Source organism: Streptomyces longispororuber (assembly GCF_014656095.1).
GTDB lineage: Bacteria > Actinomycetota > Actinomycetes > Streptomycetales > Streptomycetaceae > Streptomyces > Streptomyces longispororuber.
Genome location: NZ_BNBT01000001.1, coordinates 27,996 through 85,666 on the forward strand (window position 1 = coordinate 27,996; position 57,671 = coordinate 85,666).

At 72.5% G+C, this 57,671-nt stretch carries 45 protein-coding genes and 1 pseudogene; 28 read left to right on the top strand and 18 right to left on the bottom strand.

What is annotated here, in order from left to right; genetic code table 11:
• Positions 1-205 precede the first annotated feature (205 nt).
• From IE330_RS00090 to IE330_RS00100, 3 genes are read left to right on the top strand one after another with little or no spacing between them, the layout of a single operon-like run.
• Complete coding sequence (locus IE330_RS00090) at positions 206-1,249, top strand: helix-turn-helix domain-containing protein (RefSeq protein ID WP_373314516.1); 1,044 nt, start codon at positions 206-208, stop codon at positions 1,247-1,249.
• On the top strand, positions 1,213-1,923 hold the full coding sequence (locus IE330_RS00095) for an AzlC family ABC transporter permease (protein WP_373314517.1): 711 nt from the start codon (positions 1,213-1,215) through the stop codon (positions 1,921-1,923). The genes IE330_RS00090 and IE330_RS00095 overlap by 37 nt, the downstream gene beginning before the upstream one ends.
• Positions 1,920-2,228 (top strand): AzlD domain-containing protein, encoded by a 309-nt coding sequence (locus tag IE330_RS00100; protein ID WP_190133693.1) that lies wholly within the window; start codon positions 1,920-1,922, stop codon positions 2,226-2,228. The genes IE330_RS00095 and IE330_RS00100 overlap by 4 nt, the downstream gene beginning before the upstream one ends.
• A gap of 31 nt (positions 2,229-2,259) precedes the next feature.
• Here IE330_RS00100 and IE330_RS00105 read toward each other — a convergent pair whose 3' ends face one another.
• Entirely contained in the window at positions 2,260-3,225 is a 966-nt protein-coding gene (locus tag IE330_RS00105; protein WP_190133694.1) for a hypothetical protein, read from the bottom strand.
• 79 nt (positions 3,226-3,304) lie between these two features.
• On the opposite strand from IE330_RS00105, the gene IE330_RS00110 reads away from it, so the two are divergent.
• From IE330_RS00110 to IE330_RS00140, 7 genes are all read left to right on the top strand, one after another.
• Positions 3,305-3,499: a DUF3046 domain-containing protein gene (locus tag IE330_RS00110; RefSeq protein ID WP_190133695.1), complete on the top strand. Its 195-nt coding sequence runs from the start codon at positions 3,305-3,307 to the stop codon at positions 3,497-3,499.
• Positions 3,500-3,832: 333 nt separating this feature from the next.
• A complete protein-coding gene (locus tag IE330_RS00115; RefSeq protein ID WP_190133696.1) occupies positions 3,833-5,065 on the top strand; it encodes an AI-2E family transporter in 1,233 nt (410 codons plus the stop codon).
• A gap of 320 nt (positions 5,066-5,385) precedes the next feature.
• Positions 5,386-6,507, top strand: coding sequence for a recombinase RecA (recA, locus tag IE330_RS00120; RefSeq protein WP_190133697.1), 1,122 nt, complete (start codon positions 5,386-5,388; stop codon positions 6,505-6,507).
• 3 nt (positions 6,508-6,510) lie between these two features.
• Entirely contained in the window at positions 6,511-7,224 is a 714-nt protein-coding gene (recX, locus tag IE330_RS00125; protein WP_190133698.1) for a recombination regulator RecX, read from the top strand.
• Between the two features lie 507 nt (positions 7,225-7,731).
• Positions 7,732-8,697 (top strand): winged helix-turn-helix domain-containing protein, encoded by a 966-nt coding sequence (locus IE330_RS00130; RefSeq protein WP_229925223.1) that lies wholly within the window; start codon positions 7,732-7,734, stop codon positions 8,695-8,697.
• On the top strand, positions 8,694-11,243 hold the full coding sequence (locus IE330_RS00135; protein WP_190133699.1) for an FtsX-like permease family protein: 2,550 nt from the start codon (positions 8,694-8,696) through the stop codon (positions 11,241-11,243). The genes IE330_RS00130 and IE330_RS00135 overlap by 4 nt, the downstream gene beginning before the upstream one ends.
• Before the next feature lie 418 nt (positions 11,244-11,661).
• Positions 11,662-12,699 (top strand): serine hydrolase domain-containing protein, encoded by a 1,038-nt coding sequence (locus tag IE330_RS00140; protein ID WP_229925224.1) that lies wholly within the window; start codon positions 11,662-11,664, stop codon positions 12,697-12,699.
• 125 nt (positions 12,700-12,824) lie between these two features.
• On the opposite strand, the gene IE330_RS00145 is transcribed toward IE330_RS00140, so the two are convergent.
• From IE330_RS00145 to IE330_RS00175, 8 genes and pseudogenes are all read right to left on the bottom strand, one after another.
• Positions 12,825-13,226, bottom strand: a complete 402-nt coding sequence (locus IE330_RS00145) for a rhodanese-like domain-containing protein (RefSeq protein WP_373314521.1) — start codon at positions 13,224-13,226, stop codon at positions 12,825-12,827.
• A gap of 47 nt (positions 13,227-13,273) precedes the next feature.
• On the bottom strand, positions 13,274-13,852 hold the full coding sequence (locus IE330_RS00150) for a cupin domain-containing protein (RefSeq protein WP_190133702.1): 579 nt from the start codon (positions 13,850-13,852) through the stop codon (positions 13,274-13,276).
• Between the two features lie 71 nt (positions 13,853-13,923).
• Positions 13,924-14,010: a putative leader peptide gene (locus IE330_RS39950; RefSeq protein WP_373314522.1), complete on the bottom strand. Its 87-nt coding sequence runs from the start codon at positions 14,008-14,010 to the stop codon at positions 13,924-13,926.
• A gap of 578 nt (positions 14,011-14,588) precedes the next feature.
• A pseudogene (locus IE330_RS00155) lies at positions 14,589-16,193 on the bottom strand (FAD-dependent monooxygenase); the annotation flags it as partial.
• 259 nt (positions 16,194-16,452) lie between these two features.
• A complete protein-coding gene (locus IE330_RS00160; protein ID WP_190133704.1) occupies positions 16,453-17,337 on the bottom strand; it encodes an amino acid ABC transporter permease in 885 nt (294 codons plus the stop codon).
• Complete coding sequence (locus tag IE330_RS00165) at positions 17,334-17,999, bottom strand: amino acid ABC transporter permease (RefSeq protein WP_190133705.1); 666 nt, start codon at positions 17,997-17,999, stop codon at positions 17,334-17,336. Before IE330_RS00165 ends, IE330_RS00160 begins: the two co-directional genes overlap by 4 nt.
• Before the next feature lie 89 nt (positions 18,000-18,088).
• Positions 18,089-18,925, bottom strand: a complete 837-nt coding sequence (locus IE330_RS00170; protein ID WP_190133706.1) for a glutamate ABC transporter substrate-binding protein — start codon at positions 18,923-18,925, stop codon at positions 18,089-18,091.
• Positions 18,926-19,021: 96 nt separating this feature from the next.
• The gene (locus IE330_RS00175) at positions 19,022-19,798 is read right to left on the bottom strand and encodes an amino acid ABC transporter ATP-binding protein (protein ID WP_190133707.1); all 777 of its coding nucleotides are present in this window, start codon (positions 19,796-19,798) and stop codon (positions 19,022-19,024) included.
• A gap of 404 nt (positions 19,799-20,202) precedes the next feature.
• Here IE330_RS00175 and IE330_RS00180 point away from each other — a divergent pair, with 404 nt between their 5' ends.
• Positions 20,203-20,892, top strand: a complete 690-nt coding sequence (locus IE330_RS00180) for a response regulator transcription factor (RefSeq protein WP_190133708.1) — start codon at positions 20,203-20,205, stop codon at positions 20,890-20,892.
• A 9-nt stretch (positions 20,893-20,901) separates the two neighbouring features.
• On the top strand, positions 20,902-22,332 hold the full coding sequence (locus tag IE330_RS00185) for a sensor histidine kinase (RefSeq protein WP_190133709.1): 1,431 nt from the start codon (positions 20,902-20,904) through the stop codon (positions 22,330-22,332).
• Between the two features lie 43 nt (positions 22,333-22,375).
• Here IE330_RS00185 and IE330_RS00190 read toward each other — a convergent pair whose 3' ends face one another.
• Together IE330_RS00190 and IE330_RS00195 are read right to left on the bottom strand one after the other, a co-directional pair.
• Positions 22,376-23,371, bottom strand: a complete 996-nt coding sequence (locus IE330_RS00190; protein WP_190133710.1) for a TAXI family TRAP transporter solute-binding subunit — start codon at positions 23,369-23,371, stop codon at positions 22,376-22,378.
• Between the two features lie 64 nt (positions 23,372-23,435).
• Positions 23,436-23,855, bottom strand: a complete 420-nt coding sequence (locus IE330_RS00195) for a MarR family winged helix-turn-helix transcriptional regulator (RefSeq protein WP_229925233.1) — start codon at positions 23,853-23,855, stop codon at positions 23,436-23,438.
• A 261-nt stretch (positions 23,856-24,116) separates the two neighbouring features.
• Between IE330_RS00195 and IE330_RS00200 the strand changes: the two genes are divergently transcribed.
• Entirely contained in the window at positions 24,117-25,136 is a 1,020-nt protein-coding gene (locus IE330_RS00200) for an MBL fold metallo-hydrolase (protein ID WP_190133712.1), read from the top strand.
• A gap of 26 nt (positions 25,137-25,162) precedes the next feature.
• Here IE330_RS00200 and IE330_RS00205 read toward each other — a convergent pair whose 3' ends face one another.
• Complete coding sequence (locus tag IE330_RS00205) at positions 25,163-25,939, bottom strand: SAM-dependent methyltransferase (protein ID WP_373314524.1); 777 nt, start codon at positions 25,937-25,939, stop codon at positions 25,163-25,165.
• Positions 25,940-26,329: 390 nt separating this feature from the next.
• Between IE330_RS00205 and miaB the strand changes: the two genes are divergently transcribed.
• Both miaB and IE330_RS00215 read left to right on the top strand, forming a co-directional pair.
• Complete coding sequence (miaB, locus tag IE330_RS00210) at positions 26,330-27,838, top strand: tRNA (N6-isopentenyl adenosine(37)-C2)-methylthiotransferase MiaB (RefSeq protein WP_373314525.1); 1,509 nt, start codon at positions 26,330-26,332, stop codon at positions 27,836-27,838.
• Positions 27,839-27,966: 128 nt separating this feature from the next.
• The gene (locus IE330_RS00215; protein WP_190133714.1) at positions 27,967-28,686 is read left to right on the top strand and encodes a class III extradiol dioxygenase subunit B-like domain-containing protein; all 720 of its coding nucleotides are present in this window, start codon (positions 27,967-27,969) and stop codon (positions 28,684-28,686) included.
• Positions 28,687-29,033: 347 nt separating this feature from the next.
• Here the strand turns inward: IE330_RS00215 and IE330_RS00220 are convergent, their stop codons facing one another.
• Together IE330_RS00220 and IE330_RS00225 are read right to left on the bottom strand one after the other, a co-directional pair.
• Complete coding sequence (locus tag IE330_RS00220; protein ID WP_190133715.1) at positions 29,034-29,321, bottom strand: antitoxin; 288 nt, start codon at positions 29,319-29,321, stop codon at positions 29,034-29,036.
• A gap of 37 nt (positions 29,322-29,358) precedes the next feature.
• On the bottom strand, positions 29,359-29,772 hold the full coding sequence (locus IE330_RS00225; RefSeq protein WP_190133716.1) for a hypothetical protein: 414 nt from the start codon (positions 29,770-29,772) through the stop codon (positions 29,359-29,361).
• Between the two features lie 181 nt (positions 29,773-29,953).
• Here IE330_RS00225 and miaA point away from each other — a divergent pair, with 181 nt between their 5' ends.
• The 6 genes from miaA (at position 29,954) to hflX (ending at position 38,852) form a co-directional block, all read left to right on the top strand.
• Positions 29,954-30,892, top strand: a complete 939-nt coding sequence (miaA, locus tag IE330_RS00230; RefSeq protein WP_190133717.1) for a tRNA (adenosine(37)-N6)-dimethylallyltransferase MiaA — start codon at positions 29,954-29,956, stop codon at positions 30,890-30,892.
• A gap of 107 nt (positions 30,893-30,999) precedes the next feature.
• Entirely contained in the window at positions 31,000-31,491 is a 492-nt protein-coding gene (locus tag IE330_RS00235; protein WP_190133792.1) for a hypothetical protein, read from the top strand.
• 89 nt (positions 31,492-31,580) lie between these two features.
• Positions 31,581-32,468: a diaminopimelate epimerase gene (dapF, locus tag IE330_RS00240; protein WP_190133718.1), complete on the top strand. Its 888-nt coding sequence runs from the start codon at positions 31,581-31,583 to the stop codon at positions 32,466-32,468.
• A 413-nt stretch (positions 32,469-32,881) separates the two neighbouring features.
• Positions 32,882-35,050, top strand: a complete 2,169-nt coding sequence (locus tag IE330_RS00245) for a RelA/SpoT family protein (RefSeq protein ID WP_190133719.1) — start codon at positions 32,882-32,884, stop codon at positions 35,048-35,050.
• A gap of 295 nt (positions 35,051-35,345) precedes the next feature.
• Positions 35,346-36,938, top strand: coding sequence for a M1 family metallopeptidase (locus IE330_RS00250; RefSeq protein WP_190133720.1), 1,593 nt, complete (start codon positions 35,346-35,348; stop codon positions 36,936-36,938).
• A 423-nt stretch (positions 36,939-37,361) separates the two neighbouring features.
• Complete coding sequence (gene hflX, locus IE330_RS00255) at positions 37,362-38,852, top strand: GTPase HflX (RefSeq protein ID WP_190133721.1); 1,491 nt, start codon at positions 37,362-37,364, stop codon at positions 38,850-38,852.
• Positions 38,853-39,231: 379 nt separating this feature from the next.
• Here the strand turns inward: hflX and IE330_RS00260 are convergent, their stop codons facing one another.
• Both IE330_RS00260 and IE330_RS00265 read right to left on the bottom strand, forming a co-directional pair.
• A complete protein-coding gene (locus IE330_RS00260) occupies positions 39,232-40,446 on the bottom strand; it encodes a trypsin-like serine peptidase (protein WP_190133722.1) in 1,215 nt (404 codons plus the stop codon).
• Positions 40,447-40,903: 457 nt separating this feature from the next.
• Positions 40,904-42,136: a trypsin-like serine peptidase gene (locus IE330_RS00265; RefSeq protein WP_190133723.1), complete on the bottom strand. Its 1,233-nt coding sequence runs from the start codon at positions 42,134-42,136 to the stop codon at positions 40,904-40,906.
• A 383-nt stretch (positions 42,137-42,519) separates the two neighbouring features.
• On the opposite strand from IE330_RS00265, the gene IE330_RS00270 reads away from it, so the two are divergent.
• The 5 genes from IE330_RS00270 (at position 42,520) to IE330_RS00290 (ending at position 51,861) form a co-directional block, all read left to right on the top strand.
• Entirely contained in the window at positions 42,520-44,094 is a 1,575-nt protein-coding gene (locus tag IE330_RS00270; RefSeq protein ID WP_190133724.1) for a diaminobutyrate--2-oxoglutarate transaminase family protein, read from the top strand.
• Positions 44,095-44,807: 713 nt separating this feature from the next.
• Positions 44,808-46,847 (top strand): IucA/IucC family protein, encoded by a 2,040-nt coding sequence (locus IE330_RS00275; protein ID WP_190133725.1) that lies wholly within the window; start codon positions 44,808-44,810, stop codon positions 46,845-46,847.
• Positions 46,848-46,990: 143 nt separating this feature from the next.
• Positions 46,991-47,863: a GNAT family N-acetyltransferase gene (locus IE330_RS00280; protein WP_190133726.1), complete on the top strand. Its 873-nt coding sequence runs from the start codon at positions 46,991-46,993 to the stop codon at positions 47,861-47,863.
• Positions 47,864-47,936: 73 nt separating this feature from the next.
• Positions 47,937-49,841 carry an IucA/IucC family protein gene (locus IE330_RS00285; protein ID WP_190133727.1) on the top strand — a complete coding sequence of 635 codons (1,905 nt, stop codon included), beginning with the start codon at positions 47,937-47,939 and terminating at the stop codon, positions 49,839-49,841.
• A 40-nt stretch (positions 49,842-49,881) separates the two neighbouring features.
• Positions 49,882-51,861 carry an ATP-dependent DNA helicase gene (locus IE330_RS00290; protein ID WP_190133728.1) on the top strand — a complete coding sequence of 660 codons (1,980 nt, stop codon included), beginning with the start codon at positions 49,882-49,884 and terminating at the stop codon, positions 51,859-51,861.
• A gap of 156 nt (positions 51,862-52,017) precedes the next feature.
• Here the strand turns inward: IE330_RS00290 and lexA are convergent, their stop codons facing one another.
• On the bottom strand, positions 52,018-52,803 hold the full coding sequence (gene lexA / locus IE330_RS00295) for a transcriptional repressor LexA (protein ID WP_138962193.1): 786 nt from the start codon (positions 52,801-52,803) through the stop codon (positions 52,018-52,020).
• 651 nt (positions 52,804-53,454) lie between these two features.
• Here lexA and nrdR point away from each other — a divergent pair.
• On the top strand, positions 53,455-53,997 hold the full coding sequence (nrdR, locus tag IE330_RS00300; RefSeq protein ID WP_190133729.1) for a transcriptional regulator NrdR: 543 nt from the start codon (positions 53,455-53,457) through the stop codon (positions 53,995-53,997).
• Positions 53,998-54,134: 137 nt separating this feature from the next.
• Complete coding sequence (locus IE330_RS00305; RefSeq protein WP_190133730.1) at positions 54,135-57,026, top strand: vitamin B12-dependent ribonucleotide reductase; 2,892 nt, start codon at positions 54,135-54,137, stop codon at positions 57,024-57,026.
• A gap of 61 nt (positions 57,027-57,087) precedes the next feature.
• Here the strand turns inward: IE330_RS00305 and IE330_RS00310 are convergent, their stop codons facing one another.
• On the bottom strand, positions 57,088-57,618 hold the full coding sequence (locus tag IE330_RS00310) for a TerD family protein (RefSeq protein WP_190133731.1): 531 nt from the start codon (positions 57,616-57,618) through the stop codon (positions 57,088-57,090).
• Positions 57,619-57,671 lie beyond the last annotated feature (53 nt).

The following is a 57,671-nucleotide window of genomic DNA, read 5'->3' on the forward strand; positions in this document are numbered from 1 at the left end:
CCGCCGTTCGACGCGGCACCGCGCCCGGCCCTGCGCGCTCGGTCTGCCGTGCCCGGCCCACCGTGTCCGGCCTGCTGCGCCTGGCGTCCCGCCCTCCGTGTCCGGCCCGCCGTGCCCGGTCCACCGCGCCGGGTCCGCCCTGCCCAGGCCCCGGCGCCCGGGGCAGGCCGGGAGATCCGGTCGGCCGTCGGCGCAGAATGACCGTATGACTGGATCGGCGGAGCGGGCGCGGCACTGGACCTACACCGAGCTGCCCGGCGTCGACCTGCTGCGGGCCCGCTACGTCCGCAAGACGTTCGCCCGGCACACCCACGAGCACTATGTGATGGCCGCCGTCACCGACGGCGTCGACGTGTTCCACCACACGGGTGCGGACCGGCACGCGGGCCCCGGGACGCTCGCCCTGATCAACCCCGACACCCCGCACACCGGCCGGGGCGGCGGCCCCGAGGGCTGGCGGTACGGTGCGGTGTACCCGGCGCCGGAACTGGTCGCCGCCATCGCCGCGGAGACGACCGCCATCCGCGGCACCCCCGGCTTCATCGACCCCGTCTTCGCGGACTCCTACGCCGTGGCCCTCGTCCACCAGGTGCTGCGCGCCGCCGAAGAGGGCAACGCGCTGGCCGCCGACACGGTCCTGCGGCTCGCCGTGACGCGGCTGCTGCGGCACAACGGCGGTGCCCGGCCCGAGCGCACCGTGCGCTCGGCGGGTGAGCGCGTAGCGGCACGCGCGCGTGCCGTGCTGGAGGAGCGCCTCACCGACCCGCCCACCCTGGAGCGGCTCGCCACCGGTCTCGGTGTCAGCCCCTTCGCCCTGCTGCGCGCCTTCCGCGAGGCGTACGGCATGCCACCGCACGCCTGGCTCACGGACGCGCGCGTGCGCCGCGCCCGGCATCTCCTGGACGCCGGGACGACGCCCGCCGAGGCCGCCGCCGCCGTCGGCTTCACCGACCAGCCGCACCTCAACCGCCACTTCACCCGCATCGTCGGCGTGCCCCCAGGTGCGTACCAACGGGAGCGCAAGAACGTACAAGACCGACCCGCCAGGCCCCTCGTAGCGTCTCCGGCGTGGCAGAACGAACATCACCCGCGGAACGGACAGCCTCCGCGGACATACGCGAAACCCCCACCGCTTCCACAGCCCCCACGGAGTCGAAGGACCGGGAGGGCCGACCGGACTCCGCCGTCGTCCGCGACGCCCTCGGTGTCGGCGTGGCGGTCGGCCTCTCCGGGTTCGCCTTCGGCGTGACCTCGGCGGGGAGCGGCCTCACCGTGCTGCAGACCTGTGCGCTCAGCCTCCTGGTGTTCACCGGAGCCTCACAGTTCGCCCTGGTGGGCGCGCTCGCCGGAGGCGGCAGCCCGTTCACCGCGGCGGCCGGCGCGTTCTTCCTCGGCGTACGCAACGCGTTCTACGGGCTGCGGCTCTCCCAGCTCCTGGCGCTCCCGCGCGCGGTGCGGCCGTTCGCGGCCCACTGGGTGATCGACGAGACTACGGCCGTCTCCCTCGCCCAGCCCGGGCGGCGCAGCGCCCGCCTCGGCTTCACCGTCACCGGTCTGAGCCTGTACACCCTGTGGAACCTCACCACCCTGGGTGGTGCGGTAGGTGCCGAGGCCATCGGGGACACCGACACCTGGGGGCTCGACGCCGCGGGCCCCGCCGTCTTCCTCGCACTGCTGGCACCGATGCTGCGAACCACACAGGAGCGTGCGGTCGCCGCTGTCGCGGTCCTCCTGGGGCTCGGGACCCTGCCCGTGCTCCCCGCAGGCGTGCCGGTCCTCATGGCCGCGCTGGCCGTGCCGGTCGTCCTCTACGGGGCGGGCCTACGGGCACGGAGCGGCACCCGGGCCGCGCAGGGGCGTCCCACAGCCGCTCGGTCCCACGAGGGAACACCGCCCACCGCGGCACAGGAGGACGACCGATGAGCGTCTGGATCGCCATCGCCGTGACCGCCGTGAGCTGCTACGCGGTCAAGCTCGCGGGCCTGCTGGTGCCCGCCGGGGCCCTGGAGCGGCCCCGCGTGCGGCGCGTGGCAGCCCTGCTCCCGGTGGCACTGCTGGCGGCGCTCACCGCACAGCAGGCCTTCGCCGACGGCCGGACCCTGGTGCTCGACGCCAAGGCCGCGGGACTCGCGGCGGCGGCCGTGGCGCTGCTGCTGCGCGCGCCGTTCCTGGTCATCATCGCCGTGGCCGTCGTCGTCACGGCAGGCGTGCGGGCCCTCACAGGGTGACCCGACCGAGCCGGGCCCCTCCGGGTGCGTCTCAGCCGATCTGGCGGCCGTACGCGTGCAGGGTGCGCAGGGCCTCGATGGTCACGATCGGCCGCCACTCCAGGGCGGTGCCCGGGGCCCATTGCCGCCACCGGACGGGCCACCCGCCGTCCTCCTGCTGGTCGTGCGTCAGGAAGTCCAGGGAGCGCGCCATCTCCTCGTCCGTGAACCAACTACGGGCCAGCGAGTCCGGCGTCTTCGCGTAGTCGTGCGCGAAGTGGTGCTCACCCGGCGCGTACCCAGGGGACACCGGGTACGCGTCGGCCCGCTCGGGCTCCAGGGCCACGAGGCGCTGCTCCCGCACCAGGCGGCCGAGCCGGTCCGCCGCCGCCTCCGCGCGCGGGCGGTCCGGCGCGCCGTCGAGGAAGGCGACCGCCGCCTGGATCTCGTACGGATGCGACTTCTCCAGCGACTCGACGGCCTGCCAGCAGAAGTCGGTGGCCCGGAACAGCCAGGCGTGCCAGACCTCGTTGCGGTGCAGCAGCCCTACCACGGGACCCGTGGCGAGCAGCTCGCTGGGCGGGTCGTCCACCACGGGCACGAAGGGCGCCAAGGGGTAGCCGCGCTGGCTGGGATGGATCGCGGGCAAGGCGCCCTCGGCCGTCGAGACCGAGGTCAGGTAGCGGCACACGCGCTCCACGCGCAGGCCGCCGCAGCGACCGATGGAGTCCAGCACCCGGAGGGCGTGTCCGGCGTGCAGGGGCTGGCTCACGGGCCCGCGCAGATCGGGTTCGAGCGCGTGGCCGTACCCGCCGTCCGCGTTGCCGTACGCGGCGAGCGCCGTCTCCACCGCGTCGGCGCCGTCGTCGCCACCCGCGCCGTCCGTGCCGTGCGCGCCGTTCAGGAAGTGGTACGCGAACCGTCGCTGTTCGAGGACGCGCGCGGTGAGCCAGACGAACTGCTCGGCGCGCGCGAGGGGGGAGGACGCGGCGTGCGAGGACGCTCCGTTTTCGGCCATGCTCCGACCGTAGGGCGCAAAGAGCCGACGACAAGCCCTCCGGGCCCGGCTGCACTCTCAGGGGCGCGATACTGGACGCATGCGGTTGACGGTCTTCTGGCAGCGAATGACGGCACACTTCGGCGCGGGGTACGCGGACTCCTTCGCGCGCGACCACGTGATGTCCGAGCTCGGCGGGCGGACGGTGCTGGAGGCACTGGACGCGGGCTGGGACGCGAAGGACGTCTGGCGCGCCGTGTGCACGGCCATGGACGTACCGGCCGACAGGCGCTGACCCGCGCGCGGAGGCGCGAGTGGGGCTTGCGGCACTGTCGCGCCTCGTACGGGCGCTGTCGACGTCCCGTACCGGAGCCGTCGACGTTCCGTACCGGAGTTGTCGGTGTGCCGTACCGGCGTCGTCGGTGGGTGCTCCGCGAGTCGTGTCCGGACGTCTCCCCGCACCAATGCCACCCCGGGCCGCGCGCAAGCCCCAGGCGGCCTTCCGGGGCTTCTCCGACCGCTCTGGGGGCACCCCCGTTCCGCTGCTGACCGCACCGTGCGCGAGCGCCGGACCGCTGAGAACAGGGGGCGGCGGCCGAAAGCCCACGGCGTGGGCGAGACTGGCACGGTGGCACCGAGAGACGACAGCGCGCAGAGCACTTCAGAGGCCGTGGCACCCCCCGGCACGACCCCGCCCGCCCAGCCCCCCGCAGGGGCCGAGCAGGGACGCGGCGCAGGCATGCCGCGCTGGCTGCCGCGAGCCATGGTGCTCGCGCTCGCGCTGGTCGCCTGCTTCCAGCTCGGGAGCTGGGCCTTCCACCAGCTCACCGGACTGCTGATCAACATCCTGATCGCGTTCTTCCTCGCGCTCGCCGTCGAGCCCGCCGTGAGCTGGATGGCGGCGCGCGGCCTGCGCAGGGGGCTGGCCACCGGCATCGTCTTCCTCGGCGTCATCGTCGCCAGTGCGGGCTTCGTCACGATGATGGGCTCGATGCTCGCGGGCCAGATCGTCGACATGGTCGAGGACTTCCCCGACTACCTGGACCGGGTCATCGGCTGGATCAACCAGAACTTCGACACGGACCTGTCCCGCGTCGAGGTCCAGGACAGCCTGATCCACTCCGACTGGCTGCAGAAGTACGCGCAGAACAGCGCGAGCGGCGTCCTGGACGTCTCGGCGCAGGTGCTCGGCGGCCTCTTCCGGCTCCTGACGATCCTGCTGTTCTCGTTCTACTTCGCCGCCGACGGTCCGCGGCTGCGGCGCGCGCTGTGCTCCGTGCTGCCGCCCGCCAAGCAGGCCGAGGTGCTGCGCGCGTGGGAGATCGCGGTCGACAAGACCGGCGGCTACCTGTACTCGCGCGGCCTGATGGCGCTGATCTCCGGGATCGCGCACTACATCCTGCTGCAGATCCTGGAGGTGCCCTACGCGCCCGCCCTCGCGGTGTGGGTGGGGCTGGTCTCCCAGTTCATCCCCACGATCGGCACCTACCTGGCGGGCGCCCTGCCGATGCTCATCGCCTTCACCGTGGACCCCTGGTACGCGCTGTGGGTGCTGGGCTTCGTGGTGATCTACCAGCAGTTCGAGAACTACGTCCTGCAGCCGAAGCTCACCGCCAAGAGCGTGGACATCCACCCGGCCGTGGCCTTCGGGTCGGTGATCGCGGGCACGGCGCTCCTCGGCGCGGTCGGCGCGCTGATCGCCATCCCGGCGGTGGCGACCCTCCAGGCCTTCCTGGGGGCGTACGTCAAGCGCTACGACGTCACGGACGACCCGCGGGTGCACGGACACCGCCGCCGCGGCGGCACGCCGCTGCTCACCCGGGTCCGGCGCGCGCTGAACCAGCCGCGCCGCGACGCCTGACGCGAGCAGCGCCCGGGCCTTCCGGACCTCCCGCGGGCCGGGGCCCCTGACGCCTGAAGCACGGGTTCCGCCGTCGCCGCGCTCGGCGGGCGGGCCCGCGTGGTGCGCTTGACAGCAAAATCGAACATCCATTCTGATGGGGGCTTCGGCGGCGATTTTCCGGGGGTTCGCGGGGGGATCCCCGGGCGCGCCGGTGGATTTCGGCGGGCCGCGGGCCGCGAGTTATCCACAGGCCGGACGGGCGTCGGGACGCATTGTCAGTGGCAGGCGCTAGCGTCTTTGACGTGAAGCGATCGACTCAAGCAAACCGGGTGGAACCCATGGCAGGAACCGACCGCGAGAAGGCGCTCGACGCCGCGCTCGCACAGATTGAACGGCAATTCGGCAAGGGCGCAGTGATGCGCATGGGCGAGCGGTCCCAGGAGCCCATCGAGGTCATCTCCACCGGCTCGACCGCGCTCGACGTCGCGCTCGGCGTCGGCGGCCTGCCGCGCGGCCGTGTGGTGGAGATCTACGGCCCGGAGTCCTCCGGTAAGACGACCCTCACCCTGCACGCCGTGGCCAACGCGCAGAAGGCCGGCGGCGCCGTCGCCTTCGTGGACGCGGAGCACGCCCTCGATCCGGAGTACGCGAAGAAGCTCGGCGTCGACATCGACAACCTCATCCTGTCCCAGCCGGACAACGGCGAGCAGGCGCTGGAGATCGTCGACATGCTGGTCCGTTCCGGCGCCCTCGACCTGATCGTCATCGACTCCGTGGCGGCCCTCGTGCCCCGCGCGGAGATCGAGGGCGAGATGGGTGACTCGCACGTGGGTCTGCAGGCCCGCCTGATGAGCCAGGCCCTGCGGAAGATCACCAGTGCGCTCAACCAGTCCAAGACCACCGCGATCTTCATCAACCAGCTCCGCGAGAAGATCGGTGTGATGTTCGGCTCCCCGGAGACCACGACCGGTGGCCGCGCGCTGAAGTTCTACGCCTCGGTGCGCATCGACATCCGCCGCATCGAGACCCTCAAGGACGGCACGGAGGCGGTCGGCAACCGCACCCGCTGCAAGGTCGTCAAGAACAAGGTGGCCCCGCCCTTCAAGCAGGCCGAGTTCGACATCCTCTACGGCCAGGGCATCAGCCGCGAGGGCGGCCTGATCGACATGGGCGTGGAGCACGGCTTCGTCCGCAAGGCCGGCGCCTGGTACACGTACGAGGGCGACCAGCTCGGCCAGGGCAAGGAGAACGCCCGCAACTTCCTGAAGGACAACCCCGACCTCGCCAACGAGATCGAGAAGAAGATCAAGGAGAAGCTGGGCGTCGGTGTCCGGCCCGACACCACCGAGGGCGAGCCCGGCGCGGACGCCGCGGCCGCGGCCCCGGCGGACGACGCCGCCAAGTCGGTGCCCGCCCCCGCGGTGAAGGCCACCAAGAAGGCCGCGGCGGCCAAGAGCTAGGCCGTGACGCGACGTACCGACTGGCCGGACCCCGCGGACCCGCCGAGGGGCGGCCGCGGGCACGGCGGCGCTCCGGACGGCGCGGGCGCCGCTGCCGACGGCCCGTGGAGCGGTGACCAGGAGGGCCGGAGCGGCCGCCGCCGTCGGGGGCGTGGTGCCTTCGGCGGCCACCAGGACAGCGGTTCCCCGTCCTCGTCGAGGGCCGAGGACGGGGAACCGCCGACGGGGGACCCGGCTGAGCGGGCGCGGGCCATCTGCCTGCGCCTGCTCACCGGGACACCTCGTACGCGCAAGCAGTTGGCCGACGCCTTGCGCAAGCGCGACATCCCCGACGAGGTGGCCGAGGAGGTGCTCTCCCGCTTCGAAGAGGTCGGGCTGATCAACGACGAGGCCTTCGCCGACGCCTGGGTCGAGTCCCGCCACCACGGCCGGGGCCTGGCCCGGCGGGCCCTGGCGCGCGAGCTGCGGACCAAGGGCGTGGACTCGGCGCTGATCGAGGAGGCCGTCGGCCAGCTCGACGCCGAGCAGGAGGAGGCCACCGCCCGCGAGCTCGTCGCGCGCAAGCTGCGCTCCACCCGGGGCCTCGACCGTGACAAGAGACTGCGCCGTCTCGCGGGGATGCTGGCCCGCAAGGGCTATCCGGAAGGAATGGCGCTGCGCGTGGTGCGCCAGGCACTGGAGGAAGAGGGAGAGGACACCGAAGACCTGGAGTATTGAGGGCCTGGACGGCTCCGGGCCGGACCCGGGCGGGGGCACCGGACCGGATGCTGAGCCTCCGGGGTGGGGTTAACCCCCTGGGGAAGACGCCTGGTCGCCGCAGTGCACAGGAACCTGTGCACAGACGACTGTGTACGCATGGTTCACGACCCAGGCAACCGCGGCGATGAGGGTGAGGCCTCCGCGCCCGGCGGCGACACCACGGATGAGACCGGCCACGCGGGGGCCGCCGCCCCAAGGGCCGCCGGCCCAGGGACGGCTGCCTCAAGGGCGGCTGCCTCAAGGACCGTCGTCTCCGGGGCCACCGACGCAGGGGGCACCGGCCCAGGGAGCGCTGCCGCAGGGACGGCTGGCTCAGGAACCGCGGCCCCGGGAGCCGCTGCCGCGGGGACCGCCGCTGCCGGTTTCGCCGAGGCCGCGCCCACAGACGTCGCGTCCGACGCCACCGCTTCGGCTGATGCCCTCGCTGCGGCCCATGCCACCGCGCCGGCCGACGCTGCCGCGGCCATGGAGACCGCCGCGTCCGCCGATGCCGGGCCCGCCGAGGCCGCCCCGTCCCTCAAGGCCGCTCCGTCCGCCGACGCCGCCTCCTTCCTCGATGCCGCCCCGTCCGCCGATGCCGCCTCCTTCCTCGATGCCGCCCCGTCCGCCGATGCCGCCGCGTCCGCCGATGCCGCCGCGCCCGACGCCGCCCCGTCCCTCGATGCCGCCCCGTCCGCCGATGCCGCCGCGTCCGCCGATGCCGCCGCGCCCGACCTCGTCCCCGGCCCCGAAGAGCTGCGCGACCTCCGCGTGCTCAAGGCGCTCGCGCAGCCCCGGCGGCAGCAGGTCCTGCAGCACCTCACCGTGCACGGGCCCGCCACATCCGCGACGCTGGCCCGGGCGTTGGGTCTCAACACCGGTGCGACCAGCTACCACTTGAGGGAACTCGCCCGGTACGGCTTCGTTGAGGAGGCCGGGGCGGACGGACACGGACACGGACACGGACACGGGCGCGAGCGCTGGTGGCGCGCGGTGCCCGGGGACCGCCGCTTTCCGCCGCGCAGCCGGCAGAACGCCGAGACGCGCCTCGTCATGGACGAGCTCAACCATCTCGCGTACGCCGCCGACCTGGAGCTCTTCGAGCAGCTCCAGCGCGAGGGCGGCCACGAGGGCGACGAATGGGCCGACGCCTTCCCCTACTCGCGCGGCACGATGCGGCTGACGGCGGCCGAACTGCGCGCGTTCTTCGAGGAGTACATCGCGCTCCTCAACCGCTACAAGCGCTCCGACGCCGACACCCCGCCCGGGGCCCGCACCGTCCTCACCCGGTTCCTGGCCTTCCCCGCCCCGGCCACCGCCCCGCTCGCCGCACCGGCAGCCGCCGAGGCGGCTGCTGAAGTGCCACCCGGTGCGCCGGACCCCGCCCCCGGGGCCTCGCCCTCCGCGGGCGCCTCCGACTCCGACAACCGCAAAGGGACCGAGACCTCATGATGCTGGGCTACGCGCTGCGGACCATCCGCGCCCGCAAGGGTGGCTTCCTGGGGGCCTTCGTCGCCTTGATGTGCGCCGCCGCGCTCATCACGGCCTGCGGCACCCTCCTGGAGACCGGACTGCGCGGCACCATCCGGACCGAGCGCTACGCCGCCGCCCCCGTGCTCGTCTCCGCCGACCAGAACGTGCACCGGACCACCGTCAAGCACAAGAAGGGCAAGACCAAGGTCAAGCACAAGGCGAAGCCGATAGCCGAACGGGCCTGGCTGCCGCGCGGCCTCGGGAAGCGGCTCGAAGGAGTGCCGGGCGTCGGCGCGGTCGTACCCGAACTCACGTTCATGGCCGAGCCGCTGACGCCCGGCGCCGGTGACGCCGACCGGCCCGCGTACGGGCACGCCTGGTCCTCGGCCGCGCTCACGCCCTTCAGGATCGTCGACGGCCGGGCCCCGCGCGCCGCCACCGACCTCGTCGTCGACCGCGGCCTCGCCGACCGCGCCCGCCTCGCGCCCGGGGACCGGCTCACCGTCCAGTCGACGCAGGCCCCGCGCACGTACCGCGTCACGGGCATCGCGGCTCCCGACGGCAACAGGGAAGCTCTGGCGCACCAGACCGCGCTCTTCTTCTCCGCCCGCGAGGCCGAGCGGCTCGCGGACCACCCCGGCCAGGTCACCGCCCTGGGTGTCCTGCCGGCCGAGGGCACCTCCGTCGACGCGCTCAAGACGGCGGTCAAGAAGGCGCTGCACGGCACGACCGCGCAGGTCAGCAGCGGTGACGGGAGAGGGCCCGTCGAATTCATCGACGCGGCGGGCGCGCGTGTGAAGCTCGTCAGCATGGGCGGCGCGATGGGAGGCACGTCGCTGCTCGTCGCCGTCCTCGTGGTCGTCGGCACCTTCGCCCTGTCCATCCAGCAGCGGCACCGGGAACTCGCCCTCCTGCGGGCCGTCGCCGCGACCCCCAAGCAGGTGCGCGCGCTCCTCGGACGCGAGGCCCTCCTCGTCGGTGCCGCCGCGGGCACGCTCGGCTCGCTGGCGGGAATCCCGCTCGGGGCGCTGCTGTACGGGGAGTTCGGGGACAGCGGGGTGGTTCCGGCGACGCTGGACCGCGTCGTGAGCGTCTTCCCGCCGCTCGCCGCCGTCGCCGCCACGGTGTGCGGCGCCTGGGCGGCCGCACGCCTCTCCGCCCGCCGCATCGCCCGCATCCGCCCGGGGGAGGCCCTGGCCGAGGCGCGCGTGGAGCGTACGCGGCCCTCCTGGGCGCGCGTCGTCGCGGGCCTGGTCTTCCTCGCGGGCGGTGTGGTGCTCGTGCTGGTCCTCAGCGTGCTGCGCACCGAGCCCGCCTCCACCCCCGTCACGTTCCTGGCCGTGGTGGTCCTGGCGGCCGCCGTCTCCCTCCTCGGCCCGCTCCTCGTCCGGGGCGCGGCGGCCCTGCTGGGACACCTGCTGCTGCGCCGCACGGGGCCGACCGGGCGGCTCGCGCACGCCAACCTCCGCGGCAACGCGGCCCGTATGGCCGCCGCCGTCACCCCGCTCGTCCTGCTCATCGGCATGACGTGCACGGTGCTCTTCGTCCAGCCCACGCTCACCGCCGCCGCCCGCGCGCAGGCGCGCGAGGGCGTCCGCGCGGACTGGACGCTCACCGCGCACGGCCCCGGCGTACCCGAGCAGGCCGCGCGGCAACTGCGGGCGGCCGACGGCGTCGGGGCGGTCACCGAGGTCGTCCGCACGACGGTGCGCGTCGGGCTCGACAAGTACCCGGCGCAGGGCGTGACCCCGGACGGCCTGACCCGCACCTGGGACCCGGACGTCACCGCGGGCACGCTGACGTCGTTCGGCGCGGGCGACGTCGCCGTCAGCGAGCTGGCCGCCGACCAGCTCGGCCTCGCACCGGGCAGCCGCCTCGCGCTCACGCTCGGCGACGGCACCCCGGCCACGCTGACGGTCCGCGCCGTCTACGCACGCGGGCTCGGCTTCGGTGACCTGACCATGGCGCACGACCTGGTCGCCCGCCACGTCGACAACCCGCTCGCCGCCACGGTCCTCGTCAAGAGCGACCGTACGAAGGAACAACTCGCGGCGGCCCTGGAGAAGTTCCCGCAGGTACGGGTGGAGTCCCCGGACGCCGTGGACCGGCTCCAGGCCGAGCGCGGGCAGTCGAGCGCCGACGTGAACCTCCTGGCCATGGGCCTGGTCCTGGCCTTCACCGCGATCGCCGTCGTCAACACGCTCGCGATGTCGGTCTCGGAGCGGGTACGGGAGTTCGCGCTGCTCCGGCTCGCGGGTGCCACGCGGCGCCAGGTACTGCGGATGCTGCGTGCCGAGGCGCTGTCGGTGCTGCTCATCGCGACGGCACTGGGCAGCGGTGTCGCCTTCGCCGTCCTGACCGCGTTCAGCGTGGGCATGACCGGTTCGGCGGCCCCGGTGGCCCTGCCGTTGCTGTACGCCGCGGTGGTCGCCGGCGCGGGACTGCTCGCCCTGGCCGCCACGGCGCTCCCGGGCCGCGCCGCACTGCGGCCCCTCCCGGTCACGATGACGACGGCCAAGGAGTGAGCCCCGGGGGCACAGGCCCCGGGAGTGCGCCGGGGAGCGGGACGCGGCTGTAAGGGGCGACACGCAATGGCGGTAGCCCCTTACAAACGAGAGATGCCGCCGCCGAGTTCACGGGCTGCTCAACCTCTCCCGCCACACTCGTGGTCTAGGTACTCGAGTGGTCCGTCCGCCGCGCATGCCGTGACGGAACGGCGCCCGCGACGGCCCCCGTACGGGCACGGCTCATGGCTGACCACGGATGACCCCAGACTCCCGGGAGTGCGGAAATGACGACGTCGACAACGGTACGGAAGAGAGCGAAGGCCGGCGTGGTGGGTCTCGCGGCGGCCGCACTGGCGGGCACCGCCTTCACGCCCCCGCCGAGGCGTCACCGGACCCGGCCCCCACGACCGGCCACCACCGGGCGACGCAGCGGGCCATGGACGCGGCCGTGCAGGCGGGGGTCCCCGGCATCACGGCCCAGGCCCGGGACGCCAACGGCGTCTGGAAGGCGGCGTCCGGCGTGGGCAACCTGAAGACGGGCCAGCCGCGCGGCAAGCACGACCGGTTCCGGGTCGGCAGCATCACCAAGACGTTCGTCGCGACGGTCCTCCTCCAGATGGAGGCCGAAGGACGGCTCGATCTCGACGACAAGGTGGAGCGCCACCTGCCCGGCATGGTGCGGGGCAACGGCAACGACGGCCGCAAGATCAGCGTACGGCAGCTCCTGAACCACACCAGCGGCCTGTTCGACTACCTCTCCGACAAGAAGTACAGCAGGACGTACCTGGAGGGCGACGGCTACCTCCGCCACCGCTACGACACGCTGCCGCCCCGGAAGCACGTGCAGGTGGCCCTCTCCCACAAGCCGAACTTCCGCCCCGGCACCGGCTTCTCGTACTCCAACACCAACTACGTGCTCGCCGGACTGATCATCGAGAAGGTCGGCAAGAGGACCTACGAGAAGGAGGTCCACGAGCGCATCATCAAGCCCCTGGGGCTGAAGGAGACGTCCAACCCCGGCAACGGCGTCCACCTGCCCCGACCGAGCAGCCGCGGCTACGCCAAGCTCTTCAGGACGCAGCCGAACCGGATCGACGACATCACCGAGATGAACGGTTCGCAAGGCTGGGCCGACGGCGACATCATCTCCAGCGCGGGCGACCTCACCCGCTTCTACCGTGCCCTGATGCGCGGGAAGCTGCTGCCGCCGCGGCAGTTGAAGGCCATGAAGACCACCGTCAACGACCCGGAGAGCACCGGTTTCGCCTACGGCCTCGGCCTCGGGAAGCTCACGACGAGCTGCGGCACCACCCTCTGGGGTCACGCCGGAGGCATGGTGGGGTGGCTCTCCATGGCCGTCACTACCGAGGACGGCCGCCACCAGCTCGCCTACAACTACAACGGCGACTGGGTGGAGGACCTTTCCCCGATCATGAATGCCGAGTACTGCGGTACGTCGTCCCGCTCACGCTGAGCCCGCGTACGCGGGGTCCGTTCACGCAGAGTCCGCTCACGCTGAGCCCCGTTCACGCTGAACCGCGTGCGCTGAACCCCGCGCGTGTGCGCACCCCCGGCCGGACGCCGGGGGTGCGTACGCGTTCACGCGGACACCGGGTACCCGGCCGCCTTCCACGCCTGGAAGCCGCCGATGAGGTCGGTCGCGTGGCGCAGGCCGAGCTGGCGCAGGGAGTGGGCCGCGAGGCTCGACGCGTAGCCCTCGTTGCAGACGACGACGATCCGCAGGTCGTGGCTGTCCGCCTGCGGAGCGCGGTGGCTGCCCTGGGGGTCGAGGCGCCACTCCAGCTCGTTGCGCTCGACGACCAGTGCCCCCGGGATCAGGCCGTCGCGGTCGCGCAGGGCCGCGTACCGGATGTCGACAAGCAGGCCTCCCGTGCGGCCGATCTCGTACGCCTGCCGCGGTGTGACCCGGTCGAGCCCGTCCCGTACCCGTTCCAGCAACTCGTCTATGCCCACGGGGGCGAGCGGCTCCGCCGTGATCAGCGGGGGCGCGGTCACCCCCGTGATGCCGTTCAGCTCCAGACCCGCGCTCACTGCCAGTCCTCCGGACGCTCGACGTGCTCCAGACGTAGCACGTCGCCGGTGCGGCTGTAGCGGCGGATCCGCGGAAGTGGCGGGTAATAGGCGTGCACGGAGACGGCGTGGTCCGTGCGCGACTGGTTGAACACCTCGTGCACGTGGTTACGGCCGAACGCTCGCCCCCGTCCGGCGGGCAGCAGCCGTTCGCGGTCGATGCCTTCGGTGAGTTCCAGGGTCTTCCAGCCGTCGGTGGGCAGCCGCGCGGCGAGGCAGTTCTCCTTGAGGGTGCCCAAGGCGGTGGTGAAGGCGCCGACCGACTCGGCGTGGTCGTGCCAGCCGGTGCCGGTGCCGGGCGGCCAGCCGATCAGCCAGGCCTCGCTGCCGCCCGGGCCGTCGAGGCGCACCCAGGTGCGGCCCTGCGGGTCGAGGGGGAGGGAGGCGACGAGGTCGGCGTCGGCGGCGGTGCGCCGCACGAAGTCGAGCAGCTCGGCCGAGGTGGGCGCGGGCGCGCGGGAGCCTGCGGGGGAGGGCAGGGAGGGAGGGGAGGGAGGGGAGGGGCGGGAAGCGGATCCGGAGACAGGCGCAGACATGGTGGACCGTCCAGTGAGTTCGCGTGAGGGCGCGCCGGAACCGGGCGCGCGAGAAGAAGGAGAAGGCGAAGTCAGATGGACGTGTGACACACGCAGCCCGCGTAGCGGACAAGGTCCATGTGGACCCTCCGCCACAAGCGGACAGCGGTGTCGGTCATGATCCGGAGTAGACCATGACCGTAGGGCGCGGTCAACTCGAATTCCCCGTGTGGGCGAGCGTGCTCGCGACTCAACTGCCCTTGTCTCCAGGGGCGGGGCGGGTTCCGCGGTGCGGGGCGGATGCGCGCGCGGACCTGCGCGGAGAGGCGCTGTCGCGCCCGCCCGACGCGCCCGCGCCGGGCCCGGCCGCCTCCGCGCCGGTCGCCCCGGAGGGCCCGGACGCCCCGGACGTCCCGGACGGGCTCTTCCGGGACTCGACCCGGCCTGTGGATCCGGGCGGGCCTGCGGACTCGCGCGCGGCGGTGGGTCCGCTCGCGCCCGTGGACCCTCCCGGCCTCGCGGGCGCCGTGCCTGCTGTGGGCTCTCCCGTTTTCTCGGACGCGGCCGCGCCGGGGGCGGACCCGCGCGCTCCCGAGGAGGATCCATTCGCCCCGGAAGCGGCGGACCCGCTGGCTCCGGCCGCAGGCCCGTTCGTCCCCGCGGCGGGCCCGCTCGCCCCGGAGGAGGCCCCACCCGCTACGGAGGAGGCCCCACCCGCTCCGGGAGCAGCGCTTCCACGCCCCTTCTTGGCGGTTCCGCCGCGCCCCCCGCGCCCCTTCGCCGGGGTCTCCGGCGGCGCCGCCCGGCCGAGGGCCGCCTCCGTGGCCGCGTACAGCTCCGCGGGCCGTACGCCGCTCAGCGCGGTGACCAGATGCCCGTCAGGCCGTACGAGCAGCACCGTGTGCGCGGCCGCGCCGGGGTAGCTCTCGGCGACGAGCAGTTCGGCGGGGCACGGCAGGGCGGAGACCGCCGCCGCGAGGCGGGGCATGATCCCGGCCGTCATCCAGTGCCGCCGGTCCCACACGAGGGTGCCCGGGGCCACGAGGACGACGAGGAACTGGCTGAGGCCGAGGCGGCCCCGCAGCCGTACGTAGGAGCCGTCGGGGGCCGTCACCCCCACATCGACGACCGGAGCGCCCGGCTCCGTGGCCACCTCCACGGTCGAGTCCGAAGGCCCGGGCGTCAGGGGGGAATGGGTGTGCGCCGCCGGCGCGCCGAGCTGGCCGCACCCCACATGCCCGTCCGTGAGCAGCGTTTCCTGGCCGCGCGCGGCCCCGGGGACGTACGCGCGCAGCCCACCGCCTCCGCGGAGCGCGGGCAGCGCCTGGTCGGCGGCGCGCAGGCGCGTGGCGACGGCGGCGCGCCGCTCCACCTGGTAGCTGTCGAGCAGTGCGCCCCCCGCGCCGTGGTGCCAGGCGTGGGCCAGCTTCCACGCGAGGTTGTCCGCGTCCCGCAAACCCTCGTCCAGGCCCTGCGTACCGAGGGTGCCGAGGAGGTGGGCGGCGTCTCCGGCCAGGAAGCAGCGACCGGCCCGCCAGCGGCGGGCGAGCCGGTGGTGGACCGTGTGGACGCCGGTGTCCAGGAGCTCGTACGGCGGTGTGGACGAGCCCCCGCACCAGCCCGCGAGGGTCTCGCGGAGGCGGGCCAGGAGGGCGTCGGGGGTGACCAGGTCGCCGCGCGGGGGCAGCAGCCAGTCGATCCGCCACAGGCCGCCCGCCAGGGGGCGCGCCGTCACCTCGGTCCCCGCGCGCGGCCACGGAGGGTTACGGTGCAGCAACGCTTCGCCTGGCCACGGGAGTTCCGCCCGGAGGACGGCGACCGCGTGCCGCTCGACCGCCGTGCGCCCCGGGAAGCGGATGTCGAGCAGTTTGCGGACCGTCGACCGTGGCCCGTCGCAGCCGATCAGATAACTCCCTCGCCACCAGGCATCCTTGTGCCCCCGGGTATGGGCCGTGACCCCTGAGGCGTCCTGGTCCAGGGCGTCCAGCTTGCTCTCCACGGCGACCTTCACGAGCCGCTCGTCGGCGATGGCGTCGCGCAGCGCACCGGTCAGCACGTGCTGGGGCACGTGCAACGGCGACGGCAGCTCGTCACTGAACGTGAGCTGCCGGGTCACCTGCTTCCGCCGCATCGACCGCCACCCGCTCCACCGCGCGCCCGTGGTCACACCGCCGAAGGAGCCGCCGGCGAGACGCTCGACGAGCGCGGCGGTGTCCTCCCGCAGCACGGCGGTCCGCGCGGGGCGCTGCTCGTCCTTGCCGGGCCCCTCGTCGAGGACGACGGTGGGGACGGAGTGCCGGGCGAGAGCCAGGGCCAGGGTGAGGCCCACGGGGCCCGCGCCTGCGACGATCACCGGGTCCACGGCGTACGGCCTCCTGCCAGGACGGCTTGCGAGCGCCGGACGTACGTACAGGAAATGGCAGTTGAAACCCGGTGCACGATCACAGAACGTATGCAACCCACTGCCGGTGCTTGCGTCAAGCGACGAAGGCAGTGGCGTGGCCGCCACTGCCTTCGTTCTTACGGATCATCGGGTGAGTGCCCGTCCTGCCCGTCGGGGGACGTGTGCACGTGGACGCGTCAGTCGGTCCCTTCCGCCGGTCTGCGGATCGTGACACCCGTCAGTGCTCGGCTCCCGTCGCCTGGGTACCGGCCACGGCCGCCACCGGTACCACCGCACCCGTGGACTTCTTCCCGCGCCGCAGCCGTCCCTCCAGCCAGGAGGCGAACGTCGTGAGGATGAAGTTGATGACCACGAAGATCAACGCCACGATGGTGAAGCAGGCGATGGTGTTGGCACCGTACGCGGCGCTCATCGGCCGCACCGAGGCGAGCAGCTCGGAGAAGGTGAGCATCGCGCCGCCGAGCGCGGTGTCCTTCACGATGACCACGAGCTGGCTGACGATCGCCGGCAGCATCGCGGTGACCGACTGCGGCAGGAGCACGGAACGCATCGTCTGCCCCTTGCGCAGGCCGATGGCCATGGCTGCCTCGGACTGGCCCTTGGGCAGGGACAGGATGCCCGCCCGGACGATCTCGGCCAGTACCGACGCGTTGTAGAGCACGAGTCCGGTGACCACCGCGTACAGGGGGCGGTCCTCCGAGCTGACGTCGGTGAACTCGGCGAGCGCCGCGTTCGCGAAGACCATCAGGATCAGTACGGGAATGGCGCGGAAGAATTCCACGACCGCCCCGGAGGGCCACCGCACCCACGCGTGGTCGGAGAGCCGGGCGATACCGAAGACCGCCCCCAGCGGCAGGGCGATGAGCATCGCGAAGGCGGCCGCGGTCAGGGTGTTCTCAAGACCCGGCCATATGTAGGTCTCCCAGGGGCGCGAGTCGGTGAAGAACGGCTTCCACTTGACCCATTCAAGCTGGTTCTTCTCGTCCAGCTTGGTGTAGACCCAGTAGGCGGCGGCGGCCAGCACGACCAGGAAGCCGATCGAGTACAGAATGTTGCGCCGTTTGGCGCGGGGACCCGGAGCGTCGTACAGAACGGAGGTCATCGCTTCACCGCCACCTTCTTGCTCACCCAGCCGAGGATCAGACCGGTGGGCAGGGTGAGGCAGATGTATCCGAACGCGAAGACGGCTCCGATAAGGATGAGCTGGGCCTCGTTCTCGATCATTTCCCTCATGAGGAGCGCGGCTTCGGTGACACCGATCGCCGCCGCCACCGTCGTGTTCTTCGTCAGGGCGATCAGCACGTTGGCCAGCGGGCCGACGACCGAGCGGAACGCCTGCGGCAGGATCACCAGCGTCAGGACCTGGGTGAAGGAGAGCCCGATCGCGCGCGCCGCCTCCGCCTGGCCGACGGGCACCGTGTTGATGCCGGAGCGCAGGGCCTCACAGACGAACGCCGCGGTGTAGGCGGTCAGACCGAACACCGCCAACCGGAAGTTGATGGTGGTGAAGTCATCCGCGCCCATGTTGATGTTCAGCGTCTGGAAGAGGCCGAGCGAGGTGAAGACGATGATGACGGTCAGGGGGATGTTTCGGACCACGTTCACGTACGCCGTTCCGAAACCGCGCATCAGGGGCACCGGGCTCACACGCATGCCGGCCAGCAGCGTGCCCCATATCAAAGAGCCGACGGCGGAGAGGGCGGTGAGTTTCACCGTCGTCCAGAAAGCCGCCCACAGGTCGTAACCTTCAAGAAAGTCGAACACGATCTCCCGCGCTTCCGCGTATGTCTCAAGGGAGAGCGGGGCGTGCCGCTGGGAGCGGCACGCCCGTCACGCCCTTCCTCGCCGACGCTTTACTTGACGATGTCGCCGATCTGCGGCGCGGGCTCGTTCTTGTAGTTGGCCGGACCGAAGTGCTTCTTCACGGTCTCGTCCCACGCCTTGTCCTTGACCATCTTGGTCAGCGCGTCATTGATCTTCTTCTTGAGGTCGGAGCCCTTCTTGACGCCGATGCCGTAGTTCTCATTCGTCATCTTGAAACCGGCGAGCTTGAACTTGCCCTCGAACTCCTTCTGCGCGGCGTAACCGGCGAGGATCGAGTCGTCCGTGGTCAGCGCGTCGATGACCTTGTTCTGCAGACCGGTCAGGCACTCCGAGTAACCGCCGTACGTCTGCAGGTCGGCCTTCGGGGCGAGCTTCTTCTTGACGTTCTGCGCCGAGGTCGAGCCCGCGACCGAGCAGAGCTTCTTGTTGTTCAGGTCCTTCGGCGACTTGATCGACTTGTCGTCGGCACGGACCAGAATGTCCTGGTGCGCCAGCAGGTACGGCCCCGCGAAGTCGACCTTCTCCTCGCGCTCCGGCGTGATCGAGTACGTCGCGGCGATGAAGTCGACGTCACCGCGCTGGAGCATCGTCTCGCGGTCGGCGCTCTTGGCTTCCTTCCACTCGATGTCCCCCTCCTTGTAGCCCAGTTCCTTGGCGACATAGGTGGCGACATCGACGTCGAAGCCCTCGTACTTGCCGTCCGGCGTCTTCTGGCCGAGGCCCGGCTGGTCGAACTTGATGCCGATCGTGATCTTCTTGCCCCCGCCGGAGCCCTTGTCGTCCTTGTCGTCACCGCCGCACGCGGTGGCGGTGAGGGAGAGCGCGAGCAGGACCGAGGCTGCCGCGGTGACCTTGCGAACCTTCATGGTGAACATCCTTCGTGTCGGCGGAGGTTGGGGGAGACGCTGCCGGGCGTCCGGAGATGAGGGGCGCCCCTGCGGGCGGGGCGCCGGCGCGGCACGTCAGTGGTGCAGGATCTTCGACAGGAAGTCCTTGGCACGGTCGCTGCGCGGGTTGCTGAAGAACTGGTCCGGAGTGGCCTCTTCGACGATCCGGCCGTCCGCCATGAAGACCACGCGGTTCGCGGCCGACCGGGCGAAGCCCATCTCGTGGGTCACGACGACCATGGTCATGCCGTCCCGGGCGAGCTGCTGCATCACCTCGAGGACCTCGTTGATCATCTCGGGGTCGAGCGCCGACGTGGGCTCGTCGAAGAGCATGACCTTGGGGTCCATGGCGAGCGCGCGGGCGATCGCGACGCGCTGCTGCTGGCCGCCGGAGAGCTGCGCCGGGTACTTGTCGGCCTGCGTGCCGACGCCCACGCGGTCGAGCAGGCCGCGGGCCTTCTCCTCCGCCTCCGCCTTGGCCGTCCTGCGCACCTTGACCTGGCCCAGCATCACGTTCTCGAGCACGGTCTTGTGCGCGAAGAGGTTGAACGACTGGAAGACCATGCCCACGTCGGCGCGGAGCCGGGCGAGCTCCTTGCCCTCCTGGGGCAGGGGCTTGCCGTCGATCGTGATGGCGCCGGAGTCGATGGTCTCCAGGCGGTTGATCGTGCGGCACAGGGTCGACTTGCCGGACCCGGAGGGTCCGATCACGACGACGACCTCGCCGCGGGCGATGGTCAGGTCGATGTCCTGGAGGACGTGCAGCGCGCCGAAGTGCTTGTTGACGTTCTTCAACACGACAAGGTCGTCCGCCGCGGGTATGGCGTCCTTGGTCACCGATACTTCGGTCACGGCTTGTTGCTCCATCCTCCTCGGGTTGGGAGGACAGTAGTAACCCGGTGCGACCAGCGTCATTACATCTGAGGGGAAATTGAGCATAACGATCCGGCCGCAACCGGACACTTTGTGTGAACGGGGCGCCGGGCGCGCGTACCGGGTGCATAACGGAACGTGTCCGTGACCCGAAGGGTCTTGACGCGGTCCTCGCCCATCGGCGTGGATGCCTTGGGGCGCGCCGCAGGCGCCCCGTACCGCTGAGATCCGCGCGCACGCGCGCGTGGCCGACGTCCGTGGACCCGGGCGGAGCGCCGCGTGAGCGGAAACGGAACATCCGATGAACCGCGGGCCCACGGCACCACCGGGACCCGCGGGAACCACGACACCACAGGGGCGCCGATGAGCTGGAGGGGGACCGCATGAGACTGCTCCTCGTCGAGGACGACGACCACGTGGCCGCCGCCCTCGCCGCGGTCCTGGCCCGGCACGGCTTCGCCGTCACCCACGCGCGCAGCGGCGAGGAGGCCCTCCAGGCCCTGCTGCCCGGCGAAGCCGCACCCTTCGGAGTGGTGCTCCTGGACCTCGGCCTGCCCGACCAGGACGGCTACGAGGTCTGCGGGAAGATCCGCAAGCGCACCTCGACCCCCGTCATCATGGTCACGGCCCGGGCCGACGTACGCTCCCGCATCCACGGTCTCAACCTCGGGGCCGACGACTACGTGGTGAAGCCCTACGACACCGGGGAGCTCATCGCCCGGATCCACGCCGTCACCCGGCGCCCGGCCGCGGGCACCGCGCCCGCCCCGGCCGAGACCGAGCTGCGGCTCGGCAACGTACGCATCGAACTGCCCACCCGCCAGGTCAGCGTGGACGGCACCAAGGTGCAGTTGACCCGCAAGGAGTTCGACCTGCTGGCCCTGCTCGCCCAGCGGCCCGGTGTGGTCTTCCGCCGGGAGCAGATCATCAGCGAGGTGTGGCGGACCAGTTGGGAGGGGACCGGCCGCACGCTGGAGGTGCACGTGGCCTCGCTGCGCGCGAAGCTGCACATGCCGACCCTGATCGAGACCGTGCGCGGAGTCGGCTACCGGCTCGTCGCCCCGGCGTCGTAGCGGGGACAGGTGCGCGCCCGCCTCCTGCCGCTGCTCATCGTCCTGATGGCGGGCGTCCTGCTCGCCCTGGGCGTGCCCCTCGCGGTGAGCGTGGCCTCCGCCCAGCAGCAGAAGGTCGTCGTCGACCGCATCGACGACACCGCGCGCTTCGCCTCGCTCGCGCAGTTCGTCACGGAACGCCCCGTCGGCTCGCGCGTACGCGACAAGGACGAACGGCGCGAGACGCTCCAGAACGAACTCGACTACTACAACGAGGTCTACGGCATCAGGGCGGGCGTCTTCTTCCGGGACACGCTCCCCATGGCGCACGCCCCGGACGACTGGTTCCTGCCCGGCGTGGGCCACCCCGTGCGCGACGCCTTCGAAGAGGCGCTGCGCTCCCGGGGCAGCCACGACCCGCCCCAGGTGTGGCCCTGGGAGGAGGACGGGCGCATCGTCGTGGCGTCCCCGGTGATCCGCGACGGCGACGTGATCGCCGTCGTCGTCACCGACTCGCCGACCGGGCGCATGCGCGCGCAGACCCTGCACGGCTGGCTGCTGATCGGCGCGGGCGAGTCGGCGGCGATGCTCCTCGCGGTCGGTGCGGCCCTGCGCCTCACCCGCTGGATCCTGCGCCCGGTGGGCGTCCTGGACGCGACCACGCACGACATCGCCACCGGCCGCCTCGCGTCCCGGGTCGCGGCGGCGGGCGGGCCGCCGGAACTCAGACGCCTGGCCCGTTCGTTCAACGAGATGGCCGACCACGTCGAGGACGTCCTGGAGCAGCAGCGCGCCTTCGTCGCCGACGCCTCCCACCAACTGCGCAACCCCCTGTCCGCCCTGCTGCTGCGCATCGAACTGCTCGCCTTGGAGCTGCCCGAGGGCAACGAGGAGATCGCCTCGGTCCGCACGGAGGGCAAGCGTCTGGCCCAGGTCCTCGACGACCTCCTGGACCTGGCGCTCGCCGAGCACGCGACGGCGGACCTCCGGCTCACCGACATCGGCGCGCTCGCGGCCGAGCGCGTGGCCGCCTGGCGGCCACTCGCCGAGGAGCGGGGCGTGCTCCTGGAGGGGCACTGCCCGGCCACCACGGGGTGGGCGGACCCGATCGCGCTGTCCAGCGCCCTGGACGCGGTGATCGACAACGCCCTCAAGTTCACGCCCGAGGGGGAGCGCGTCGAGGTGCGGGTCGCCTCGGCCGACGGGACGGCGAGCGTCGTCGTCACCGACCACGGGCCGGGCCTCACCGACGAGGAGCTGGCCCGCGTGGGCGACCGTTTCTGGCGCAGCAACCGCCACCAGAACGTCAAGGGCTCCGGCCTCGGCCTGTCCATCTCCCGCGCGCTGTTGGCCGCCGGCGGCGGCACCCTCGCGTACGAGCGCCATGAGCCGCACGGTCTGAAGGTGACGGTGGGCGTCCCCCGGCAGGCGCCCGGCGAGACTCCGGCGCTCAGGGCTTGACCGGGCGGTAGTACGTGCAGGGCTTGACCGGGCGGTAGTACGTTCAGGGCTTCACCGAGCGGTAGTAGCGCCGCGCGCCCTCGTGCAGGGCCAGGGGGTGGGTGTACAGGGCGGTCCGCAGGTCGACGAGTTGCGCGGCGTGCACGCGCGCGCCGATGCGGTCCCGGCTGTCGATGACGGTCCGGGTCAGGCCCTCCGTCAGCTCGGGGTCGACCCGGTCGGTGGTCACCAGGAGGTTGGCCACGGCCAGCGTCCGCACCGCGGCGTTCTGCTGGGCCTCGGGGTAGGCGTCGGCGGGCATCACGGCGGCCCGGTAGTAGCGCGACGCGCCGCCCTGGCGGTGCAGGGCGTCGACGAGGTCCCCGAGCGGTACGAGGCGGACGGCGACGTCCTCCGACAGCGCGCTCACGGACGCGGTGGGCAGACCGCCGGACCAGAAGAACGCGTCTATCTCGCCGCGCCGCATGAGCTCCGGGGCGGTGTCTATGCCGGCCGGCAGTGCCCTGACGTCCTTGGTGACGTCGAGCCCCGCCGCCTTCAGGACGCGCTCCGCGATGAGCTGGACGCCCGAGCGCGGCTGCCCGACGGCGACCCGTTTGCCGCGCAGGTCCTGCGCCGTGTGGATGCCGGACGAGCGGCGCACCACGATGTGCACGTAGTCGTCGTACAGCCGCGCGCAGCCCCGCAGCCGCTCGGCGCCCGCCCCGCCGCTGAGGCGGTACTTCTCCACGGCGTCGGCGGCGGCGATCGTGAAGTCGGCCTGCCCGGTGGCCACCCGCTCCACGTTCTGCTGCGACCCCTCACTGTTGAGCAGGTCGATGTCGAGGTCGGGCATGTCCTTGGCCGCGGCGGTCCGCAGGAGCTGGCCGTACGTCTCGTAGACGGCTCCCTTGACGCCCGTGCTGAAGGCCACCCGGCCCTGGGGCGACGACCCGCCCACCGGGAGCAGCCACCACAGGAGCAGCCCGAACACCACGAAGGCGACGGCCGCCCCTTGCAGGGCGCGCCGTCGGCTGAGGCGGGGCAGGGTTGGCGACATGGGCGCGATCCTGCCACCGCTGCCGCCGTGCTGACCAGGGCCGGGGCCCGGGCCACACGGTGCTCTAGCCCACGACGGCTCGCAGCAGCAGCTCCTGGAGCGTGTCCTGCTCGCGGTCCGAGAGGCGGCTGAGGGGCGACTGCCGGGTGAGCGCGGCGATGAGGCGGTCACGCAGGGCGGCGCCCTCGGAGGTGAGGACGAGCTGCTTGGCGCGGCGGTCGCTGGGGTGCGGCCGGCGCTCCACGAGGCCCTGCTCCTCCAGGCGGTCCGAGACGAAGGTGGCGTTGGACGGCTCGCAGCACATCCGCTCGGCCAGCTCGCGCAGGGTCATCGGCCCGGTCAGCTCGCGCAGGGCGACGGCTTGCGGCGCGGTCAGGCCGAGGGCGGAGGCGTGCTCCCGCACGTGGCCCTCGATGCGCCGGGACAGGGCGTTGACGAGGCCGCAGAGGCGCCGCTCGGCCTCGGCGAGGGTCTCGGCAGGCAGGGAGGTCTGGGGTTCCCGGGCTTCCGCCGAGCTCTCGGCACGAGCGGCAGCCTTCAGTCCGGGGGCCACCGGCCCGAGGGCCTCGGACCGGGTCGCCTGCTCGCCGCCGTGAGCGCCGTCGCGCGTGTTCGCCATGACCTCAGCGTACTCATCGGTGCTAACTCATATGGTTGCAACTCGAATGGTTCTAGCTCTAACGTTCTGCTCGGCGGGGCGGAACACGGCCGCGCCGACGGCTGAACCGACTGCCCTGGAGGCCCCATGCCCACGTCCGAGAACGCCACCGCGGCACACGTCGACGACCCCGCGCGGGCGGGGCGGGAGGACGCCGCCCCGCGACCGGGCGACGTGGGTGCCTTCGGGCGGCCGGGCGCGGCGGAAACCGCCGCGCGACCGGAGGAGGCGGACGCCGCCGCGCGGCTGCGCCGACCGGGGCGCACCCGCACGTTCCGCCTCGGCGACCTGCGGATCAGCTCCGTGGCCGACGGCGCCGTCCGCCTCAAGCCCCGTGGCTGGCTGCCCGCCTCGACGGCGGGCGACTGGGAGGCCCACGCGGACCACCTGGACGAGCACGGGCACCTCGTGGCGAGCGTCGGCGGGCTGCTCGTCGAGCACGGTGACCGGGCGCTGCTGATCGACGCCGGCTACGGTCCTCAGGACGCCCCTGACGACCCGGACAACGCCCTCATCGGCGCCCGTCGCAGCGGCGAGCTCCTGGCGAACCTCGCCGCGCTCGGCCGCGCCCCCGGGACCATCGAGGCGGTCGCCTTCACGCACCTGCACGGCGACCACCTGGGCTGGGCCTGGAATCCGGCACCCGGCGGCACGGAGCCCGCCTTCACCGGCGCCGCCTACCTGTTCGGCGAGCCCGAGTGGGACCAGCGCCACCTGGCCGCGGACCACGGCGCGACCGACGAGGTCCTCGCCGTCCTCGCGCCCAAGGTGCGGACGGTCACGGACGGCGAGGAGGTCTTCCCCGGGGTGCGCGCCCGGGTGCGTCCGGGCCACACGGTGGGCCACGTCACGTACGAGATCTCCTCGGGCGGCGAACGTCTCCTGGCCTTCGGTGACGCGCTGCACTCACCGGTGCAAGTCACCCACCCCGAGTGGTCGGCGGCCGTCGACCACGACCCCGCCCTGGCGGCCGCGTACCGCCGGTGGCTCGTCGGCGAACTGGCCGAGCCCGGCACGCTGGGGTTCGGCATCCACTTCGCGGACGTGGTCTTCGGCCGGGCGGAACGGCACCCCCAGGGGCACGCGGTCTGGGCCCCGCTGCCCTGAGGAACGGCAGCCCCAGGGCAGGCCGCTCAGGCCTTGCGGGCCACGCCCGCGTACATGGCCACCTCGTCCGGCAGCCCCTGCCCACCCTCTTCGGGGCGCCATCGCGAACAGGAGACGACGCCGGGCTCCAGCAGGTCGAGCCCGTCGAAGAAGCGGGCCACCTGCTCCGGGGTGCGCTGGGTCAGCTTCGGGGTGCCGTGCTCGTTCCAGAAGGCCACCGCGGCATCCACGTCCGGCATCGCCGGGCTGGTGATGGTGTGCGACAGGACGAGGTGGCTCCCGGAGGGCAGGGCCTCCATGAGGCGGCGTACGAGACCGTAGGCCTCCTGGTCGTCGTCGATGAAGATGACCACTCCCAGGAGCATCAGCGCGACCGGCTCACTGAAGTCCAGCGTCCGCCCCGCGTGCTCCAGGACGCGGTCCACGTCCCGCATGTCGGCGTCCAGGTAGTCCGTGCGCCCCTCGGGGGAGCTGGTCAGCAGGGCACGCGCGTGCGTGAGGACCAGCGGGTCGTTGTCCACGTAGACGATGCGCGACTCCGGGGCGATCCGCTGGGCCACCTCGTGGGTGTTGTCGGCCGTCGGCAGGCCGGTGCCGACGTCGAGGAACTGGCGCACGCCGAGGTCGGCCACCAGGTGACGCACCGCACGGCCCAGGAACTGGCGGTCCGCGCGCGCGTAGTCCCCGATGCCGGGGTGCAGCTCGCGGATGCGGTCACCCGCCTCGCGGTCCACGGCGTAGTTGTCCTTGCCGCCCAGCCAGTAGTTCCAGATCCGCGCCGTGTGCGGCTGCGCGGTGTTGATCCGGCTCCGTACGGCGTCGGCTGCGTCCTTGGCGGACGGACCCCGGGGGGCCTCAGGGACCTCCGGAGCCTCGGGGGAGGGGTGCCCGGTCACGTGATGCCTCCTGGCGCGAAGAGGGCCGGTGATGCTGTCAACGTGCAATCTAGCGGCGCGAGTTCCCGCGCCGGTCCCGGTTCCGCGGTTCCGCGGACAAGGCCGGCGCCCACGGCGCACCGGAACGGCTCCGGGGTGGCACGGTGCGTCGGGCGGGCACGGCGCACCGCCTCCCCGGGCGGGGACGCCACCCGCCCGGCGCCCCTGGCTCCGTCCCGCCCGGGCCGGCCCCCGGGACACCGGTCAGCACGGCGCGCTGAACCAAGCCCTTACCCTGGACGGGTGAGCGGTGACGACGTGGCTGGTGGAGCAGTGGCCGGATTGAAGACCTACGAGGTGCGCACCTACGGGTGCCAGATGAACGTCCACGACTCCGAGCGCCTCTCCGGCCTCCTGGAGGGCGCGGGCTACGTGCGCGCGCCCGAGGGCTCCGACGGCGACGCCGACGTCGTGGTGTTCAACACGTGCGCGGTCCGGGAGAACGCCGACAACCGCCTGTACGGCAACCTCGGCCGCCTCGCCCCGAAGAAGGCCTCGCGCCCCGGCATGCAGATCGCCGTCGGCGGCTGCCTGGCCCAGAAGGACCGCGACACCATCGTCAAGAAGGCCCCCTGGGTCGACGTCGTCTTCGGTACGCACAACATCGGCAAGCTGCCGGTCCTCCTGGAGCGCGCCCGCGTCCAGGAGGAGGCGCAGATCGAGATCGCCGAGTCCCTGGAGGCGTTCCCCTCGACGCTGCCCACGCGCCGCGAGAGCGCGTACGCGGCCTGGGTGTCGATCTCCGTGGGCTGCAACAACACCTGCACGTTCTGCATCGTGCCCGCCCTGCGCGGCAAGGAGAAGGACCGCAGGACCGGCGACATCCTCGCCGAGATCGAGGCGCTCGTCGCCGAGGGCGTCTCCGAGATCACGCTCCTCGGGCAGAACGTGAACGCGTACGGCTCCGACATCGGGGACCGCGAGGCCTTCAGCAAGCTCCTGCGCGCCTGCGGCACGATCGAGGGCCTGGAGCGCGTGCGCTTCACCTCGCCGCACCCGCGCGACTTCACGGACGACGTGATCGCCGCGATGGCCGAGACGCCGAACGTGATGCCGCAGCTCCACATGCCGCTGCAGTCCGGCTCGGACCCCGTCCTGAAGGCGATGCGCCGCTCCTACCGCCAGGAGCGCTACCTGGGCATCATCGAGAAGGTCCGCGCCGCCATCCCGCACGCGGCCATCACCACGGACATCATCGTGGGCTTCCCCGGCGAGACCGAGGAGGACTTCGAGCAGACCCTGCACGTGGTCCGCGAGGCCCGCTTCGCCCAGGCCTTCACCTTCCAGTACTCCAAGCGGCCCGGCACGCCGGCGGCCGAGATGGACGACCAGATCCCCAAGGCGGTCGTGCAGGCGCGCTACGAGCGTCTGGTGGCCCTCCAGGAGGAGATCTCCTGGGAGGAGAACAAGAAGCAGGTCGGCCGCACCCTGGAGCTGATGGTCGCCGAGGGCGAGGGCCGCAAGGACGGCGCCACGCACCGCCTCTCCGGCCGCGCCCCCGACAACCGCCTGGTGCACTTCACCAAGCCGGACACCGAGGTGCGCCCCGGCGACGTGGTGACCGTCGAGGTGACGTACGCGGCGCCCCACCACCTGCTCGCCGAGGGAGCCGTCCTCGACGTGCGCCGCACGCGCGCGGGTGACGCCTGGGAGAAGCGCAACGCCGCCGAGGCCGCGAAGCCGGCCGGCGTCCTGCTCGGCCTGCCCAAGGTGGGCGTCCCGGAGCCCCTGCCGGTGGCGGCGGCCCCCGGGTGCGGCCGCGACTGAGGGCGGAACACCGGACGCGGGGTGACGGTGACCGGTCCTCCGGTCCGCTGCCGTCGCGTGCCCGGCCTGCCGTACGCCGCCGCTGACCGGGCCCCGCGCTGTCGGTGGCGCGCGTTACGCTGCGGATCATGCTTGTCGCCGCAGCCGTGTGTCCCTGCCCGCCCTTGCTCGTGCCCGAGGTCGCCGCGGGTGCGGCGCCCGAGCTGGACGCCGCGCGCGCGGCGTGCGTGGACGCCATCGGGGTGCTCGCGGCCTCCCGGCCGGACCGCCTGGTCGTCGTCGGCCCGGCCGGACCCGAGGGCCACGGACCGCACCCCCAGGGGGCCCGCGGGTCGTTCCGCGGCTTCGGGGTGGACCTCGATGTCCGTCTGGGAGCACCCGAGGGCGGCAGCGAGGTGCCGGAGCGGGAGCTTCCGGCCTCCCTCGCGGTCGCCGGATGGCTCCTGGAGCACACCGGGTGGTCGGCCGCTCCGGTCGACGGCCTCGGCGTGGGGGCACCGCTCGCGGCCGAGCGGTGCGTCCGCGTCGGGCAGGAGGTCGCCACGCGGGCGGACCGGGTGGCGCTGCTGGTGATGGGCGACGCCAGCGCGTGCCGCACGCTGAAGGCGCCCGGGTACCTGGACGACCGGGCGGCCGACTACGACGCGGCGGTGGCGGCAGCCCTGGCGGCGGCCGACGTGGAGGCCCTGAAGGGGTTGGACGAGAAGCTGGCGCACGAGCTGCAGGTGGCGGGCCGGGCCCCTTGGCAGGTGCTGGCGGGCGCCGCGGCCGGCGCGGACCTCAAGGGCGCGCTGCTCTTCGACGACGCTCCCTACGGGGTGGGGTATCTGGTGGCGGCCTGGTCCTAGGGCGGGCCCCGCGAGCTGTCGTGACGGCACCGCTGCGCGCGCCGAGGACGCGCGCCCCAAATCGTCAGCCCTAAGTCCTTTGCCCTCAGCCTTGGGGTCGAGCCTGCAAGCTCCGGGTGCGGTGCGTCCGCACGGGGCGTCAGGCGCGACGTGCGGTGCCTCTACACCAGGCCTCAGGCGCGGCCGCCGCCCCGGCGCCCGTACAGCCCAGAGCAGCCGCCTGGCCCGCGCACCCAGGTACACCCAGGGCCGGGGTCAGGGCCTGGCGATGAGGCCCTGTGCTGCCGACGGCGTACACGCCGACGGCCGTGAAGCTGCGTGCCTTCACGGCCGTCCGCCGGTGCGTGTCAGGGGGCCGACGGGGGCCGCGGCGAGGACAGCGGTGGCGGCGAGGCCGGGGGAGCGGCGTCGCCACCACCGGTCTTGCCGTCGTCCGTCCCGCCGAGACGGCGCAGGGAGTCCTTCCCCGCCCCCGACGGGATCTGGCTGCCGTACGTGCCCTTGGTCTTGCGGTAGATCACCCTGGTGGCCTTCTCCAGCCCCTGGTCGATCGTGTCGCCGTGCCGCCGCGCGAGTGCCGAGGCCTTGCCCTGGGCAGGACCGAGCCCGGCTTCCAGGCTGTCCAGAGAGCCCATCGGTCCGCCTTTCCTCACGGAGATGTCACCGAGGGGGTCAGTTACGGGCGCCCTCACCGGCCTCGTTGTCGGCCGCTTCCTGAGCGGACTGCTGCTTCGGGATCTCCACGTTCTCCCCGGCAGCCTCGGCGGCCTCCGCCTGCGCTTTCGCGTCCGTGTCGTCCGTCCCGCGCGCGCTGTCCGTACGGCCGTCCGTGTCGCTGTCGCCGTCCGTACCGTCCGTGGCGTCGGCTGCCGCGCCCTGTGCGCCCTCCGGGCCGTGCTTCTCGTCCGCGGAGCCGCTCTCCGCTGCGGCCTTGCTCCCGCCCCCGTCGGCGGCCTTCTCCGCCTCCGTGGCGGACTCCTCGCCCGCCTTGTCCGGCTCTGCCGTGAGGGTGTCGGTCGCGGCCTCGGCCGTTGACGCCTTCTCCGTGTCCTTGGACTTCCGGCGGAACCGTGCAAAAACGCCCATATCTACTCCATACGTGACTCGTGTGGGCGAAATCCCGCGCCGCCCGGTGCGTCCGGTTGCGTCGCCCGGGACACCGGCCTCGAAACCGGCGGCTGGAACCTCGCAACAGGCAACGACCCCGATGCCGTGCCGTCACGTAGCTCGTTCGGGCAGACGCGGGGGGATTTGCGAGACTGGGGCGGTGAGTAGCGCACCCCCCGCACCGCGGGTCATCGCCGTCGTCGGGCCGACCGCGGCCGGTAAGTCCGATCTGGGAGTCTTCCTGGCGCAGCGCCTCGGCGGCGAGGTCGTCAACGCGGACTCGATGCAGCTCTACCGGGGGATGGACATCGGCACCGCCAAGCTGACGCTTGCCGAGCGCGGCGGCGTCCCGCACCACCTCCTCGACATCTGGGACGTCACCGAGGCGGCGAGCGTCGCCGAGTACCAGAAGCTCGCGCGCGCGGAGATCGACCGGCTGCTCGCCGAGGGCCGCTGGCCGATCCTCGTCGGCGGCTCCGGCCTGTACGTCAGGGGCGCCATCGACCACCTGGAGTTCCCCGGCACCGACCCCGCGGTGCGCGCCCGGCTGGAGGAGGAGCTCGCGGAGCACGGCCCCGGCGCGCTGCACGCCCGGCTCGCCGGCGCGGACCCCGACGCGGCCCGCGCGATCCTGCCCGGCAACGGCCGCCGCATCGTCCGCGCCCTGGAGGTCATCGCGATCACGGGACGGCCCTTCACCGCCAACCTGCCCGGCCATGAGTCGGTGTACGACACCGTGCAGATCGGCGTCGACGTGGCCCGCCCCGAGCTGGACGAACGCATCGCCGCACGCGTGGACCGCATGTGGGAGGCGGGCCTCGTCGACGAGGTGCGCGCACTGGAGGCGCAGGGTCTGCGCGAGGGGCGCACGGCGTCGCGCGCGCTCGGCTACCAGCAGCTCCTCGCGGCGCTCGCGGGGGAGTGCACCGAGGAAGAGGCGCGCGCCGAAACCGTGCGCGCCACCAAGCGTTTCGCGCGCCGCCAGGACACGTGGTTCCGCCGCGACCCGCGGGTGCACTGGCTCAGCGGGGCCGCCGCCGACCGCGGGGAACTCCCGGGACGGGCACTGACGTTGGTCGAACGAGCGGTCACAGCCTGATCACGTGATGGCATCGGGACGCTCCGCCGGTCATCGTGGCACCTGACGCCGTGCCATCATCGACCATCGATCGACCAGTGGAGTCCGAAGTGGGAGGGCGCGTGGCGATGGAGGCCGGCCCTCGTGACACCGCACATGACGGCGAGCGGCACACCGCTCCGGACGGAGCGCGGCTCAGCCCGGACGGCCCGGACAGCCAGCAGGCGACCGCCGGCGGCGTGACCGACGACGGCCCCTCCGAGGCGGAGCTGGCCACCGGACCCGAGGTCGAGGTGGAGCTGCGCCCCCAGCGCAGGCTGCGCATCTGGCAGCTCGCCCCGATCGTGGTCCTCGCCGCCGTCGGCTCCCTGATGTTCGCCTTCCCGCTCGCCTTCGAGTTCGGCGACGGCGGCGCCGTGGTCGCCATGCTCGGGCTGCTCATCAGCTCCTGCGCCGCGGGCTGGGGCATGATGGCCGCCCGCCGCGTCGGCCACACCTGGCCCGGGCTGCCGGAGCGCGGCTCGGGACGGCGCCCGGACTGGCGGGTGGTCTCGGCGTACACCCTGGCGGTCACCGCGGTCGCCGTCCTCGCCGTGTGGCGCGTGGCCCGACTGCGCTGAGCGGCGGGCCGGGGCGGGCCGCGGCGGTCCCGGCAGCATCGGCGGACCGCTCCGCCGCCGCTGTCGTACCCACCCCGTACGATCGAGGAATGAGCACACCGATCGCCTTCCTGAAGGGACACGGGGCCGAGAACGACTTCGTGATCGTCCCGGACGCCGACAACGCCATCGAGCTGTCCCCGGCCGCCGTCGCCGCCCTGTGCGACCGGCGCGCGGGCATCGGCGGCGACGGTCTGCTGCACGTGGTGCGCTCCGCCGCGCACCCGGAGGCGCGGCACCTGGCGGACGAGGCCGAATGGTTCATGGACTACCGCAACGGCGACGGCTCGATCGCCGAGATGTGCGGCAACGGCGTGCGCGTGTTCGCGCGCTACCTCCAGCACGCGGGACTCGTCGGCGAGGGTGACCTGGCCGTGGCCACCCGCGGCGGCGTGAAGCGCGTGCACATCGCCAAGCCCACGTCCTCCGGCGCCGACGGCGACATCACCGTCGGCATGGGCAGGGCCGTGCTCCCCGAGGGCGAGGTCACGGTCTCCGTGGCCGACCGCCACTGGCCCGCCCGGAACGTGAACATGGGCAACCCGCACGCCGTCGCCTTCGTGGACGACCTGGCCCACGCGGGCAACCTCTACGAGCCCCCGCCGTTCAGCCCGCAGAGCGCGTACCCGGACGGGGTGAACGTGGAGTTCGTCGTCGACCGAGGCCCGCGCCACGTCGCCATGCGCGTGCACGAGCGCGGTGCGGGCGAGACCCGGGCCTGCGGCACGGGCGCGTGCGCCGTCGCCGTCGCCGCCGCCCGCAGGGACGGCCTGGACCCCGCGGAGACCGGTGCCCCGGTGACGTACACCGTGGACCTGCCCGGCGGCCGGCTCGTGATCACCGAGCGGCCCGACGGCGAGATCGAGATGACGGGCCCCGCCGTGATCGTCGCGGAGGGCGAGATCGACCCCCGGTGGCTGGCCTCGGCGGCGCGCTGAGGACCTTCCGCCACCCGGGCGCCCCGGTGCGCAACGCACGGCCGGGTGGCCGCCCGAGCGGGTGACTGTCCGGCCGGACGGCCGTCCGACCGAGTGGCCACTGGAGACGCGTGGCCAGCCGGGGCCGCCTCGCCGCGCGTCGGCGGGCACCCCGGGCAGCCGAAGGGGGCGAGCGGTCACAACAGGCGTACGACGCGTCACGACGGGGCCCCTCCGTGTCGCAACAGCACACGTCCCGGTCGCATCATCACGCGAAACGCGACTCCACAGAACTGTCGCTCGAATGGGTGATCCGTTTCACGCTCGGCGAGAGCGGGTCAGCGGCGCGTGATGGGCTCGGTAGCATCAAGCACCGGCCCGGACGGAGCAGGCTGCCGTCCGCACACCGCCGGTCGGAGCTGCCGGAGGTGCCCATGAGTGCGGAGGCGACGAATCCCGCGACGCCCGGCCCCACGACGCCCGTGGGCCCGGCCCCGGCGACGGCGGGCTCCACAGGCCAGCGGCGCCGCGCCCGCTCCCGCCTCGACCTGCGCAGGCTCGGCCGGGCCGCACTGCTCGGACCCGCCGGACGCGACCGCGTCCCGGACGCGATCAGCCACGTCGTCGAGGCCCACCGCGGCCACCACCCCGACGCCGACCTGGAGCCGCTGCGCCGCGCCTACGTCCTCGCCGAGTCCTCGCACCGCGGCCAGACGCGCAAGAGCGGCGAGCCGTACATCACGCACCCGCTCGCCGTCACGCTGATCCTCGCCCAACTGGGCGCCGAGACGACGACCTTGACCGCCTCCCTGCTCCACGACACGGTCGAGGACACGGACGTGACCCTCGATCAGGTGCGCGCGGAGTTCGGCGACGACGTGTGCTATCTCGTCGACGGCGTCACCAAGCTGGAGAAGGTCGACTACGGCGCGGCCGCCGAGCCCGAGACCTTCCGCAAGATGCTCGTCGCCACCGGCAACGACGTCCGCGTGATGGCGATCAAACTCGCCGACCGGCTGCACAACATGCGCACCCTGGGCGTCATGCGCCCCGAGAAACAGGCGCGCATCGCCAAGGTCACCCGGGACGTCCTCATCCCGCTCGCCGAACGGCTCGGCGTACAGGCCCTGAAGACCGAGCTGGAGGACCTCGTCTTCGCCATCCTCCACCCCGAGGAGTACGCCCGGGTCGAGGCGCTGGTCGCGGCGAAGAACGCCGACGGTTCCGACCCGCTCGCGGACATCGCCGAAGACGTGCGCGGCGTCCTGCGCGAGGCGGGCATCACGGCCGAAGTCCTCATCCGGCCCCGGCACTTCGTCTCCGTGCACCGCGTCCACCGCAAACGCGGCGGCCTGCGCCCCGCCGACTTCGGGCGGCTGCTCGTCCTCGTCGGCGAGGACGCCGACTGCTACGGCGTGCTCGGTGAGCTGCACACGTGCTTCACGCCGGTCGTCTCGGAGTTCAAGGACTTCATCGCCGTACCGAAGTTCAACCTGTACCAGTCGCTGCACACGGCCGTCGCGCGCCGCGACGGCGAGGTCGCCGAGGTCCTCATCCGCACGCACGAGATGCACCGCGTCGCGGAGGCGGGCGTCGTCGCCCTGCGCAACCCGTACGCACCGCCCACGGAGGAGCAGCCCGCCGACGGCGAGCGCGCCGACCCCACCCGGCCCGGCTGGCTCTCACGCCTCCTGGAATGGCAGCAGGCCGCCCCTGACCCCGACACGTTCTGGTCCACCCTGCGCGAGGACCTCGCCCAGGACCGCGAGATCGCCGTCTACCGCGCCGAGGGCGGCACGCTCGGCCTGCCCGCAGGAGCGAGCTGCGTCGACGCCGCGTACGCCCAGTACGGCGAGGACGCGCACGCCTGTATCGGCGCCCGCGTGAACGGCCGCCTCGCGACGCTCAGCACGGTCCTGCGGGACGGCGACACGGTGCAGCTCCTCATGGGCCAGGACCCGTCGTCCGGGCCCTCCCGCGAGTGGCTCGACCACGCGCGCACGCCCGCCGCCCGCATCGCCATCCGCCGCTGGCTCGCCTCCCACCCGACCCCGGCCCCCTGTCCGCCGCCCGCGGCGACCCCGCCCCCGGTGACGGTCCCGGCCGCCGCGTCCCGGCCCCCGGTGCCGGCGGCCCTGCGCCCGGCCGCCGCGAACGCCGTGGTCGACCGCGAGGGCGCCACCGTACGGCTCGCCGGGTGCTGCACTCCCGTCCCGCCCGACGAGGTCACGGGTTTCGCGGTGCGCGGCGGCGTGGTCACGGTCCACCGGGTCACCTGCCCGGCGGTGGCGCGCATGAAGGACGTGGGGCGCGCGGAGGTGGGCGTGCGCTGGGGGGACAGCGCCGAGTGCCGGGTCACGCTCGTCGCCGAGTCCTTCGGCAGACCGCACCTGCTCGCCGACCTCACCGAAGCCATCGCCCTGGAGGGTGCCGCCATCATCTCGGCGACCGTGGAGCCCCCGAGCCAGCAGCGCGTCCGCCACACCTACACCCTGGAACTCCCGGACGCCGCCCGCCTCCCCGTCCTGATGCGCGCGATGCGGAACGTCCCGGGCGTGTACGACGTGAGCCGGGCCCAGCACCGGGCCCCGGCGGCGCCGTGAGGCAGGTCCCCGGCGGGAGCCCGCGGCGGTTGCGGGTCTTCGGGGGCTCGGGACGGCGGTAGCAGGCCTGCGGCATCCCGGACGGCGGCGACAACCTCCTGGGGGCGGGGCAGCGGCAACAGGCCCGGGGGAGGCCCAGGAGGGGCCCAGGGAGGCCCCCGGGCGGCTCAGGGCGGCAACGGATCGGCGCGCGCGTGCCGGCGCTGTGGCATCCGGCCACCCGCAGCCGCACTCGTTCGAGTGGCCCGGTGCGCGTCGTCCCGGCACGGAAGGCGGGCGCTGATACCGGTGGTTCATGCTGCTCACCCCACGTCCCAAGGCCGTGCGGCCCCGCACCGTCCGCGTCGCCGTCGCCCTGCTCGCCACCGCCACCTCGGCCACACTGCTCGCCGCGAGCGCCCCGCAGCCGGCCCCGCCGCTCGGCATCGGCGACCGGCTGTTCCCCCATCTCGGCAACCCCGGCTACGACGTCCTGGCGTACGACATCGCCTTCACCTACCGCGGCGACAACAGTAAGCCGCTCGACGCCCTGACGAAGATCGATGCCCAGGTGACCGCCCCGCTGGAGCGCGTCAACCTCGACTTCGCCGAGGGCAAGGTCCACTCCGTCGAGGTCAACGGCGTGGCCGCCGACTTCGACACCAGCGGCGAGGACCTCGTCATCACGCCCCACGCGCGCGTGGAGCGCGGCGAGCGCATGCGGATCGCCGTCCACCACACCAGCCGTACGGTCGGCCGCAAGGAGGCGACCGGCTGGGTGCGCACCGCCGACGGCCTCGCCATGGCCAACCAGGCGGACGCCGCGCACCGCGTGTTCCCCTGCAACGACCACCCCGCCGACAAGGCGCAGTTCACGTTCCACGTGACCGCGCCCAAGGAGCTCACCGTCGTCGCGAACGGCCTCCCCCTGGCGTCGACCCGCGCCGGTGTCCCCCGTACGACGGGACAGGACGAGACCACCCGCACGTGGGCGTACCGCACCGAGCACCCCATGGCGACCGAGCTGGCCCAGGTGTCCATCGGCCGGTCCGCGGTGCCGCGCCGCACCGGCCCGCACGGGCTGCCCGTACGCGACGTCGTACCGAGCAAGGACCGCGCCGGGCTGGAGCGCTGGCTCAAGAAGACGCCCGGCCAGATCGCCTGGATGGAGAACAAGGTCGGCCGCTACCCCTTCGAGACGTACGGGGTGCTCATGGCGGACGCCGACACCGGCTTCGCCCTGGAGACGCAGACGCTGTCGCTCTTCGAGAAGCAGTTGTTCACGCGCCCCGAGTTCCCGGAGTGGTACGTGGACACGATCATGGTCCACGAACTGGCGCACCAGTGGTTCGGCGACAGCGTCAGCCCGCGCACCTGGTCCGACCTGTGGCTGAACGAGGGCCACGCCACCTGGTACGAGGCCCTGTACGGGGAGGAGAAGTCCGGGCGCACCCTGCGCGCGCGGATGCGCGAGGCCTACCGGCACTCGGACCAGTGGCGCGCGACGGGCGGCCCGCCGGCCGCGCCCAAGGCCCCCGACCCGGGGCGCAAGATCAGCCTCTTCCGGCCCGTCGTGTACGACGGCAGTGCCCTGGTGCTCTACGCGCTGCGGCAGGTGATCGGCCAGCCCGCCTTCGAGCGCCTGGAGCGCGAGTGGGTCCACGTCCACCACGACGGCAACGCCACGACGGCCGACTTCGTCCGCTTGGCCTCACAGATCTCGGGCCGCAACCTGCACGAGTTCTTCGAGGCCTGGCTGTACGGGGCCAAGACGCCGCCGATGCCGGGGCACCCCCAGTGGAAGTCGGCGGCTCCGGGGACGAAGCTGCCCGCGCGGGCCGGGGGCGGGCACGCCGCCGCGGCCCACGGTGACGGTGTCCATGGCGGCAGGGGGCACGTCCACCCTTGATCATCGTGCCGGTGCCGGTGCCGGTACTGGGTACTGGTACCGGTGGGTACTGGTGTCGGCCCGGTGCCGGTGTCGGCGGTGGTGCCGGTGTCGGCAGCGGTGCCGCGGGCCCGGGCCCGCGGGATGCGTGCGGGACCGGGCGCGCATGGCCGGGCAGATCCCGGTAATAACCCAGATGACGAGACGGGCCGTCCCGTGCAACCATCGTCTGGTCGACGGCGCGGCCCGTCCGGGACATCCCCTCAGGGATATCTCAGGGTCGGTTCCGGCCGGTCCGGGGAATCCCGGGGCGGTCGCGAGCGTTGTCGAATGTGACGGGTGGCGCCGTCGCTCGCGAGGCGCGGTCGCACCAAGGGGTGCGGCGGGGCGCCGGACGTCCCGAAAGCGCCCTCGCATCGGTTTCCCATCGACGTAAAGGACCCAATGACCTCCTCTTCTTCCTCCTCCCAGGACGCACAGAGCTTCGCGCAGAACTACCCCGAAGGTCTTCGGGCCGATGCCCTGATGGAAGAGGACGTCGCCTGGAGCCACGAGATCGACGGAGAGCGGGACGGCGACCAGTTCGACCGTGCCGAGCGAGCGGCCCTGCGCCGCGTCGCGGGCCTCTCCACCGAGCTCGAGGACGTCACCGAAGTCGAGTACCGGCAGCTCCGCCTGGAGCGGGTGGTGCTCGTCGGCGTCTGGACCTCCGGGACGGTTCAGGACGCGGAGAACTCCCTCGCCGAGCTCGCCGCCCTCGCGGAGACCGCCGGCGCCCTCGTGCTCGACGGCGTCATCCAGCGCCGTGACAAGCCGGACCCGGCGACGTACATCGGTTCCGGCAAGGCCATGGAGCTGCGCGACATCGTGCTCGAGACGGGCGCCGACACGGTCGTCTGCGACGGTGAGCTCAGCCCCGGCCAGCTCATCCACCTCGAAGACGTCGTCAAGGTCAAGGTGGTCGACCGGACCGCCCTGATCCTCGACATCTTCGCCCAGCACGCCAAGTCCCGAGAGGGCAAGGCGCAGGTGGCCCTCGCGCAGATGCAGTACATGCTGCCGAGGCTCCGCGGCTGGGGTCAGTCGCTCTCCCGTCAGATGGGTGGCGGCGGGGGTGGCGGCATGGCCACCCGCGGCCCCGGTGAGACCAAGATCGAGACGGACCGGCGACGGATCCGCGAGAAGATGGCGAAGATGCGCCGGGAGATCGCGGAGATGAAGACGGGCCGCGAGATCAAGCGCCAGGAGCGCAAGCGCAACCAGGTGCCCTCGGTCGCCATCGCCGGGTACACGAACGCCGGCAAGTCGTCCCTGCTCAACCGCCTCACGGGCGCGGGCGTCCTGGTGGAGAACGCCCTGTTCGCCACCCTGGACCCGACCGTCCGCAAGGCCGAGACCCCGAGCGGCCGCCTGTACACGCTGGCGGACACGGTCGGCTTCGTCCGGCACCTGCCGCACCACCTCGTGGAGGCCTTCCGCTCCACGATGGAGGAGGTCGGCGAGTCCGACCTGATCCTGCACGTGGTGGACGGCTCGCACCCGGCGCCCGAGGAGCAGCTCGCGGCCGTCCGCGAAGTGATCCGCGACGTGGGCGCGACGGACGTCCCCGAGATCGTGGTGATCAACAAGGCGGACGCGGCCGACCCGCTGACCCTCCAGCGGCTGCTGCGCACGCAGCGGCACGCGATCGCGGTCTCGGCGCGCACCGGCGAGGGCATCGAGGAACTGCTCGCCCTCATCGACGCCGAGCTGCCGCGGCCCGAGGTCGAGATCGAGGCCCTCGTGCCGTACACCCACGGCAAGCTCGTCTCGCGCGCGCACGCCGAGGGCGAGGTGCTCTCCGAGGAGCACACCGCCGAGGGCACGCTGCTCAAGGCACGGGTGCACGAGGTGCTGGCGGCGGAGCTCGCTCCGTTCGTCCCGGCGACGCACTGACCCCGGGCGAGCACGCCCGCCGGGGCGTGCTCGTGAGCTGAAGCACACGGTTGAGGCCCCGCCCCCTGTCACAGGGGGCGGGGCCTCAACCGTGTGTGGGGCGTGTCGGACCGGGGGCCTGTCAGCTACAGGCCCCGATCCACAGACATGTGTGCCATGGGCGCCCTAGCCACAGGGATGACAGCCGCCGCAGAGCCGGAACCACAGGGATGTGTGCCACGGGCGCCCGAGCCTTCGGGACGCGAACCACGAGCCACAGGGCGTCCGAGCGGCAGCTCAGCCGCACGCCGCAAGCGTGACCGGAGCCGGAAGGACACTCGAAGGGAGCACCCCGTACCGCAGGGCGCCCCCCGAGCCACCGCTCAGTGATCCGCCGGGATCACTGAGCCCCGTACTTCTCGCTCATCATGTCGAAGACCCGCTTCGCCCCGGAGCCGAGCTGCGGGCCGGCGAGCCAGGTGTTCTGCGCCGGGCCGATCGAGGTGTTCGACACCAGCTTGGTCTCGTCGTTCACCACCCGGAACCAGCCGCCGCCGGACGAGCCGCCGGTCATGGTGCAGCCGATGCGGAACATCGTCGGCTGCGTGGGGTCCAGCGACAGACGGCCCGGCTTGTCGATGCACTTGTGCATGGTCAGGCCGTTGAACGGCGGCGCGGCCGGGTAGCCCCAGGCGCCCATGGAGCCCACGCTCCGCGCGGACGGGGCCGAGAAGTCGACGCCCAGCGCGTTGCCGACCGTCTCCTCCAGGGACTTGCTGCCCTGCTGCGGCTTCACGTGCATCACGGCGTAGTCGTACGGAGCACCGGCCCCGCCCGACGCCGCGCCCCGGTCGATCCACTCGCCGGAGGTCGACACCCAGTCCGCCCACCACTGGCCGTACGGGGCGATCTCCTGCGGTGCCGCGTTGCTCAGCTCGGCCTCGGACTTGTTGAGGTCGTTGTACGCCGGGACGAAAGTGATGTTGCGGTACCAGCCGCCCTGCGCGCCCGCGTGCACGCAGTGCCCCGCGGTCCACACGAGGTTGGACTTGCCCGGGTTGCGCGGGTCCTTCACGACCGTGCCCGAGCAGACCATCGAGCCCTCGGGGGAGTCGAAGAAGATCTTGCCGACGGGCGCGGCGTTCTCGTGGTACGGCGTCTTCTCGGGCTTCGCCTGGACCGGCTGCGGCTCGGGGTCGGTCGCGCCCTGGTCGGCGGCCGCGTCCTTCGCCGCGATCGTCTTGTTCGGGTCCTTGGCCTTGCGCATCCGTTCGGGCTTCCACAGCCCCTCTATGACGGGGTTGACGAAGTCCTTGGCCTCGCGCAGCCAGTCGTCCTTGCTCCAGTCCTTCCAGGCACCGTCCTTCCACTTGTCCGGATCGATGCCGTGCTCCTTGAGCCGGTCGGTGAGGTCGGCCGGCAGGCCGCCGCCGCCCGAGCCGGACCCCTTGTCCGCGCCCTGCGAGGTCCCGGACGAGCCCGACGTGTCGCTCGCCTTGTCGTCGCTCGGCCCACAGGCCGTGGAGGTGAGCGCGAGAGTCGCGGCGAGCCCGGTGACGGCGAGCGCGGTACGGCGACCGCGGCCGCGCGCGAAGGGCGCACGAATGGAACGCATGGAGCTGGAACCCCCGTAGGAAAGTGTATTTGCCATGTGCGTGTCAGGCATGGAGGCGGCATCCGCCGCCCGGGCCGACGTGGCCTCCCACTATGCCTGTGCAGGTGGGGACGTACGGCGGCGAGGTCGTGAAGGTTTCGCCGCCTCGGCCGCATACGCGTACGCGGACGTACAAAGCGGGTGTACGAGGCAAGCTGCCTCGGTGCCTCGGTGCCTCGGTGCCTCGGTGCCTCGGTGCCTCGGTGCCTCGGTGCCTCGGTGCCTCGGTGCCGCCGTGCCGCGCGGAGGGGCGGCTGAGGCTGCGGCGGCGGGTGGGGCCCGAGTAGCTCCCGGGCGGCCCCGGCCCGAGGCAGTCGACGCGGACAGGAAAGCGGCTCGGGGCCGCCCCCGGTGGCGCGCGGCCGGTGGGCCCGCCCTGCGCGGACGAACCCACCAGCCAACGCGCGTACGCCTACGCCTACTGTCCCGCGAACTTCTTGCTGACGGCGTCGTAGATGCCCTTGGCCTCGTCGCCCAGGCGCGGGCCCGCGAGCCAGCCGGCCGTGACCGGGCCGATCGAGGTGTTCGACACCAGCGCGGGCTTGCCGTCCTTGCCCTCGGCGACCCAGCCGCCGCCGGACGAACCGCCGGTCATGGTGCAGCCGATGCGGTACATCGTCGGGTCGGGCTCGCTGATCGAGAGCCGGCCCGGCTTGTCCGCGCACTGGAACTGCCGCTGCCCGTCGAACGGCGGCGCCGCCGGGTAACCCGTCGCGGTCATGTCCTTGATGTCCGCCACGGCGGGCGCGTCGAAGTCCACGGGCAGCGCGGCGCCGACCGTCTCCTCCAGGGACTTGCCGCTGCCGCCCTTCTCCGGCGTCACATGGATCACCGCGAAGTCGTACGGAGCGCCCTTGCCGCCGGTCGGACCACCCTGCTCGATCCACTGGTCCGACGTCTGCGCCCAGTCACCCCACCACACGCCGTACGGAGCGACCTCTTCCTTGGGCGCGCCCTGGAGCTGCGCGGTGGGCTTGCCGGCGTCGTTGTACGAGGGGACGAAGGCGATGTTGCGGTACCAACCGCCCTTGGCGCCCGCGTGGACGCAGTGGCCCGCTGTCCACACCATGTTCGACTTGCCCGGGTTCTTCGGGTCCTTGACCACCGTGGCCGAGCAGACCATCGACCCCTCGGGACCGTCGAAGAAGAGCTTGCCGGCCGCGGGGACCTGGTCGTGGTACGGCGCCTGCACGGCCGCCGCCTCGACCGGCTCCGGCGTCGGGTCCGTGACGCCCTGGTCGCCGGAGATGTCGCTGTCGTCGACGCCGCGGTCCGGGTTCTTGTCGGCGTCCCGCATCCGGTCCGGGTCCCACAGGCCCTCGATGATCGGGTTGACGAACTCGCCCGCCTCGCGCAGCCAGTCGTCCTTGTCCCAGTCCCGCCAGGCGCCGTCCTTCCACTTGTCGACGTCGATGCCGTGCTCCTTGAGCCGGTCCTCGAGGTCGCCCGGAAGGCGGATCTTGCCGTCGCCGTTGTCGCTGCCGTCCTGCTGCGCCGCGGACGAGTCGTCCTTCTGGTCGTCGCCGGGGCCGCAGGCCGTCGCCGTCAGGACGAGCGCGGCGCCGAGCGCGACAGCGGCCGCCACGGGGGAGGTCCTGCCGCGCACGCTCCTCCCACGGTGAGCGGTGAAGAGCGGACGTATGGGTCGCATGGTGAGAATCCCCCTGGGCCTCGAATCGTTCCAATGCCGGACACCGCGGTGTCCACGCCTCGCGTGCGCCGTCCGTACGACTTCGCGTACGTCGGCCACGTCGGCGTCGATCGTCCCCGAGCACCACGGTGCTCAGGGACTCTGAACGCCTTGGCGCTGATGAACAGCACCCCACACTATGCCGGTGCCGTCGGGGACAGCCGACAGAGTTGCAACGGTTCCGTCACGGCAAGGATCTTCGGGCAACCCGTGATCCCCCGCCCTCGCCGTCGTTGGTACGTACGGGGGACACGCGGCACGCGTTCACCTCCGCGCCAACCCGCCCGCCGCACCCGGCCGGATGCGGCGGGTCCTGCCCCGTCCCAGTGGGAGGACCAACAGTCGTGGCCGTGACCGAGCCTGCTCCCGCGGCGGTGTCCGCGGCACACGAAGGGATCCTGCGCCGCCAGTCGGCGCGCGAGTCCGCAGCGCGCACCTATGCGCGCGCCCTGCCGATCGTGCCCGTCCGCGCGCGGGGGATGACGATCGAGGGCGCCGACGGACAGCGCTACCTGGACTGCCTCTCCGGCGCGGGCACCCTCGCCCTCGGGCACAACCACCCCGTCGTCCTCGAGGCCATCCGCGCCGTCCTCGACTCCGGCGCCCCCCTGCACGTCCTCGACCTGGCCACCCCCGTCAAGGACGCCTTCACCACCGAGCTGTTCCACACGCTGCCCCGCGGCTTCGCGGAGCGCGCACGCGTCCAGTTCTGCGGCCCCGCGGGCACGGACGCGGTGGAGGCCGCGCTGAAACTGGTGCGCGCCGCGACCGGACGGGACGGACTGCTCGCCTTCACCGGCGCGTATCACGGCATGACGGCGGGGGCGCTCGAAGCATCCGGAGGCGCGCGGGACGTACGGGTGGCGCGCCTGCCCTATCCGCAGGACTACCGCTGCCCCTTCGGCGTCGGCGGCCCCCGCGGGGCCGAACTCGCCGCCCGCTGGACCGAGAACGTGCTCGACGACCCCAAGTCCGGGGTGCCCGCCCCCGCCGGGATGATCGTCGAACCCGTGCAGGGCGAGGGCGGTGTGCTCCCCGCCCCCGACGCCTGGCTGCGCCGGATGCGCGACATCACGGCGGCGCGCGGCGTCCCGCTCATCGCGGACGAGGTGCAGACGGGCGTCGGGCGCACCGGCGCCTTCTGGGCCGTCGAACACAGCGGCATCGTGCCCGACGTCCTCGTCGCGTCCAAGGCGATCGGCGGCAGCCTCCCGCTCGCCGTCGTCGTCTACCGCGACGACCTCGACGTCTGGCCGCCCGGCGCCCACGCCGGCACCTTCCGCGGCAACCAGCTCGCCATGGCCGCGGGGGCGGCGACCCTCGCATACGTCCGTGAGCACCACCTCGCCGAGCGCGCCGCCACCCTGGGCGCCCGCATGCTCGCCGCCCTGCGGTCCCTGGCCAACGAGTACTCCTGCGTCGGTGAGGTCCGCGGCCGCGGACTCATGCTCGGCGTCGAACTGGTCGACCCGGCCGGTTCCGCCCCTGCTCCGAGCGGTGGCGAGCCGGACCCCGCGGGGAGCGCCGGGCGCTCCGATGTGCCGAAGCCCGGGGGCGAGGCCCGCGCTCCGTCCGTACCCGCCGCCCGCACCGGCGACAGCCCCTCCGACCCTGCCCGCCCCCGGGGCGCCCCGTCCTCCGCCGCCACCGTGTCCCGCGACCGCGCCGAGCCGCACCAGCGCCCGAGCGACCACGCGCACGAGCTGCCGGAGACCCGCCCGCTCCCGCCCGCCCCCGAACTCGCCGCAGCCGTACAGCGGGAGTGTCTGCGCCGTGGCCTCATCGTCGAGCTCGGCGGGCGCCACTCCAGCGTCGTACGCCTCCTTCCGCCGCTCACCATCACCGACGAACAGGCCACCGCCGTCCTCGACCGCCTCGCCGACGCGCTCGCCACGGTGACGCGCGCCCACCACCGGTAACCCACGCCCCACGCTTCCCATGTCCGCCGTCCCGCCCTGTGTCCGCCGTCCCGTCCCGTGTCCGCCGTCCCGCCCCCCTGTGCGCCGTCCCGTCCTGTGCCTGTCGTTCCGCGTCGTGTCCGTTGTCCCGCCTCGTGTTCGCCGTCCCGTCCTGTGCCTGTCGTTCCGCGTCGTGTCCGTTGTCCCGCCTCGTGTCCGCCGTCCCGTCCTGTGCCTGTCGTTCCGCGTCGTGTCCGTTGTCCCGCCTCGTGTCCGCCGTCCCGTCCTGTGCCCGCCGTTCCGCGTCGTGTCCGTTGTCCCGCCCCGTGTCCGCCGACCCGCCCTGTGTCCGCCGTCCCACGCCATATCCATCGCCCGCCCCGGTCCACCATCCGTCCCGGTCCACCCGTCTGTGCCAGTCCACCGGTTGTCCCGCCCCACCTCGCCTGTCCCAGTCCACCCCGTCTGTCCTGGCCTCCGGGTTTCGTCTCGGCCCCCGGGGTCCGTCCGGCTGCCGGGGCCGTCCCCGGCTCCCGGGTCCGTCCCGGCCTCCGGGTCCGTCCGGGCCTCCGGGCCCGTCCGTCGGCTGTCTGCCCTCTCCGCCGCCTCCCCCCACCGGCCCGGCAGACGCGGCCGGTCCGCCCCGGGCGCGCCCCATCCGCCTCACCCGTCCCACTCCAGTCGTTCAGCCCCGCCCGTCCCCACACGGAGCCCGACACCAGCAAGGAAGCCCCTTGAACGCGACCCCCGCATCCGAAGGCCGTCCCCAACCGCATCCCTCAGGCGCCTGCGGCACGCACTCCACGCCGGCTGCGGAGTCCGAGACAGTCCCCCAGCAGAAGGGTCGGAGCCAGGAGACCGAGCGCCTGCCCCACGGCACCGTCGACCTCCTCGACCATCCCGACCCGCGCACGGCCGCCCAGGCCGCCGCCCTGGAGAACCTGCTGCGGTGCTGGGTGCGCGAGAACGGCTTCGACGCCCCTGAGCGCGGCACCCTCCGCATCCCCCTTCCCGCCAGTGCGACCGCTCTGCTCGTGCCCGTCGACTACTGGTCTCCTACCGGCTGGCACCGCTTCGGCCTTCCCCGCCTGGAGAACGACCCCGAGTCCGGGCCCCCGGTCGACGCGGTCACGCTCGCCACCCTGCTGAGCCGCGAGACGGCGCCTCCGCCCGGTGAGAGCGCCGAGCGCACCGCCGACACGGAGACCGTGGCCGCCACGGAACCCACGACTGCCACGGAAGCCACAGCCTTCACGGAAACCACAGCCGTCTCGACGGACCCGGTCACCCCCGCAGCCACTGACGCCCCCGTGGCTGCCGAAGGCGCCGACCTCGTGGCTCGCGTCGCCGACTCCGTTCGCCGTACCGCCGAGTTCCTGGCCCACCGCCGGGACCATCGGCAGGACCCTCCCGACCTCTTCCTGACCGCCGAACAGTCCCTCCTCCTCGGGCACCCCCTGCACCCCACGCCCAAGAGCCGCGAAGGCCTCTCGGACTCCGAAAGCCGTCTCTACTCACCGGAGTTGCGCGGCGCCTTCCCGCTGCACTGGCTCGCGGTCGCTCCCTCCGTCCTGGCCACGGACTCGGCCTGGACCGAGCGCGGCCGCGCCGTCCCGGCCGGCCTGCTGACCGCCCGCCTGGCCGGGCCCGGCGCGACCCCGCCGGACGGGCACGCCCTGCTCCCCGTGCACCCGTGGCAGATGCGCGAGCTCCAGCGCCGCCCCGAGGTCACCGCCCTCCTGGCCGCCGGGCTGCTCCAGGACTGCGGCCCGCACGGCGAGCTCTGGCACCCCACGTCCTCCGTCCGCACGCTCTACCGCTCCGGCGCCCCGGCCATGCTGAAGCTCTCGCTCGGCCTGCGCATCACCAACTCCCGCCGGGAGAACCTCCGCAAGGAACTCCACCGCGGCGTCGAGGTCCACCGCCTGCTGCGCAGCGGCCTCGCCGAGCAGTGGCACGCGGCTCACCCGGGGTTCGACATCATCCGGGACCCCGCCTGGCTCGCCGTCACCGGAGCCGACGGCGCCCCCGTCCCCGGGCTCGACGTCATGATCCGGCACAATCCGTTCGGCCCCACCGACGACGCCACCTGCATCGCCGGCCTCGTCTCACCCAGGCCGCCCGCCCAGGACGGCGGCCAGGACCAGCCGCCGATGCGCTCCCGGCTCGCCGAGATCATCACCCGCCTCGCCGGACGCACCGGCCGCCCGCGCGGAGCCGTGGCCGCGGAGTGGTTCCTGCGGTACCTCGAGAACGTCGTCCGCCCCGTGCTGTGGCTGGACAGCGAGGCAGGAGTCGCCCTGGAGGCCCACCAGCAGAACACCGTGCTCCTGCTCGACCCCGACGGATGGCCCAGCGGCGGCCGGTACCGCGACAACCAGGGCTACTACTACCGCGAGTCCCGCCGCGCCGAACTGGACCGGCGCCTGCCCGGCATCGGCCGGCACAGCGACACGTTCGTCTCCGACGAGGTCACCGACGAGCGCTTCGCCTACTACCTCGGCATCAACAACGTCCTCGGCCTCGTCGGCGCCCTCGGCTCCCAACGCCTCGCCGACGAAAGGCTGCTGCTCGCCGCGCTCCGCCGCTTCCTCGGCGACGTGGCGTCAGGGCCCGGCCGCCTGCGCACCCCCCTGCCCGCCCTGCTGCTCGACTCACCCGTGCTGCGGTGCAAGGCCAACCTGCTCACCCGGCTGCACGGCCTCGACGAACTCGTCGGCCCCGTCGACACCCAGTCCGTCTACGTCACCATCGCCAACCCCCTCCGCCTGTGAACCCCGCACCCGTCACCTCGTACGCCTACATCCCGTACCCCTCACCCCGAACCACCGAGCCCGCCCCCTGCCCGACCTGAGCCACCCCTGAGGACCATTGCCCCGCCTCCGCTGAACCCGCCCCCGCCGAGAGGAGCCACGTCGTGCCTCCCACCGATGCCAGCACCGACGCGAGCACCGACGTCAGTACCGATGCGAGCACCGACGTCAGTACCGATGCCAGCACGGACACGAGCACCGTCGCCGACAGCGATACGAGCGCCGACGCCGGAGCCGAGCCCGCCACCCCGGGCGCCACGGACTGCGAAGACACCCTCGATCTGCAGTTGCCCGACGAACTCCTCGCGTTGATTGCCCACGGCGACGGGCAGGAACCGCCCGCGGCAGCCGACGTGAACGGCGCCTACGGACCGACGGCAGGCGGGGCGGACCCCTATCCCCGAGAGGACCTTCTCGACCACATCGCCACCTGGGGCCCGGCGGCCACCGACGTCGGTGTCTTCCAGCTCGTGCCCGTCCACCTCCCTCGCGACCTGCCGCTCATCAGCCGGTGGATGAACGACCCCGCCGTCGCCGAATTCTGGGAGCTCGCGGGGCCCGAGTCCGTCACCGAGGCCCACCTGCGCGCCCAACTGGACGGAGACGGGCGCAGTGTCCCCTGCCTCGGCGTCCTCGCGGGCACACCCATGAGCTACTGGGAGATCTACCGTGCCGACCTCGATCCGCTGGCACGCCACTACCCCGCCCGTCCGCACGACACCGGGATCCACCTGCTCATCGGCGGCGTCACCCACCGCGGCCGGGGCATCGGCAGCACCCTGCTGAGAGTGGTCGCCGACCTCGTCCTCGACCGCCGCCCCGCCTGCGCACGCGTCGTGGCCGAACCGGACCTGCGCAACACCCCCTCCGTCTCCGCCTTCCTCAGCGCCGGCTTCCGCTTCGCCGCCGAGGTGGACCTGCCCGACAAGCGAGCCGCGCTCATGGTCCGCGACCGGGCCCTGCGCGGCCTGCTCTGACCCGCCCGCTGACGACCTGCTCACTTCTCCAACGTCGCTCGACCTGATCCGGTTCCCTCCCCGAGGAGTCCCCGTGCCGCATTCCTCCGAACCCCACAAACCCCACGACCCCGCCGCGCTCTACGACCCGCCCGAGCTGTCGCGGGAACGCTGGGAGCAGGCGGGCCGACGCCTGCTCGCCAAAATCGTCAGCGAGTTCGCTTACGAGGAGATCCTCCGGCCCGCCCCGACCGCCGCCGGTACCGCTGATACCGCCGGTACCGCTGATACCGCCGGTGCCGTCGATACGGCCGACGGCACGGACACGTACCACCTCTTCCTCGACGAACCCGGCACGAGCGGCCGGCCGCGGCCCCGCCTCACCTTCCGCGCCCGCCGCACCGCGTACGGCAGTTGGCGCGTGGACCCGGCCAGCCTGCTGCTCGACGAAGGCGGCGACCGGCCCCGGCCGCTCACGGACCCGCTCCGGTTCCTGACGGCCGCGCGCCACACCCTCGGCCTGGACGGCGCCACCCTCGGCCACCTCATCCGCGAGCTGACCGTCACCCTCAGCGCGGACACCCGGCTCGACCACGGCGCCCTGAGCGCTGCGGAACTCGCCGACCTCGGCTACGCGGAGCTCGAAGGACACCAGACCGGACACCCCTGGCTCGTCCTCAACAAAGGCCGCATCGGCTTCTCCGCCACCGACGCGCGCCACTGGGCACCCGAGGCCCGCGCCCACACCACGATCCCCTGGATCGCCGTCCACACCAGCCTCGCCACCTACCGGGGTGTGGCCGCCCTGGACACCTCCGAGAAGCTCTACGCGCGCGAACTCGCCCCCGCCACACAGGAGGCCTACGCGGCCATACTCCGCGCGCGGGGCCTCGACCCCCAGGAGTACCTCTACCTTCCGGTGCACCCCTGGCAGTGGGACGACATCGTGCTGCCCCTCTTCGCGCCGTCCGTCGCCTCCGGGGAGATCGTCCCACTCCCCACTGACGGCGACCTGCGCCTGCCCCAGCAGTCGATCCGTACCTTCCTGAACATCACGCGACCCGAACGGCACACCATCAAGCTGCCGCTCTCCGTCCTCAACACCCTGGTGTGGCGCGGCCTCCCCACGGAGCGCACCCTCGCCGCCCCGGACGTCACCTCCTGGGTGCACGCCTTGCGGGACTCCGACCCCTTCTTGCGCGACGAATGCCGCGTGATCCTCCTCGGAGAAGTCGCGTCCGTGACGGTGGAACACCCCGTCTACGACTCGCTGCCGGAAGTTCCCTACCAGTACAAGGAGTTGCTCGGCGCCATCTGGCGCGAGCCGGTCACGCGCTACCTCGCGCCGGGGGAGCGCGCCCGTACCCTCGCCTGCCTGCTGCACACCGATCCCCAGGGACGCGCCCTCGTCGCCGAGCTCGTCGAGCGGTCCGGGCTCGCACCGGCCGTCTGGCTGCGCCATCTGTTCGCGACCCTGCTGCCGCCTCTCCTGCAGTTCCTGTACCGGTACGGCACGGTGTTCTCGCCCCACGGGGAGAACACCATCGTCGTCTTCGACGACAGCGACGTGCCCGTGCGGCTGGCCGTGAAGGACTTCGTGGACGACGTCAACGTCAGCGCCGAGCGCGTACGGGAGCACGACACCATGCCACCCTCCGTGCGCGACATCCTGCTCACGGAGCCACCCGCGTTCCTCACCCAGTTCCTCCACGCCGGCCTGTTCGTCGGCGTCTTCCGCTATCTGGCACCCCTGTGCGAGGAGCAGCTCGGCGTTCCCGAGACCGACTTCTGGTCCCTGGTCCGCGCCGAGATCCTCCGCCACCAGGCGCGCGCCCCCGAGCTCAAGGAGCGCTACGAGCTGTTCGACCTGTTCACGCCCCGTATCGAGCGGCTGTGCCTGAACCGGAACCGGCTCCACCTCGACGGCTACCGCGACCGGGCCGAGCGTCCCCACGCCGCCGTGCACGGGACCGTGCCGAACCCCCTCCATCAGCCTTGATCGCGGCATTGTCAGTGGGGCACCGTAGGGTGGTCGGGCTATGACGAAGCCCTCACTCCCCGAGCTCCTGCACGCCGCCGTCGCCGCCGTCGGAGGCACGGAGCGCCCTGGCCAGGTGACCATGGCCGAGACCGTCGCCGAGGCGATCGACGACGGGTCCCACCTGCTGGTCCAGGCCGGCACCGGCACCGGTAAGTCCCTCGGCTACCTGGTGCCCGCGCTGGCGCACGGCGAGCGGGTCGTGGTCGCCACGGCCACCCTCGCGCTGCAGCGCCAGCTCGTGGAGCGGGACCTGCCGCGCACGGTGGACGCCCTGCACCCGCTGCTGCGCCGCCGTCCCGAGTTCGCCATGCTCAAGGGGCGGTCGAACTACCTGTGCCTGCACCGTCTGCACGAGGGCGTGCCCCAGGAGGAGGAAGAGGGCCTCTTCGACCAGTTCGAGGCCGCGGCGCCCAGCAGCAAGCTCGGCCGCGACCTGCTGCGCCTGCGGGACTGGGCGGACGAGACGGAGAGCGGCGACCGGGACAACCTCACGCCCGGGGTGTCCGACCGGGCGTGGGCCCAGGTGTCCGTCTCCTCCAGGGAGTGCCTGGGCGCCACCCGGTGCGCGTACGGCCAGGAGTGCTTCGCCGAGATGGCCCGGGAGCGGGCCAAGCTCGCCGAGGTCGTGGTCACGAACCACGCCCTGCTCGCCATCGACGCCATCGAGGGCGCCCCGGTCCTGCCGCAGCACGAGGTGCTGATCGTGGACGAGGCCCACGAGCTGGTCTCCCGCGTGACCGGCGTGGCCACCGGCGAGCTCACGCCTGGCCAGGTCAACCGCGCGGTGCGGCGCGCGGCCAAGCTCGTCGACGAGAAGGTCGCGGACCAGCTCCAGACGGCCGCCGAGGGCTTCGAGCGGCTGATGGAGCTGGCCCTGCCCGGCCGCCTGGAGGAGGTCCCCGAGGACCTCGGGTACGCGCTGATGGCGCTGCGTGACGCCGCCCGGACGGTCATCTCCGCCCTCGGGTCGACCCGGGACAAGTCGGTCCAGGACGAGGACGCCGTCCGCAAGCAGGCCCTGGCCTCCGTGGAGACCGTCCACGACGTGGCGGAGCGCATCACGAACGGCTCCGAGTACGACGTCGTCTGGTACGAGCGCCACGACCGCTTCGGCGCCTCGCTGCGGGTGGCGCCCATGTCGGTGTCGGGGCTGCTCCGCGAGAAGCTCTTCACCGACCGCTCGGTGATCCTCACGTCGGCCACGCTCAAGCTGGGCGGTGACTTCAACGGCGTAGGGGCCTCCTTGGGCCTGCCCCCTGAGGGAACGCAGGGCGACGACCTCCCGGTGTGGAAGGGCGTCGACGTGGGCTCGCCGTTCGACTACCGCAGACAGGGCATCCTGTACGTCGCCCAGCACCTGGCCCGCCCGGCCCGTGACGGCGCGCGCGGCGACATGCTGGACGAGCTGACGGAGCTCATCGAGGCGGCGGGCGGGCGCACGCTCGGCCTGTTCTCCTCGATGCGCGGCGCGCAGGCGGCGGCCGAGGAGCTGCGGGGACGGCTGGACATGCCGATCCTGCTCCAGGGCGAGGAGACCCTGGGCGAGCTGATCAAGAACTTCGCCGCCGACGAGAAGACGTGCCTGTTCGGCACGCTGTCGCTGTGGCAGGGCGTGGACGTGCCGGGCCCGAGCTGCCAGCTCGTGGTCATGGACAAGATCCCGTTCCCGCGCCCCGACGACCCGCTGATGAGCGCCCGCCAGAAAGCGGTGGACGAAGCGGGTGGCAACGGCTTCATGGCCGTCGCCGCCACCCACGCGGCCCTGCTGATGGCGCAGGGCGCCGGCCGCCTCGTCCGGGCGTCGGGGGACCGCGGTGTGGTCGCCGTCCTCGACCCGCGTCTCGCCACCGCTCGGTACGGCAGCTACCTCCGGGCGTCACTGCCGGACTTCTGGTACACGACGGACCGCAACCAGGTACGACGCTCCCTGGCGGCGATCGACGCCGCGGCGAAGGAGAAGAGCGCACAGGACGCGTAGGTGGGCGGGAGCCTCACCGGGGCGCGTGCGGTGCGTGCGCGCCGGGCCCGGTGAGTGCGCACCCGATCACGCTTCCGTGCACAGGGCCCGCCTGGGCACAGCACAGGGCCCCGGAACCGGCGCAGTGGGTTCCGGGGCCCGGTCCAGGGGCGGGGCTCACACCCGGCGCAGGACCGCCACCACCTTGCCGAGGATGGTCGCCTCGTCACCGGGGATGGGCTGGTACGCGGCGTTGTGCGGCAGCAGCCAGACGTGGCCGTCCTCGCGCTTGAAGCGCTTCACGGTGGCCTCGCCGTCGAGCATGGCGGCCACGATGTCACCGTTCTCCGCGACGGGCTGGCGGCGGACCGTCACCCAGTCGCCGTCACAGATCGCGGCCTCGATCATGGAGTCACCGACGACCTTCAGGACGAAGAGCTCGCCGTCTCCGACGAGCTGCCGGGGGAGGGGGAACACGTCCTCGACGGACTCCTCCGCGAGGATGGGGCCGCCTGCCGCGATGCGGCCGACGAGCGGGACGTACGACGCGGCGGGCTTGCCCGTCGTGTCCGTGGCCTGGGTGCTGGGCTGGTCGGAGCCGCGGACCTCGTAGGCGCGGGGGCGGTGCGGGTCGCGGCGCAGGAACCCCTTGCGCTCCAGAGCCATGAGCTGGTGCGCCACCGACGACGTGCTGGAGAGGCCGACCGCCTGTCCGATCTCCCGCATCGACGGCGGGTAGCCCCGCCGCTGCACCGAGTCCCTGATGACCTCGATCACCCGGCGCTGGCGATCCGTGAGCCCTGAGCTGTCGGCACGGATTCCTGGAGGTCGGCCCGGCAGGGAGCGCGTGGGCTTGGGCCCCTCCTGGTTCGTGGCTGCGTCATTCATGGCATGCACCGGCTCGAATCGGCTCCGGGAGCGGTCCTGGGCAGTGATGGTGGCGCTGTCTGCGGTGGTGGTCACGTCGGTCGGCCCCTCTCGAGATGTTCTCCCTAGTTAGCCAACGGTAGTTGCTTTCGAAAGGTTGCGCCAAACACACGTTCGAGTGAAAAAACGCAGATTGCCTGCCGTGATCATGTGTTTGGGTGTATGGCTAACGCTCGGGCCGAAAGGCATTTCGGTTCATTACGGTACGCTTCACCGCCGGGGTCGTAACCTGCCGGGTGAGGCTCACATAGTGCCACTCCGGCCCACGTCAACCCCGCACCGGCCCCTCTCGGCCGCGCCGCACGCGACCGCACCGCGTCCGCGCGCGGGAGGGAGGCGCCCCTCCGGCGCCGGGCGGCCGGCGGCCTCCCCGTACGGGACGGGCCGCGGCGCTCGTACGCGACGGGCTCCGGCCCTCGTACGCCACGGGCTGCGGCCCTCGTACGGGAAACGCGGTGCCCGCGCGCCGGGTCGAGGGGTGACGCGCCAGGGTGGCGAGCGACACGCGATGCCCCAGGAAATCACGGGAAACCCCAGATCTAGTGGTTGGATTGCGACCGCAGCCCAGAAGTTGTGGTCCCCGGTCATTCGGGTCCTCGGGCATCGCCTATGCTTGGGGCTGCTTCGAGGGCCTCAAGCGCCCGCAGAGGCCTGTGAGACGTGCCGTGAAGGAGGGTTGGGAGTTCCATGCACTGCCCCTTCTGCAGGCACCCCGACAGCCGCGTAGTCGACAGCCGCACCACCGATGACGGCACGTCGATCCGCAGGCGGCGTCAGTGCCCGGACTGCTCGCGCCGTTTCACGACGGTGGAGACGTGCTCACTGATGGTGGTCAAGCGCAGCGGCGTGACCGAACCCTTCAGCCGTACCAAGGTCATCAATGGCGTCCGCAAGGCCTGCCAGGGGCGACCGGTGACGGAGGACGCGCTGGCCCAGCTCGGCCAGCGGGTCGAGGAAGCGGTCCGTGCCACGGGCAGCGCCGAGCTGACCACCCACGACGTGGGCCTCGCCATACTCGGCCCGCTGCAGGAGCTGGACCTCGTCGCCTATCTGCGTTTCGCGTCCGTGTATCGGGCCTTCGACTCGCTCGAGGACTTCGAGGCCGCGATCGAAGAGCTGCGGGGCGGGCGTGACAGCGCGCCGGACGGCTCCGCCGCGGAGCCTGCCGCGACCGGCCGCGGGCCCGGAGGGACTCCCGAAGTCCCGCAGCCTGCCACTGCCGCCGACTGACCGTCCGGCCGACGGTTCGGCGGCACACCAGACCTGTCGCGAGGCGCACGCAGGAGCGTCCGCGACGCAAGACACACACCGTGCTGCGGGAAGAACGTGGCACTTCAGGGCGTTTTAGCCTGATACAGGGAGGCGGCATGACCGAGACGACGAGCGGCCCCGCACGAGGTTCCCGTGCCAAGGGACCGAAGGGTGGCAAGGGCCTGCGTATCGAGCGCATCCACACGACCCCCGGCGTGCACCCGTACGACGAGGTGACCTGGGAGCGCCGTGACGTCGTCATGACCAACTGGCGCGACGGTTCGGTCAACTTCGAGCAGCGTGGCGTGGAGTTCCCCGACTTCTGGTCGGTGAACGCGGTCAACATCGTCACGAGCAAGTACTTCCGGGGCGCGGTCGGGACCCCGCAGCGCGAGGTGAGCCTCAAGCAGCTCATCGACCGCATCGTGAAGACGTACCGGAAGGCCGGCGAGGACTACAAGTACTTCGTCTCCCCCGCGGACGCCGAGATCTTCGAGCACGAGCTGGCGTACGCCCTCCTGCACCAGATCTTCAGCTTCAACTCGCCGGTGTGGTTCAACGTCGGCACGCCCCAGCCGCAGCAGGTCTCCGCCTGCTTCATCCTGTCCGTCGACGACTCCATGGAGTCGATCCTCGACTGGTACAAGGAAGAGGGCATGATCTTCAAGGGCGGCTCCGGTGCCGGCCTGAACCTCTCCCGTATCCGTTCCTCCAAGGAACTGCTGTCCTCCGGTGGCAACGCCTCCGGCCCGGTCTCCTTCATGCGGGGCGCCGACGCCTCCGCCGGAACGATCAAGTCCGGTGGTGCCACGCGCCGTGCCGCGAAGATGGTCGTGCTCGACGTCGACCACCCCGACATCGAGGACTTCATCGAGACCAAGGTCAAGGAGGAGGAGAAGATCCGCGCCCTGCGCGACGCGGGCTTCGACATGGACCTGGGCGGCGACGACATCACGTCCGTCCAGTACCAGAACGCCAACAACTCGGTCCGCGTGAACGGCGAGTTCATGCGGGCGGTCGAGTCCGGCGGCAAGTTCGGCCTGCGTGCCCGCATGACCGGCGAGGTCATCGAGGAGGTCGACGCCAAGGCGCTCTTCCGCAAGATGGCCGAGGCCGCCTGGGCCTGCGCCGACCCGGGCATCCAGTACGACGACACCATCAACCACTGGCACACGTGCCCGGAGTCCGGCCGGATCACCGCGTCGAACCCGTGCAGCGAGTACATGCACCTGGACAACACGTCCTGCAACCTCGCCTCGCTGAACCTGATGAAGTTCCTCAAGGACGACGGCAAGGGCAACCAGTCCTTCGAGTCCGAGCGCTTCGCCAAGGTCGTCGAGCTCGTCATCACGGCGATGGACATCTCCATCTGCTTCGCCGACTTCCCGACCGAGAAGATCGGCGAGAACACCCGCGCCTTCCGCCAGCTCGGCATCGGCTACGCCAACCTCGGCGCCCTGCTGATGGCCACCGGCCACGCCTACGACTCGGACGGCGGCCGCGCCCTCGCCGGCGCGATCACCTCCCTGATGACCGGCACCTCGTACAAGCGCTCCGCCGAGCTGGCCGCGGTCGTCGGCCCGTACGACGGTTACGCCCGCAACGCCGAGCCGCACAAGCGCGTCATGAAGCAGCACGCCGACGCCAACGCCACGGCCGTCCGCATGGACGACCTGGACACGCCGATCTGGGCCGCCGCCACGGAGGCCTGGCAGGACGTCCTGCGCCTCGGTGAGAAGAACGGCTTCCGCAACTCCCAGGCCTCGGTGATCGCGCCGACCGGCACCATCGGTCTCGCGATGTCCTGCGACACCACCGGCCTCGAGCCCGACCTCGCCCTGGTCAAGTTCAAGAAGCTCGTCGGCGGCGGCTCGATGCAGATCGTCAACGGCACCGTGCCGCAGGCCCTGCGCCGCCTGGGCTACCAGGAGGAGCAGATCGAGGCGATCGTCGCCCACATCGCCGAGCACGGCAATGTGATCGACGCCCCGGGCCTGAAGACCGAGCACTACGAGGTCTTCGACTGCGCCATGGGTGAGCGCTCCATCTCCGCGATGGGCCACGTCCGCATGATGGCGGCCATCCAGCCGTGGATCTCGGGCGCCCTCTCCAAGACGGTCAACCTGCCGGAGACGGCGACCGTCGAGGACGTCGAGGAAGTCTACTTCGAGGCCTGGAAGATGGGCGTCAAGGCGCTCGCGATCTACCGCGACAACTGCAAGGTCGGCCAGCCGCTCTCCGCCAAGAAGAAGGAGCAGGAGAAGGCCGAGGTCACCGAGAAGACCGAGGCGACGATCCGCGAGGCCGTCGAGAAGGTCGTCGAGTACCGCCCGGTGCGCAAGCGCCTCCCCAAGGGCCGTCCCGGCATCACCACGTCCTTCACGGTCGGTGGCGCCGAGGGCTACATGACCGCGAACTCCTACCCGGACGACGGCCTCGGCGAGGTCTTCCTGAAGATGTCCAAGCAGGGCTCGACCCTCGCGGGCATGATGGACGCCTTCTCCATCGCCGTCTCCGTCGGTCTGCAGTACGGCGTGCCCCTGGAGACGTACGTCTCCAAGTTCACGAACATGCGGTTCGAGCCGGCGGGCATGACCGACGACCCGGACGTGCGGATGGCGCAGTCGATCGTCGACTACATCTTCCGCCGCCTGGCGCTGGACTTCCTGCCCTTCGAGACCCGCTCCGCGCTCGGCATCCACTCCGCCGAGGAGCGTCAGCGTCACCTGGAGACCGGTTCGTACGAGCCGGCCGACGAGGACGTCGACGTGGAGGGCCTGGCCCAGTCCGCACCGCGCCAGACGGAGACCCTGAAGGCCGTCGCCGCTCCCAAGGCGAACGCCGAGGCGCCCGCCCCGCAGCAGGCGCACACCAGTGCCGAGCTCGTCGAGATGCAGCTCGGCATTCAGGCCGACGCACCGCTGTGCTTCTCCTGCGGTACGAAGATGCAGCGCGCCGGCTCGTGCTACATCTGCGAGGGCTGCGGCTCCACCAGCGGCTGCAGCTAAGCGCGTGACGCCGTGAGGTGAGGGGCGGCGGGCCTTCGGGTCCGCCGCCCCTCACCGCGTCTCAGCGCACTGCGCCCATAGCGGACGTGAACGAAGCGAGGTCCGTGTCGAAGCCGTGCAGCACCTCGCGGAACGACCAGTGCCCGCCCTGCCGCGCGCGCGTGAACTCCGCGACCACGGCGGCCGTGCACCCGGCCACCTCGGTGAAGTCGTGCTCCGCGAGGACCGTGTACCCGTCCCGGATCCGGACCGAGGCGTTCTCTATGTCACCGAAGATCCGCCCGTCCGCAGGCTGCTGGACGGCCACGCCGACCACCACGCGCGCGTACCGCTCGGCCAGGCGATCCAGCTCCAGGACCATGACCTCGTCGTAGCCGAACCCCTGGCCGGTCGTGCTGTCCCGGCTGAGCGTGATCGTGCCGTCCGGGGAGCGGCTGTCGAAGTGCACGAGGTAGTCGGGGCGCCCGTGGGAGTCGTCGGCCGTGTACGTCGCGGCGATGATGTCCAGGTCGTGCGGCGACGCGCCGAGGGGGCTCGGGTCCCACTTCAGGCCGACCTCGACCTTCTTGAGCCCTTTGCTGATGTTACTCACCGAACTCCCCCTCATCGCTGGCCTTTTGCCCGTGCTACCAACACGCTAAGGCT

What these genes read in the sequence shown, in the direction of transcription:
- IE330_RS00220 (WP_190133715.1), bottom strand. Translation starts at nt 29,321, where the DNA reads ATGGGCTCTCTGGACAGCCTGGAAGCCGGGCTCGGTCCTGCCCAGGGC.
- IE330_RS00100 (WP_190133693.1), top strand. Translation starts at nt 1,920, where the DNA reads ATGAGCGTCTGGATCGCCATCGCCGTGACCGCCGTGAGCTGCTACGCG.
- IE330_RS00090 (WP_373314516.1), top strand. Translation starts at nt 206, where the DNA reads ATGACTGGATCGGCGGAGCGGGCGCGGCACTGGACCTACACCGAGCTG.
- IE330_RS00290 (WP_190133728.1), top strand. Translation starts at nt 49,882, where the DNA reads ATGACGAAGCCCTCACTCCCCGAGCTCCTGCACGCCGCCGTCGCCGCC.
- IE330_RS00130 (WP_229925223.1), top strand. Translation starts at nt 7,732, where the DNA reads ATGGAGACCGCCGCGTCCGCCGATGCCGGGCCCGCCGAGGCCGCCCCG.
- IE330_RS00190 (WP_190133710.1), bottom strand. Translation starts at nt 23,371, where the DNA reads ATGTCGCCAACCCTGCCCCGCCTCAGCCGACGGCGCGCCCTGCAAGGG.
- IE330_RS00245 (WP_190133719.1), top strand. Translation starts at nt 32,882, where the DNA reads ATGAGTGCGGAGGCGACGAATCCCGCGACGCCCGGCCCCACGACGCCC.
- IE330_RS00170 (WP_190133706.1), bottom strand. Translation starts at nt 18,925, where the DNA reads ATGAAGGTTCGCAAGGTCACCGCGGCAGCCTCGGTCCTGCTCGCGCTC.
- IE330_RS00135 (WP_190133699.1), top strand. Translation starts at nt 8,694, where the DNA reads ATGATGCTGGGCTACGCGCTGCGGACCATCCGCGCCCGCAAGGGTGGC.
- IE330_RS00140 (WP_229925224.1), top strand. Translation starts at nt 11,662, where the DNA reads ATGGACGCGGCCGTGCAGGCGGGGGTCCCCGGCATCACGGCCCAGGCC.
- IE330_RS00105 (WP_190133694.1), bottom strand. Translation starts at nt 3,225, where the DNA reads ATGGCCGAAAACGGAGCGTCCTCGCACGCCGCGTCCTCCCCCCTCGCG.
- IE330_RS00110 (WP_190133695.1), top strand. Translation starts at nt 3,305, where the DNA reads ATGCGGTTGACGGTCTTCTGGCAGCGAATGACGGCACACTTCGGCGCG.
- IE330_RS00305 (WP_190133730.1), top strand. Translation starts at nt 54,135, where the DNA reads ATGACCGAGACGACGAGCGGCCCCGCACGAGGTTCCCGTGCCAAGGGA.
- hflX (WP_190133721.1), top strand. Translation starts at nt 37,362, where the DNA reads ATGACCTCCTCTTCTTCCTCCTCCCAGGACGCACAGAGCTTCGCGCAG.
- IE330_RS00260 (WP_190133722.1), bottom strand. Translation starts at nt 40,446, where the DNA reads ATGCGTTCCATTCGTGCGCCCTTCGCGCGCGGCCGCGGTCGCCGTACC.
- IE330_RS00250 (WP_190133720.1), top strand. Translation starts at nt 35,346, where the DNA reads ATGCTGCTCACCCCACGTCCCAAGGCCGTGCGGCCCCGCACCGTCCGC.
- IE330_RS00200 (WP_190133712.1), top strand. Translation starts at nt 24,117, where the DNA reads ATGCCCACGTCCGAGAACGCCACCGCGGCACACGTCGACGACCCCGCG.
- IE330_RS00160 (WP_190133704.1), bottom strand. Translation starts at nt 17,337, where the DNA reads ATGACCTCCGTTCTGTACGACGCTCCGGGTCCCCGCGCCAAACGGCGC.
- IE330_RS00150 (WP_190133702.1), bottom strand. Translation starts at nt 13,852, where the DNA reads ATGTCTGCGCCTGTCTCCGGATCCGCTTCCCGCCCCTCCCCTCCCTCC.
- IE330_RS00215 (WP_190133714.1), top strand. Translation starts at nt 27,967, where the DNA reads ATGCTTGTCGCCGCAGCCGTGTGTCCCTGCCCGCCCTTGCTCGTGCCC.
- nrdR (WP_190133729.1), top strand. Translation starts at nt 53,455, where the DNA reads ATGCACTGCCCCTTCTGCAGGCACCCCGACAGCCGCGTAGTCGACAGC.
- dapF (WP_190133718.1), top strand. Translation starts at nt 31,581, where the DNA reads ATGAGCACACCGATCGCCTTCCTGAAGGGACACGGGGCCGAGAACGAC.
- IE330_RS00180 (WP_190133708.1), top strand. Translation starts at nt 20,203, where the DNA reads ATGAGACTGCTCCTCGTCGAGGACGACGACCACGTGGCCGCCGCCCTC.
- IE330_RS39950 (WP_373314522.1), bottom strand. Translation starts at nt 14,010, where the DNA reads ATGACCGACACCGCTGTCCGCTTGTGGCGGAGGGTCCACATGGACCTT.
- IE330_RS00265 (WP_190133723.1), bottom strand. Translation starts at nt 42,136, where the DNA reads ATGCGACCCATACGTCCGCTCTTCACCGCTCACCGTGGGAGGAGCGTG.
- IE330_RS00235 (WP_190133792.1), top strand. Translation starts at nt 31,000, where the DNA reads ATGGAGGCCGGCCCTCGTGACACCGCACATGACGGCGAGCGGCACACC.
- recA (WP_190133697.1), top strand. Translation starts at nt 5,386, where the DNA reads ATGGCAGGAACCGACCGCGAGAAGGCGCTCGACGCCGCGCTCGCACAG.
- IE330_RS00225 (WP_190133716.1), bottom strand. Translation starts at nt 29,772, where the DNA reads ATGGGCGTTTTTGCACGGTTCCGCCGGAAGTCCAAGGACACGGAGAAG.